Raw genomic sequence first — 53,772 nt, forward strand, 5'->3', positions numbered from 1 at the left:
GACGAGGAGCAACAACCAAGACATGCGTCTATCTCCGACCGAACGGCACATGACGCTGACGTTCGCGGCTCGTCGTCGCGCTCGTCGGTCTCCGTCGACGACGCTCTCTCTTCGCTCAGGCGTCGAGCGGCTCGGAGACGTGTACGGCCCGCGTGTCGACGATAGTCACCTCGCGGCCGTAAGCTCGAAAGGAGAGTAGTCGGTCGGTCGGTAAGTCGTCTCTCGTCGGTCGGAACACCGCGTCGAGCGCGTCCGGGTCGACCCAGTCGTACAGCGGTTCGTGGAGGTCGAGCGGCGAGCAACCCTCCGCTTCGGCGACGGCCGAGACGACGGCCTCACTCAGCGTCTGCCCGTCGTGTATCTCGTACTCGACGGCGGTCGTCGGCGGTTTGTCGACGCTCGCCGCTGCACCGTAGCCGGACTCGCCGAGGAAGGAGTTCGGCGGGCCGTCGTTCCCGCCGTGTCCTCCGGACGACTGGGTGATGTTCGGTTCGTCGTCGGGTGGCGTCATCGTCGCTCGAAGGTAAGCGTCGAACCCGGTTGGAGTTGGTCATTCACTCGTGAAGCCATTTATACGTGTGGCCGGGAAACTGGCTGGGTCCCCCGCCTACGCCCGGTTCGTCCGAGTGTCGTCGGCGAGCCCCGTCGCTTCGATGAGTTTCGCCTGTCCGCGTCGGAGCCGTCCCGCGACGGCGCGCGGCGAGATGCCGAACTTCGCCGCGAGTTCGTCGAGCGTGACTCGCCGAGGCTCGTCGAAGTAGCCGGCGCGGTAGGCGACGGCCATCGCCTCGCGCTGTTCGGCCGTCATCTCGCTGAGGGGGTCGCTCCGTCGGTCGGCGGCGGCCGAGACGCGCGTGAGCGAGATGGGAACCTCGTTCTCGCGGCAGAACTGCCTGAACGCGGCCGCGTCGTCGCCTCCGTCGAACCGAACCGAGAAGTGCCACTCGGCATGGTTGGCTCGCGCCTCGAGGAGCGTCCCGTCGGTCTGTACGATGCCGCGGAGCGTCCCTGCGGCTCCGTGGTTCCAGCGCGCGCTCAGCAGCGCTCCCTCGTCCACCCGGTCGACGACGCTGATCCGGTCGATAGCCGGTTCGTCTCGCGCCGACGACGTGAACGCGTCGCAGTCGCCGTCGAGCAGCCAGAAGAAGGGTATTACCGTGTCCCCCGTCGGAACGATTCTGTCGATTTCGATGCGCGTTCCCGGGTCGTCGCCGATCGAACGCCCCAACGCGCAAGCGGCCGTGGGAACGGTGAACGTGACGTTCACACTCATACCCGTCGGGTAGACCCGCGGGTAGATACCGTTGTCTGTTCTCCCTGATATCTGACAGTCTCCGGGCCGAACCGAACGGCGGTCAGGGCGACGATTGACGGCTCTCGGCGTCGTGTCCCGACACATGAAAGCGGTGACGAAGGACGGGCGCGAGGTAGAGTGCGCCGAGGTCAGAGAGCACGACCACGGGGTGATGTTGTACGACGGCGACGACCGGCAGGTGGGGTACGTCCCGTACGACGGTCTCAAGCACGTCGTGCGGACGCGCCTGCCGGTGAGTTCGAGCAGTCTGCGGAGCGTCGGCTACGACGAGGAGGCCGGCGCGCTCGAACTGGCGTTTCACAGCGGCGGCGTCTACCGGTACGAGAGCGTTGCCGAGGAGACGTACGAGGAACTGCTCCGCGCGTCCTCTCGCGGACGGTACTTCCACGACAACATCCGAGGTGAGTACGATTACCGTCGGATTCTGTAGGTGAGCGGCCTCACGGTCGACTCGTCGCGACCCGGGTCGACTACTTCATCCGCTTGCGGAGGCTGTCGAGCGTCAGCGCACCCTGTATCGCGTACGAGAGCTTTCGGCTCTTCCGCGCGATGGTCGCGGCACCCAAGAGCAGTCCCGCGCGCTTCTTGTTACCGCGCTTCCACGCCAGTCCCGCCTGCGCGAGCAGCGACAGGAGGTTGAGTCGGTCGAATCTGCTTCCGCCTCTCTTCCCGTCGGTTGGATTGTCGTCCGACATACGACAGGATAGGGCCTCCAGCCACGTAAGCGACGGGGCCGGACGGCGGTCGCCTCCGCGTCTCCGCGGCCCTCAGGCGTGCTCCTCTTCGGCGTGCGGACCGCGGTTCCGGGCCGCGATGCGGTCCGAGACCCAGTCGACGGCCGGCGTCGCCGTCACGCCGTGGACGACCACGGAGACGAGCACGATACAGCCGACGAGCGCCCACAGCCTCGACTCCTCGGGGAACGCGGCGCTCTCCATCGCGTACGCGAGGTAGTAGAACGACCCGATACCGCGGATGCCGAAGAACGCGATGGCGGCGCGCTCGCGCCAGTCGCGGCTGAACCCGAGGAGACCGACGACACCGGCCAGCGGGCGGACGAGCAGGACGACCACCAGTGCGACGGCGACGTCGACGAGCGTGAGCGGGTCGAGCAGTCCCGTGACGAGCGCGCCGCCGAACAGCACCATGATGACGGTCATCATCGCTTGTTCGCCCTTCTCGGCGACGCTGTGTAGCGTGTCGTTGTAGTCGTGGCGACGCTCGACGCCTCGGAGCACCAGCGCCGCGACGAAGACGGCGAGGAAGCCGTACCCGCCGACCAACTCGGTGACGCCGTAGGCGAGGAGCGTCCCGCCGAGCGCTTCGAGTCCCTCGACGCTCTGGGCGAGTCGCGTCTCGGCGGTGACGCGGAAGACGAGCGTCGCGAGGAGGTAGCCGACGACTACGCCGCCGAGCAGCCCCACGACGATTCGGTAGGCGACGTCGACGGCGAGCCAGTCGCCGAACCAGTTCTCGGGTGCGAGTCCCTTCGTCGCCAGCGCGATGGCGAGGTAGGTGAAGGGGAAGGCGAAGCTGTCGTTGAGCCCCGCCTCGGAGGTGAGCGCGAACCGGACTTCGTCGGCCTTTCCCGGTTGCCCCTCGGCCATCTCTGCCTCGTCGCTCTCGCCGGGCGGTTCGACCTGCACTTCCGAGGCGAGAACGGGGTCGGTCGGCGCGACGACTGCTCCGAGCAGCGCGGCCGTCGGAATCGCGAAGCCGGCGACGCCCCACCCGAGCAACGCGGCGGCGGCGATGGACAGCGGCATCGTGACGGCGAGCAGTCGCCACGTCGACGCCCATCCCCTGAGAGTCGGCGCGCGGTCGAGTTTCAGCCCGGCGCTCATCAGCGCGAGGACGACGCCGAGTTCGGTGAGTTTCTCCGCGACGGTGCCGTACGCCAGCGGGTCGGGTGCGGGTAACCCGACCGGAAGCGAGAACACGACCGCACCCAAGACGACGTAGAACATCGGCAGCGATACCGGCCGCTCGGAGACGACTCTGGGCATGACGGCGACGCCGAGCAACGCGAGTCCGAGAACGGTGACCGCGACGACGTACGGTTCGACGGCCATAGCCCTCCGTACATCGAGCAGGACGAAAACAGATGGGGTCGGTCGCTCGAAGGGTGGCGAGTGTCGAAAGGTGCGTCGAAAAGTTCGTCGAAAGGTGCGTCGAAGCCGCCCGCGCTCACTCGCCGCTGACGTCGGCGTCCGTCTCCGGACTCGACCCGAGAGCGTCCATCGTCGTCTCGGGGGACACCGACTCGCCGTGGAGCAGTTCGGCGAAGGCGATACGAATCAACTGCAGCGACAGTACCAACACGAGCGGGCCGAGGAACAGTCCGTACCACCCGAACAGCATCGTCCCCATGATGTACGAGAACATCACGAGGCCGGTGTGGATCTTCCGCCCGGAGATGTACGGCCGGAGGACGGTCTGCGGGAGGATGTCGAGAAGCAGAAACGAGACGACGAGGAGGCCGAGCGGGTAGACGACGAGGTTGCCTGACGCCTGAAACGCCCGGACGAGAAGCGCCAACACGAGCGGGATGTAGACGAGCTTGCCGACGACGATGGGAACGAGCGTCGCGAGCCCGGTCAGGAGCGCGAGAAGCGCCGCGAGCGGAATCGTGACCGGGTCCGGTGCGACGAGGTTGTACGCGTAGTAGACGCCCGTCGCCAGCACCGCGACGACGAAGATGAGCAGGATGTTGCCGAAGTACAGCGTCTCCAGATCCCTGTCAACGGCGGTCACGTAGCCGTACGCCGCCGTCCCGGGTTCGGCGACGTCCGAGCGGAACCAGTCGGCGACCTGGTCGCCGTCGCGGAGCAGAAAGTACCCGATGGCGAAGGAGAGCGAGAGGTGGAGCAACCCGTTCGCGGCCGCGCCCAGCACGCCGACGCTCGTGGTGAGCATCCCCTGGACCTGTCCGCCGCGGACGGCGTCGACGACCCGTCTCGGCTGGTCGAGCATCGACTGCAACTGCGCTTGGTTCTGATTCCCCGGGAGCGCTTGCAGCAGCGCCTCCATCTGCCCGCCGGTGACCGAACTGAGTTCGTTGAGTCCGACGACGGCGACGACGGCGACGACGAGAAACAGCGGTAACAGCGTGAGCAGCAGCGTCGAGATGGCCGCCAGTCCGTCGGACGGCGTCACCGTTCGAACGCGTCGGTACAGCGGGCGCGTCCCGTAGTACGCGAACAGACCGAGAACGAGCGTCCCGACGAACGAGTACGCGACGAACGCCAGCATCGCCGCGAGCGCGAGCGTCAGTAACCACCACCCGACGGTAGTCCGCGAGAGCGACGTGTCGATATCGGCGAACATACCCCGAATACGACGCCGAGGTTGAAACCGGTGGGGGTGAGATTTTATCCTTTCGCCCCCAACGACGTCCCGATGGCATCGTTGACGGGCGTCCGCGGCGCGATATACTTCCCGGCGCGCTCGCACAACCACTACCAGTCGTGGGCCGCCTACGACCCGCGGGTCGCCGCGAACGACCTCGACTACGCGAAACGACTGAACCTCAACGCCGTTCGCGTCGTCCTCAGTTACCACTGGTGGCGGGAGAACCGCCGCGCCTTCGCGGACGCGTTCGACGACTTCCTCCTCCGGGCGGAGAACCGCGGTATCCGGGTGCTTCCGGTTCTGTTCGAGAGCATCGGCGAGCAGCCGACGAACGCTCGCCGACGGCCGACTGGTGACGCCCCGGCGCTGAAATCGCCCTCGGGGGCGACGGTTCGGCGGCCGTGGCGGTGGGACGGACCCCGGGAGTTCACCCGCTGGGTCGCGAACCGCTGCACCGACCCCGACGTCGTGCTCGCGCTCGAAATCATGAACGAGCCCGGCGAGTACGAACCGCGGGTGAAGTTCGTCCGCGAGATGCTGCGGGTCGCGGACCGAGCGGCTCCCGCCGTTCCGCTCACCGTCGGCTGTAAGGACGTCCGACTCAACACGCAGTTTTCGGACCCGGAACTCGACGTCTACCAGTTCCACATGAACCTGCCGCCGACCGAGCAACGGGCGCGCAGAAAGATTCGAGACGCCGTGACGTTCGCTCGAACGCACGGCAAACCCGTGTGGCTCACCGAGTGGCAGCGACTCCGACGGAGTCCGCGCTCGAAGCTCCGCCCGGACTACGCCTCGCTCGCGCCGATAATCCGCGAGAGCGCGCTCGACGGCGACTTCTTCTGGCAACTGATGCTCAAACCGGCGTACATGCGGAAACAGCGTGAGAAGGGTCGCATCAACGGGCTGTTCCACGCCGACGGCGCGGTGTTCTCCGCCGCGGACGCGAACGCACTCGCAAAGCTTCCACAGTCGGAGTCACGCGGCGACACCGTCCCCGAGTCGGTCGAGTGGACCGAGCGGCAGAAACCACCGAAGGGGTTCGACGCGGGCGGCAACTGACCGAACCGCTCAGTCGTTCTCCTCGAAGTCGAGCGCGACGGAGTTGATACAGAACCGCTTCCCGGTCGGCTGCGGACCGTCCGAGAAGACGTGACCGAGGTGGCCGTCGCAGTTCGCACAGCGGACCTCGATGCGGCGCATCCCGTGGCTGGTGTCCTCCAGTTTCGTTATCTTCTCCTCGTCGGCGGCGTAGAAACTCGGCCACCCGCACGAGGAGTCGTACTTCGTCTCCGAGTCGAACAGCACCTCGCCGCAGCCGGCACATTTGTAGACGCCGTCGTCGTCGCGGTCGACGTGTTCGCCGCTGAACCTGGGTTCGGTGCCGCTCTCGCGGAGGATGTGGTACTGCTCGTCGGTGAGTCGCTCGCGCCACTCGTCGTCCGATTCGGGGAGGTCTGACTGTTGCTCGCTCATGATTTGGAGTAAGGGACGACGCCGGTTAGGGGTTCTGCTCGCGGGTCTCGCAGGCACCGGAGGGTTCGACCCGCTCCAGCACGACACCCGCCTCGAACCCACCGCACGCCTCGCGTTTCTCGCGCCGCAGGCGCTCCAACTCGTCCGCGTCGACGCCCAACTGCCTCCGAACCGCCGCCACGACTTCGAGCACGTCGGCCAGTTCCTCGGCATCGCGACTTTCGGCGAACTCCTCGGCCTCCTCGACCAACTTCTCGGCGAGTCGTTCCCGGTACTCCCCGCCCTCGGCGACGTGCGTCACCGGACGTTCGCCGCTCTCGCGGATTATCGCCGGGATGTCGTCGCGGACGAGTTTGTCGTACTGGCGACTGGCGTCTTCTCCGCCGGTTTCCTCGCGTTCGTCGCCCATCGACTCACTCCGGGAACAGCTCTTCCTCGCGTTCTATCGACTCTATCTTCCGTACGTCCTCGTCGTCCAGTTCGAGGTCGGCGGCCGCGAGGTTCGCCCGCATATGGTCCTCGCCGCTCGCTTTCGGAATCGTGACGACGTTCTCCTTGCCCGCCAGCCACGCGACGCTCACCGCCGCCTCGTCGGCGTCGTGCTTCTCCGCGATTTCGCTCAGTTCCGGAACGTCGAACACCTTTCCGGCGGAGAGCGGCGAGTACGCGACGAGATAGTAGTCGTGTTCCTGCGCGTGGGAGACGAGCTCCGGGTCGTAGAACAGCGGGTGCAACTCGGTCTGGTGGGCGAAAAGCGGCGCGTCGAGCAGGTCGAGCGCCTCGTCGAGTTCCGAGAGCGAGAAGTTGCTCACGCCGACGTGGCGAGTCCGACCCGAGTCGACGAGTTCGTCGAACGCCGCGAGCGTCCGCTTCGGGTCGTACGCGTCGATGGGTCGGTGGACGTACACGAGGTCCGCGCAGTCGATTTGCAGCCGTTCGAGGCTCTCGGTCGTGCTCGCCAGCGCGTCGTGGTAGCCGAGTTTGTCGGCCCACACCTTCGTGGCGACGACGACGTCCTCGCGGGGGACGTCGCTCTCGGCGAGCCCCCGGCCGACGACGGCCTCGTTGTCGTAGATTTGGGCCGTATCGAGGTGGCGATAGCCCATCTCGACTGCGGTTCGGACGCTCTTGACGCCCGACTCGCCGTCGAGGCCCATCGTCCCGAGACCGACCGACGGGAGCGTCGTGTTCGCCTCGCGGTCGCTCACGCGTCGGCACCTCCCTCGGGGGTCGAACCACCCGGAGCCGGGTCGCGGACCGAGACGCCGTCGATGTCGAGCAGACCCGCGAGCGTCTCGATCTCGTACGTCGGGTCGACGTCGAGGGGATACTCGGCGCGGTGTTCGCGGCGGATGAACGCCGAGTCGAGGCCGGCGTTGTGCGCGGCGAGCACGTCGGTGTCGCTGTCGCCGACGAACAGCGCGTGGTCGGCGTCGAGGTCGGCGAGGGCTCTGTCGACGTAGTAGGTGCTCGGCTTCTTGCGCGTCACGCTCTCGGGGATGGGTTCGCGGCCGTAGGCCGTCTCGAACAGGTCCGTCACTCCGAAGTGCGAGAGGACGAAGTCGACCGTCTCCTGCTGGTTCGAGGAGACGATACCGAGCGGGTGGTCGAGCGAGCGCACCGCGTCGAAGTCGTCGTACAGCGCCTTCCGACCGGCGCGAATCTCGGCCTGCTGGGCGCGGGAGGCGATGCGGTCGCGGGCGGCGAAGAACGTCTCGGCGTCGAAGCCGTACGCGTCGGCGACGCGCGTCAGGCTCTCCGGCGTCACGCCGAGGGTCATCGCGTCCACGTGGTCTTCGCGGGGGTCGTCGACGCCGCAGTCGACGAACGCCTCACGGGCCGCGCGTTCGAGCACGGCGAACTCGACGAGGTTCACCAGCACGCCGTCGTTGTCGAAGATGATTGCGTCGTACACTGTCGTGAACTGACGAGCGAGGTGTCAAAAAGCACTCGCCGTTCGGAGGCGAGACGGGTCGCCGTCGAACTCACCGTCAAACGAATCTTTTAGCGCCTCGCGGCCGACCGTTCTCGCAATGGCGGAGTCCACAACGGTCGACACCGACTGGGAGGGACGGTGACCCGAACCGTCGGTATCGTCGGCGCGGGCGCGGCGGGCGTCGGCGCGGCGTACGCGTTTCGAGATTCCGACGTAGACGTGACGATTTTCGAGAAGAGCCGCGGCGTCTGCGGCCGCGCGGCGACGCGCCGCCGGAACGACTGTCGGTACGACCACGGCGCGAACTACCTGAAAGACGCCGACGAGCGCACCGTCGAACTCGTCGAGGAACTCGGTGACGACGGCCTCGTCGCCTTCGACGACCCGGTGTGGACGTTCGACGCCGACGGGGAGGTGACCGAGTCCGACCGCGACCCGGAGACGAAGTACACGTGGGAGGACGGAATCACGCAGCTCGCCGAGCGACTGCTCGCGCGGACGGACGCGACGGTCCACCGGGAGACCAGAATCGAGCGCATCCAGCGGGGGAGCGGCCGCGAACACGTCGACGAGGACGCCAGCGGCGACCGATGGTATCTCGTCGCCGCCGACGGCGAGGCGCACGGTCCGTTCGACGCGGTGGTGCTGACACCGCCCGCGCCGCAGACCGCCGCGCTCCTCACGGAGACGAAGTGGCACAGCGAACATCTCCCGGCGCTGCGCGAAGTCGTCGGCGCAGTTCGCTACCGGACGGTCCGCTCGGTGATGTTACACTACCCCTTCGAGGTCGACGTGCCGTACTACGCGCTCGTCAACACCGATAGAGAACACGATGTCGGGTGGCTCTCGCGCGAGGAGTGCAAGCGGGGGCACGTCCCCGACGGCGAGAGCCTCCTCGTCGTCCAGATGGCTCCGCACTGGTCCGAGGAGCACTACGACGACCCGCTAGAGGAGACCGCCGAGACGGTGGCCGGGAAGGTCGCCGAACTGGTGGGCGACGACCGGCTCGCCGAGTTCGACTGGAGCGACGACCAGGGGTGGCGCTACGCGCAACCGAACTCCGGGGCGAACGAGGAGATTCTCCGCCGCGGCGAGGACGACGGCCTCTTCTTCGCTGGCGACTGGGTCGGCGGCGAGGGGCGCGTCCACCTGGCGCTGTGGAACGGCGTCGAGGTGGGCGAGCGGATTTCGGCGGCGTTCTGAGCGGACGCGGCCGGGTCAGTCTCCGCCCACCCCCTCGTGGATCCTCTCGCCGCGCTGTAGCCGCGAAGCGATAGTGAACGTCTGCTCGCGCTCGCGGCGCGTCGGGAAGTGCGCCGCCAGGTAGCGCGCGACGGCGACGACGAGCGTCCGAACTTCCTCGGGCGAGCTCTCGCGCTCGGCCATCTGCGCGAAGCCCGCTTCGAGCGCCTGGTACGTGTGAAACCCGGCGTCCTCGCGGAGCAGCGCCTCGCCCAACCGCTCCCGCAGCGTCGACAACTCGCCGCCGGCGTCGAGGTAGTGTGCGGCGGCGCGGCCGGCGTCGTTCACCTCGCCCTCCATCTCGAACGTCATCCGGAGGTCGCCGAGCAGTTCGTCGGGGTCGGCGTCTTCGGCTCCCGTCTCTGGAATCGGCGCGGCGGGCGTGTTGAGGAATCGGTCGAGGTAGACGTTCACCGCCGCATCGAACACTCCTCTGTAGAGTTCCGGCGCGTCGGTGCGCTGGCTCGCCTGGTGGACCGCGTTCGCGTAGGTGAACGTGTGGTGGACGGTGTTCCAATCGGAGAACTCGTTGGCCGTCGAGAACTGCGCGACGCGCGTCGCGGCGGCGTAAGCGACCGCCCGAGCCAGCTGTTCGACCGTCGCACCCCCCCGAATCGCGTCTTCGAGCGCCGAGACGACGCGCTCGGGGTCGTCGTCGCGGAGCGTCTCGGTGAACCCGTCGGGTTCGGTCCACACCTCGCCCTCGCCCTCCGCTCGGAGGTCGTCTAGACGGGCGAAGGAGTCGTCGAGCAGCCCGGCGAGGTCGATGGGCTGCCGCCACGAGGACTGCTCCTCACTCCGCGCGGCGGTGGCGAGTCCGTCGACGAGACTCGGGAGGACGTGCTCGGCGTGGTCCCACCCGACGTGGTCGAGCGACTCGCAGGCCTTGTTGACGAAATCCATCGCGTGGCCCGCGTCGAGGTAGCGGTGGTCCGTCGCCGCCGAGACGAGCACGTCGGTCAGTTCCGCCTGCGACGCGCCGGAAGCGATGGCCGTCCGGAGACAGCGCTCGGCGCCGTCGGCGTCGCGGACCTCGATGCAGTCGCGGAACCACGACTTCAGCCGCGAGTGGGGGAGGTCGCGGGCCTCGAACGACTCCTGGTCGAACTTCGGCGGTTGGTCCGCGCAGTCGCCGGCGACGTGGACGAGACCCTGGTACAGCGCGCGCTTCTCGTCCTCGTCGCGGAGGTTCGGAAGCACGTTCGCCATCGCCGTCAGAATCGTGAGTCCGGAACTCCACCCGCCCTCGCGGTAGCGCGTGCCGAACAGGACGCCCGTCTCCACCTGCTCGCTCGGGTCGACGCCCGCGTCGACGAGGCCGATCGCGGACTTGGCGAGCACGAGTCGGAGGTTCTGTTCGAGGCCGTCCTCCAGTCGGTTCGCCCAGCGCTCGGCGGGCGGTTCGTCGCGCGTCGGTCGCGGGTCGACGTACACCGTCCCGTCGCGCAGTTCGACGGGGTAGCTCTCTACGTCGTCGGCCCAGGGGTCGAACGTGTCGCCGCAGGAGAGTTCGAACCGAGCGTGATGCCAGTGGCACGTGAGGATACCGTCGTCGACGCTGCCCTCGGTCAGCGGAAAGCCCATGTGCGGACAGCGGTTGTCGACGGCGCGTACCTCGCCCTCGTGGTGGAACAGGGCGATGGCCCGTCCCCGCACGTTCACGAGTTTTCGCCCCGTCTCGGCCAGTTCGCGTTCGCTTCCGACTTCGACGAGTTCGGACCCGGCGTCCGGCGTGTCGGTGCTCATGGGAGACGGTGACGAGTGGCAGACACAAAACCGTTCGCTGGAGCGGATTTTTGCAACGAATCTGTCACGAATCTGCTGCGGTGAATCGGACCGAGAGACGGCTTAGCGTGCCGCAGACCGGTTCGGTGTCCGAGACTGTTCGGCGACGCGATGATTTATATGCCCGCGCGCGTAGTTCCTATAACCGTGTCGCTCACCCTCCACATCGACCCGCACGTCCACTCCGAGGCGTCGTACGACGCGACCGACCCGGTCGAGCTCATACTGGAGCAGGCGGCCGAGATCGGTCTCGACGCGGTGGTCATCACCGACCACGACGTCATCGAGGAGTCGCTCCGCGCGGCCGAACTCGCCCCGTTGTACGGCCTCGTCGGCATCCCCGGCGTCGAAGTCTCTACCGCCGAGGGACACCTTCTCGCCGTCGGCGTCGAGGAGATGCCGCCCAAACGTCGGCCCTACGGCGAGACCATCGAGTGGGTCCACGACCACGGCGGCGTCGCCATCGTCCCGCACCCGTTCCAGCGGAGTCGCCACGGCGTCAGAAAACGGGCTCTCGACGCCCTCCTCGCGGCCGACGACGACCCGGGAGCGTCGACCGAAGCGGGCGACCCCGCCGACGCCGAGGCGGTCACCGCCGACGGCGGCGCCGACGAGGAGGCGCTGGCGGTTCGGACGCCTGACGCCGTCGAGGTGTACAACTCGTGGCTGTTCACCGGCTACAAGAATCGCCGCGCGCGGCGGTTCGCGGACGCCCACGGCTACCCCGGCGTCGCCGCCAGCGACGCGCACTCGCTGTCGCTCGTCGGGCGGGCGTACACCGAACTCACTATCCCGGACGCGACGCGCGCGGACCTTGACGCCTCGTTGATTCTCGACGCGATCCGCGGCGGGTCGACGGAGGTGCAGGGGCGGCGAACGCCGATTCCCGTCTCCGCGCGCCACTACGCCATCGGTGCGGCCAGACAGAGCGGCTACTACGCCAAACTCGGTGCGCTCCGCAGCGGGAAGGCGGCGAAGGCGGGGGCGATGCTCAGCGGGAAGGTGGCGAAAACCGGCGCGCTGCTCGGCGGTCGGGCGGCGAAGACGAGCGCCGCGCTCGGCAGGCGCTACGCCGTTCTCGGCGCGATGCGAGGTGCGCGCCTGCTCTCGAATCTCTCACCGCTCTCGCGGTCGCTGTGACGCCCCCGGCGAGTCGCCGAGCGTCGGCGTCGTCGCAGGGACGGAATCGCCCTCCTCGACTGACCGGGCGCGCGTCGACGCTCACGACTCGATCTTTTCGACGATTCGCTTCGCCTCGTTGCGCGCGGTATCCTCGCCGGCTTGCTTCTTGATCAGGACGCTTTCGACCTCCCACTCGTCGCTGTTCTCCCGTTTTCCGGTTCGGACTTCGCTCCCTTCGGCGACCGACCGGGCGGCGTTCGCCGCCCAGTCGGGCGTTCTGATCTCGTCGAACTCGTCGGGGTCGCGGAAGCGGACGTGGTAGTAGTCGTCGCCCGATTCGACGGTCTGAATCTCGGGTGCGTCGGCCATCGACGTGGGTACCACGACGAGCTGTTAAAAAGGAACGCCTGAATCGACGTGCGAGGGGTTCGACGCCGTCCGTTCGAGCGCGAAAGAGAAGTCGCGAGGCTCGGTTTTAATCGGCGGCGAGCCGGTGTTTCCCGGCGGTCTCGCCGAGTTCGAGCACGTCGTCGAAGAAGCCCAGCGAGTCGTTCGGGCCGGGGTTCGCCTCGGGGTGGTACTGGCGGGTGACGACGTTCAGTTCCGCGTTGGCCAACCCCTCTGCGGTGTCGTCGTTGACGTTCACCTGCGTCACGTCGAGGTCACCGGGGTCGGCGACGGTGTAGCCGTGGTTCTGCGTCGTCATCACGACTTTCCCGCTCTGGAGGTCGCGGACCGGTTGGTTGACGCCGCGGTGGCCGAACGCCATCTTCTCGGTGTCGCCGCCGAGCGCGCGGGCGACGATCTGCTGGCCGAGACAGATACCGGCGACGGCGACGCCGTCGTTCTCGACGAACGCTTCGACGAGCGACTGCGCGTTCGAGAAGTTCGCCGGGTCGCCCGGGCCGTTCGAGATGAACAGCACGTCGGGGTCGATGGCCGCGACGTCGCCCTCGGAGACGTCGTACGGGAGCACGTGGACGTCCGCGCCGCGTTCGCGCAGCGAGGAGACGATGGAACCTTTCGCTCCGCAGTCGACGAGCGCGACGGTCGGACCGTCGCCCTCGTAGTGGCGCGCTTCGGGGACGGTGACCTGCGAGCCGATGTCGGTGTGCTCGCTCATTCCTTTGCACTTCTCCAGTTCCGCGCGGGCGTCCTCGGCCGTGGCGTCCGGGCCGACGGCGATGCCGCATTTCATCGCCCCCTCCTCGCGGACCGTCGTGACGAGGTCGCGCGTGTCGAGGTGGTCGATGGCGGGGACGCCCTCGGCGGTGAGCCAGTCGGCTACGTCGTCGGTGAACTCCCGAGCGAGCGCCGCGCGCGGGTGAACGCGAGAGGACTCGAATCGCTCTCGCCGGACGCCGTAGTTTCCGATGAGGGGGTACGAGAAGGTGAGAACCTGTTCCTCGTAGGAGGGGTCGGTGAGGCTCTCTTCGTATCCTGTGTAGGCGGTCGTGAACACCAGTTCTCCGCGGGCGCGTCCTGGCGCACGACCGCGTCCTTTCACGACGCGTCCGTCGGCCAGCGCGATGTAGGCGTCCGACATTACGAGAAACACATGGGACCATGGGTAATAAGTGCTTCTTTCGTAGCGAGACTACGAATTTCGTAATCGGTTTAAGGCCACCAGTACACGTCCGTGTATGGACGACCTGGACCGCCGCATCCTGAACGTGCTCCGACGGGATGCACGAACGCCCTACACCGAGATCGCCGAGCGAGTCGGCACCTCCGAGGGGACGATTCGGAACCGCGTCGAGCGGATGACCACGGAGGGAGTCATCGAACGGTTCACCGTCTCCACCCGGACGGGCAACATCAAGGCGATGGTCGAGATTTCGGTGGAGATGAACGTCAACACGAGCGAAGTTTCGGAGCAACTCGCGGACTGGGAGACGGTCGACTTCGTCTGGCAGGTCTCCGGCGAGGAGGACATCGTCCTCATCGTCGACGCCGCCGACACGCGCGCGGTGAACGACCTCATCACGCGAGCCCGCGAGATGGAGGAGATAAAGAGCACCAAGACGCGGCTCATCCTCGACGAACGTCTCGGGCAGGGGTGACGGCCCCTAACGTTTTCGCGCTCGCTGGCGTATCGTCCGTCGAACCCATGCCGCCCTCAGACAGTCCACGTTCGCCGCCGTCGACAGTCGAGACCGACGACCGGTGCGTCCGAACAGACGGCGGTGCGCGAAGTGACGGTGGTGAGTCGGACGGAGTGAGACGACCCTCGTCACGAACGAAGCGAAGTGACGGTGGTGAGTCGAACGGAGTGAGGCGAACCTCGTCGCAAGCAACGCGCAGCGACGGTGGCCACCCCACACACAGCGACCGGACGCTCGTCTTGCACCCCGAGAGCGGAAACGGCGAACACGCCCCCGAAGTCCGACGCTTGGCGACCGAACACGGGTTTTCGATCCGCGAGACCGACGCCGCTGGCGACGCGATTCGGTTCGCCCGCGACGCCGCCGAGAACGGAGCCGAGTTCGTCGCCGCCGCCGGAGGCGACGGGACCCTCAACGAGGTCGTCGAGGGCATCCGTCGCGCCGACGGCTTCGAGCGGGTCACCTTCGGCGTCGTCCCCTGCGGGACGGGTAACAACTTCGCCGAGAACGTCGGCATCGAGAGCATCGAACACGCCTTCGAGCTGTTCGAGTCGGGCGAGCGACGACGAATCGACCTCGGTATCGTCGAGTGGGGGGGCGACGAGCCGTCGTGGGCGCGAGAGTCGAAGGAACCCTCCGCGGCCCGCGGGGTGGTGGTCGAGAGCGGCGAAACGGGGGAGGACAGCGGCACCCGAGCGTTCCTCAACTCCTGCGTCGGCGGATTCACCGCCGAGGCCAGCGGCGAGACGTCTTCGGAGATGAAAGAGCGATTCGGCGTCGTCGCCTACGTCGTCAGTACGCTCCGAGTGATGACGGAGTTCGACGGCGTTCGGATGCACATCGCAACCCACGGCCGCCACGAACCGTGGTCCGGTGACGCCGTCTCGGTGCTCGTCGGTAACGGCCGTCGCTTCCCCGTCGAGGGACGAACGCAGGCGGACATGGAGGACGGGCAGTTGGACGTCACCGTGGTCGAGGAGCGACCGACCGTCGACCTGATGGGGCAGGCGGCCGCCTCCAGGCTGTTCGGCCGCGACACCGAACACATCGACCGCTTCGAGACGCCCGCGATGCACCTCGACGTGCTCTCTGAGGAGCCGCTCCGGTTCAGCCTCGACGGCGAGATGATAGAGACGGCGTCGCTGACGATCGAAACGTTGAGCGGAGTCGTCGAGATTCCCGTCGGAGACGCCTACGAACCCGACCCCGACGACTGAGTCTACGGCGAACGGTGCCGCATTCGCGGCTCAGTCGTCGGATTTCCCGCTGGTGGCAGTCGGCGTCCTGTCCGCGGGGTCGAGCCACTTCTTGCGCGCGTGGATGCGGCTGTACGCCTCGGCCAGCAGTTTGTCGAGCGGACTGAGCTTCACCACCGGTTCGACCCGCCCGTCGCGGATGGCGGCGGCGACCGACTCCGGCGAGAGGTCGGGGGCGTCGATCTCGGTGTACGCCCGGCCGACCTCGATGGGGTAGTGGGCGTCGCTGCCGCCGACCAGCGGTAGGTCGAGTTCCTCCGCGAGTCGACGCGTCCGCGCGATGTGCTCGGTGTTCTTCCCGTTGAGTTCGACCGCGTCGAACTCGGCACCGGAGTCGCGCGCGGAACTGTTGCGGAACGGGTGCGCGAGAATCGTCGCGCAGCCGCGGTCGTGAGCCAAATCGACCAACTCGCCCGGCGTGAGCGCGTTCGGTTCGGTCCGACTCGGCGGGTTCGGCCCGACGACGAGGACGTGGCCTTCCGTCGTCGTCACCTCGTTTCCCGGTATCGTCGGAAAGCTTCCCTCCGCGGAGTAGGTGTAGTCGTGGTTCGTCACGGCGAACCCGTCGAGTCCCCGGAGTCGGGCGAACACCGCGTGTAATCTCAGCCCGAGCGGGTCGTAGCGAGTCGCGCGTCCGCGCCACCCGTGGAAAAACCGGCTGTGTGAGTGCAGGTCGACGGAGAACACACTGTATAACGTCGCTACAGACCCTTTGTTCTTCCCCCGGGTCACGCCCTGCCGTCGACTCGCGGCGACGACCCGACCCCGTCACCCGCCCGTAGTCTGGAGGGTGCGGCGCGCGCCGTGTGCGGGGCCGAACGCATCGAAGAGTCCTTGACCCCTGTCGCAGATGGAACACGTATGAGTTCGAATTCGAGCGGCACGGGGTCGGAAGCGACCACCGCCGAAGACGAGGTTCACAAGAACGCCCGCCAGAACGTCGTCGCGGTCGACGAGAACGACGAGAGACGGGAGGTCGTCAATCGCCTCACCGCACACACCGGCGACGGTATCCGCCACCGGGCGTTCACCGCGCTCGTCTTCGACCACCAGGGCCGCATCCTCCTCGGTCAGCGCGCACCTACGAAACGCCTCTGGGACACTCACTGGGACGGCACCGTCGCCTCCCACCCCGAGGACGGTCAGAGCCAAGAGGAGGCGACCCGCCAGCGCCTCGAAGAGGAACTCGGCATCACGCCCGACCAGTACTCGGACCTCCGCGTGACGGACAAGTTCGAGTACAAGCGCTACTACCCCTCGGTCTCCGGTGCCGACGGCGTCGAGTGGGAGGTCTGCTCGGTACTGAAGGTGACGCTCGACGACGTCTCGCTCGACCCCGACGAGGACGAGATAGCCGGCCTGCTCTGGGTCGACTACGAACACCTCCACGACCACCCCGACTGGTACCGCCAACTCCGGCTCTGCCCGTGGTTCGAGATCGCCATGCGCCGGGACCTCGACTGAACGCCGATGCCGTCGTCGCGCCTCCTTCTGTCGACGACGGCCGCCGAATCGATTCTCTCGCACGCTCGCGACGGCGCGAGTCACGACGGCGGACCGCGAGAGGTGTGCGGCGTGCTGGTCGGCGACCGAGGCGACGGAACCGCGCCCGACGCCGCGACCGATATCCGCCGGGTGCCGAACGCCGCCTCGGAGCCACGAGCGCGGTACGAACTCGACCCGGAGGCGACGCTCGCGGCCATCGAGGCGGCCGAAGCGGCGGGAGACGACGTGATCGGCTTCTACCACTCCCATCCGGAGAGTCGGGCGCGGCCGAGCGAGACCGACAGGAGGGAGGCGACGTGGGAGGGGTACGTCTACCTCATCGTCTCGCCGGCGTACGACGAACTGCGCGCGTGGCGCTGGACCGGCGAGCGGTTCGACCCGCTCGACGTCGACATCGGCTGACCGGCGGAGAGAGATTCGCTCCGAGCGGACCGGGTCTCGACGGGGCTCGGAACCGTTCGCGGCGGGGCTCGGAACCGTTCGCGGCGGGGATTCGAAAACCCCTAACCGCGCGTGCGACCAAGCGCCGGTAGATGACCCCCGACCCCGAGCTGTACGACTCGCTCGACGGACAGGTAGCGCTCGTCACCGGCGCGAACCGCGGTATCGGCCGGGAGATCGCCGCTCGGCTCACCGACCTCGGCGCGACGGTGTACGCCGGCGTCCGGAGCGTGAGCCACGACGTTCCCGACGGCCAGCGCCGCGTGCTGCTGGACGTGACTCAGGAGGGCGACGTCCACGAGGCGATGGCGACCATCGACGACGACGAGGGGCGACTCGACGTCCTCGTGAACAACGCCGGAATCAGCGGCCCCGGCGAGTCGCTGGCGGCGTCGCGGACGCCCGAACTCGACCGGACGCTCGCGACGAACCTCCGCGGACCGATGCTCGTCACGAAGTACGCGCTGCCCGCGCTCACCGCCGAACCCGGCGGCCGCGTCGTCAACGTCTCCTCGGGGATGGGCGCGCTCGGTGAACCGCAGTCGGGCGGGTCACCCGCCTACCGCATCTCGAAGACGGGACTGAACGGCCTGACGGCGTACCTCCACGGCGAGTACGGCGACGACGGACTGCTGGCGAACTCGGTCTGTCCCGGGTGGGTTCGGACCGATATGGGCGGCGAGAACGCGAGTCGACCCGTAGAGGAGGGCGCGGAGACGCCGCTGTGGCTCTGTCGCTTCCGCCCGGGGAGTCCCGCCGGGAAGTTCTGGCGCGACAAGGAGGTTATCGACTGGTAGTCGGACGGTGCGACGCCGTCGCCGCCTACTCGGCGAGGAACTCTTTCAGCAACTCGCTGACGCGGACTGGTTCCTCGTGCTGGACCCAGTGGGTGGCGTCGTCGAGCATCACCAACCGACCGCGCTCGCACATGTCGACGCTCTCGCGGGCCATCGACTTCTTGAGGAACTGGTCCTTCGCTCCCCAGATGACGAGCGTCGGCGGTTTGACGTGGCCGTTTTCCGGTTCCGGTCTCGACCGGGCGGCGGCGCGATACCAGTTCACCATGCCGGTGAACGCGCCGGGTCGCCTCCACGTCTGGCGGTAGCGCTCGAAATCCGACGGCGAGAACGTCCCCGGTTCGCTCGACTGGCGCATCGTCCGAACGAGTAGTCGAAAGTCACCCGCCTTCGACAGTCGCTCGGGCACCAGCGGTATCTGGAAGAAACCCATGTACCAACTCCGGAGTTTCTGTCCGAAACTCCGCTTGAGCGTCCGACGGAACACCGTCGGATGCGGAACGTTGAGGACGCCGAGGTGGTCGACTCTGTCCGGATAGTGAAGGGCGACCCACCACGCGACGGCCGCGCCCCAGTCGTGGCCGACGACAGCGGCGCTCTCGCGGTCGAGCGCGTCGAGGATGCCGACGACGTCGGCGGCGAGTTCCTCGATTCTGTACGCCGACAGGTCGTCGGGTTTGTCGCTGAGGTTGTAACCGCGCTGGTCGGGGACGACGACCCGGTAGCCGGCGTTGGCGAGCGGTCGAATCTGGTCGCACCAGCCGTACCAGAACTCGGGGAACCCGTGGAGCAGGACGACCAGCGGTCCGTCCTCCGGTCCGGCCTGAACCGTGTGCAACCGGACGCCGTTGGTCTCGACGTAGACGGACTCGCCGGGTATCTCGGTCACAGGTGCGCTTTCGGTGTCTGCGTCGCTCGCCATCCTCACTCCATCGGGACGACGTCGTCGGTCAACCAACAGCCGTCGCGTTCGCCGCCGCGCTGACGCGAGAGGCGGAACTCGTAGCGGACCTCCTCGCCGTCGGGCGTGACGACGACGACTTCCTGTCTCGCGGTGTCGCCGCTGACCTCCGCCGGCGTCGTCGCCGCGCGTTCGTGGTCGACGAGCGGGCGGTAGACGTCGCTCCGCGCCGCGCGGGTGAATCGTTCGAGCGAGCCCGACGCGCGCCGACGCGTCGCTGAGGCGAACGCGTACGTCGTCTCGATGCCGCTGTCGAGATACGGTTCGTCGTTGCGTCGGAGGCTCTCTAACTGGTGTTCGACGACTTCCTCGGGCGAGAGTCGGGGCGTCGGCTGCGGCAGTCCGTGGCGTCGATACTGCTCGTTCATGCGCTACGTACGCCGCACGCCTCCAAATAGCTGTTTGCCGCGTCGCGTCACTTCTCGCCGCGCGTGGCGGCGGTCATCGACCACACCGCCGTCAGTCCGAGAATGAGCGCCGGAATCAACGGCAACGCGAGCATCGTGGCGAAAAACGACAGCCCGAGCTCTCCCGGCGCGCTGGGGACGAGATAGATGATACCCGGGACGACGAGAAACGAGAGGACGACGGCGGCGACGAGCGCCCACCCGCGGTCGCCGAACCCCGACGGCTCCGGCTCCGCGCCGGGTTCGCCGTTCGGTCGGTGGACGTAGCCGCGGTCGGGCGAACTCCCACCGACCTCCGACTCCGACGAGTCGAAGCCGCCATCGGAGTTCGCCCGACGCGCTCGCGCCTCGCCGGCGCCGCGACCCTCCTTCTCCCGCGCCGTCGTCTCCTCGTCGCTACTCGTACTCACTGTCGGGTATTACGACCACCTTGCCAAAGCCCTCACGGTTCTCTATCATCTCGTGGGCGCGGTCGGCTTCGCTCATCGGCAGCGTCTCGCGGATGCGCGGCTCGAAGGTGCCGTCCCAGACGAGTTCGAGCACGTCGTCGACCTGGCCGGGCGTCGCCATCGTCGACCCGATGACCGAGAGCTGGTTCCAGAAGATGCGGTTCAGTCCCGCACCGGGGTTCCCGCCGGTGGTCGCCCCGCAGGTGACGATGCGACCACCCTTCGCCAGGCTCTTCAGCGAGTCGCCGTACGTCTCCTCGCCGACGTGGTCGACGACCATGTCGACGCCGCGCTTGCCGGTCAACTCGCGAATCTCGGCGGCGAAGTCGTCCTCCTCGTAGTTGATGACGTACTCGGCGCCGCACTCCTTCGCGTACTCCAGTTTCTCTTCGCTGGAGGCGGTGGCGTACACTTCCGCCCCGGCGTAGTCGGCAATCTGGACCGCCGCGTGGCCGACGCCGCCGGACGCGCCGAGGACGAGAACCTTCTCGCCGGCCTCCAGTCCGCCGCGGTCGATCAGCATGCGCCACGCCGTCTGGAAGACGAGCGACGCGGACCCGGCGACTTCCCAGTCGACGTGGTCGGGCACGGGGACGAGGTTCTGTTCGGGGACGGCGGCTCTCTCGGCGTGAACGCCGCGCACGTGTTCGCCGATGATGTGGAAGCGGACGCAGCGCGCTCTGTCGCCGTCGCGGCAGAACTCGCACTGCCCGCAGGAGACGCCGGCGCTGACGGCGACGTGGTCACCCTCCTCGAACCGAGTGACTTTCTCGCCGACGGCTTCGACGACGCCGGCCGCGTCGCTGCCGGGGATGTGCGGCATCTCCAGGTCGATACCGGGCATCCCCTTTCGCGTCCAGACGTCGAGGTGGTTCAACGCGCCCGCCTTGACGTCGACGAGCACCTCGTCGGGGCCTGGGTCGGGGTCGGAAAACTCCCCGTACTCGATGACGTCGCGGTCGCCGTGCTCCGTGAACTGGACGGCCTTCATGCTGGAACCCAGCACCCGGCGCGTCAAAACTGTGTGTTTCCGTCCGACGACTTGCCGGTTGTTCATCTTCTATCAAACAGGTTCGCTCTCGAACGCAGCGGTGGTGCGCGGCGGTCCTCCGTCGCCCGAAGTTTTGGTGCCGCCGTGCGAACCGTGGTGCATGAACGAAAACGAGAGCGACCACGGCGACGGCCATGAGTCGGACACCGACGACAGTCACCACGATTCGGACACCGACGACGACCACGGCCACAGTTCACACACCGACGACGACCACGGCCACAGTTCAGACGCCGGAGACCACCACGGCCACGACCACGACCACCACCACCACCACGACGTCGAGACGCTCGGCTTCGCCGTCGTCACCGTCTCCTCCACGCGCTCGCTCGACGACGACTCGGCGGGCGACGCCATCTCCGCGGCGTTCGAGGCGGACGGCCACGAACTCGCCACGCGCGAACTCGTCAACGACGACTACGACGGCGTCCAGGGGACGGTCAACCGACTCGTCAGCCGCGACGACACCGACGTGGTCGTCACCGCCGGCGGCACCGGCGTCACGCCCGACGACGTGACCGTCGAAGCCGTCGAGCCGATTCTGGAGAAGGAACTGCCCGGTTTCGGCGAACTGTTCCGGACGCTGTCGTACGACGAAATCGGCACCCGCGTCGTCGGCACGCGCGCGACCGCGGGCGTCACCGACGGCGTGCCGGTGTTCTGTCTCCCCGGGAGCGAGAACGCCGCCCGCCTCGGCGCGGAGGAGATTATCGTCCCCGAGGTGAGCCACCTCGCCGGGTTGGCGAGACGCGACGAGGCCGACGAAAACGATGCGGCCGACAAAAGCGACGAGGTCGACGAAGACGACGAGGCCGACGAAGAACCCGAGGCGACCGGGGAGTAGCGGACGCTACTCGGAGCCGTCCTCGCGGCCGGGGTCGTGGCGCTCGAACCAGTCGGTGAGTTCGCGCAGGCGGTGGGTCGCTCGCTCGGGAGCGCCGATGTTGTGGTGTTCGTCGGGGTAGACGACGAGTTTGGCGTCGACGCCGCGACGGCGGACGCTGACGTACAACTGCTCGGCCTGCGACGGGGGGCAGCGCCAGTCCTCGCCGCCGGCGGTGACGAGAAGCGGCGTCTCTATCTCGCCCACGTCACGGATGCTCGAAATCGCGCGGTACTCCTCGGGTTTCTCCCACGGCAGGCCGATGTCGTGGACGTACCACTGGTGTAAATCGGCGGTACCGAACAGCGAGTAGAAGTCGTAGATGCCGTGCTCGGGTGCCGCCGCGGCGAACATGTCGGTCCGCGTGACGACGTAGGCGGTGTTGATGCCGCCCTGCGAGAACCCGGAGATGAACAGGCGGTCGGCGTCGGCCCACCCGCGGTCGACTAGCTCCTCGACGCCCGAGACGATGTCGTCGGCCTCGCGCGGCCCCCACTCGCCGCGGATGGACTCGCTGAACTCGCGGCCGTAGGAGGTCGACCCGCGGTAGTTGACGTTGAAGACGACGTAGCCGCGGCCGGTCCAGTAGCTGTAGTCGAAACTGAACTCGGGCGCGTCGTAGGCGGTGGGGCCACCGTGGATGTGCGCGATGACGGGATACGACTCCGAGTCGGGGTCGAAGCCGTCGGGCAGGTACGCCAGCCCCTCCACCTCGACGCCGTCGCCGTTCTCGTACTGGACCCGCTCGCAGGTCGGCAGCGCGGCGTCGGTCAGCAAACCGTCGTTCAGTCGCGTCAGCCGAGCCGGGTCGCTCCCGTCCGACTCGGTTGCGTCGAGCGCGTACAGGTCCGCGCCCTCGTTCGGGTGGCTCAGACAGACGACGGCGCAGTCGCCGCCGACGGAGAACTGCGTGATAGTCCGGTCGGTCCCCTGGTTCTCGAAGACGCGCTCGGGGTCGTCCGTCTCGGCGTCGAGACGGACGAGTCGGGTCAGCGCCTCGTCGCCGACGGGCGCGAGCAGTTCGTTGTCCCCGACCCACTCGGGCGCACCGGCCCGCGAGCGAGTTCGGTCCAGCGACGCGGAGACCGAGCGCGCCTCGGTTCCCTCCGAGCCTTCGGCGTCGTCGACGACGTACACCTCCGTCGGGTGGTAGGTGTTCGTCGGGTTCGCGCCGTCGAAGGCGAGCCGTTCGCCCGCCGCGTCCCACCGCGGGTTGGCGACGCCGATGCCGCCGTCGGTGAGTCGCCGGAGGTCCTCGCCGTCGGCCGAGACGGTGTAGAGGTCCTGTTCGAACGTGTGGTCGGGATTTTCGCCGCGGTACGACCGGAACGCGATTCGACCGTTCGTGCCCCACGCAGGGTGGAGACCGCCGGTGCTCATCGCGCCGCGCGCGTAGGCGTCGTCGAGTCGCTCGGATTCGCCGGTCGCCACGTCGACGACGAACAGGTAGCTCCGCACGTCGTCGAGAAAGCCCATCCCGTCGCGCTTGTGCTGGAGGCGGGTGATTTCGACCGGGCCGCCGTCGCGGCGACGTTCGAGGTACTCGCGCTGCTCGTCGGTGGGGTCGCGCGCGGCGACGACCATCCGCTCGCCGTCGGGCGAGAACTCGAACTCGCGGCCGCCCTCGTCGAACTCGGTCACCTGTCGGGCGTCGCCGCCGCGTGCGAGGTCGAACAGCCAGACCTGGGGTTTGGGTTCGTCGCCCTCGTCGCTCTCGCCTCGACTCCCGTCGTCGCCCTCGGCGTCTTCGTCCGCCGGTTCGTCACTCCGTCCGACTTCGAGCGCCACGTCGCGGTCACGACTCGCGAGAAACGCGAGTTTCTCTCCGTTCGGTCCCCACGCGGGCGACCCCGCGTCGGAGGCGCGGGTGAGTCGGTGCGGCTCCCGACTGCCGTCGGTGGGCGCGACGAAAAGCGAGTTGCGCGTCTCGTCGGCGTCGGGGTCGCTCTCTGCGACGACGAACACGACGCGCTCGCCGGTCGGCGAGACGGCCACGTCGCGGATTCGTCGGAGGTCGTAGAAGTCGTCCAGTTCCAGCGGGACTGTCATGGCCTCTCCTCTCAATCGCGACACATGTGGATTCTGGTCGCGGAACGCGTCGCCGGGTCACTTCCCCGATTCGACAGCAAGCATTGTTTCGTCGCGGCGATTTAAGCCCACTCGCGGTAAGTGCGGTACATGAGCCGACAGCAACCGCATCCGGACGAGGGTCAGGAAGGAGCCGACGCGGACCGTTTCGCGGGCGAGAAAGACCCCGACCTGCCGAGTTCGGGCGTCACCTCGGGCGCAGAGCGCGCCCCGCACCGAGCGATGTTCCGCGCGATGGGCTTCGACGACGACGACCTCTCCGCGCCGATGGTCGGCGTCGCCAACCCCGCCGCCGACATCACGCCGTGTAACGTCCACCTCGACGACGTCGCCGACGCGGCCATCTCGGGCGTCGAGAGCGCTCAGGGCATGCCCATCGAGTTCGGCACCATCACCATCTCCGACGCCATCTCGATGGGGACCGAGGGGATGAAGGCCTCGCTCATCTCTCGGGAAATCATCGCCGACTCGGTCGAACTCGTCGCCTTCGGCGAGCGGCTGGACGCGCTCGTCACCGTCGCCGGCTGCGACAAGAACCTCCCGGGGATGATGATGGCCGCCATCCGAACCGACCTCCCCACCGTGTTCCTCTACGGCGGCTCCATCCTCCCGGGCGAGCACGAGGGCCGCGACGTGACGGTGCAGAACGTCTTCGAGGGCGTCGGCACCTACGCGCAGGGCGAGATGAGCGCCGAGGAACTCGACGAACTCGAACGCCACGCCTGCCCCGGCGCGGGGTCGTGCGGCGGGATGTTCACCGCGAACACGATGGCCTCTATCTCCGAGGCGCTCGGCCTCGCCCCGCTCGGCAGCGCCAGCGCCCCCGCCGAGTCCGACGAGCGATACGACATCGCCGCCCGCGCGGGCGAACTCGCGCTCGACGCCGTCGAGAACGAGCGCCGCCCCTCCGATATCCTCTCGCGCGAATCGTTCGAGAACGCCATCGCGCTGCAGGTGGCGATGGGTGGGTCGACGAACGCCGTCCTCCACCTCCTCGCGCTCGCCGCCGAGGCGGGCATCGACCTCGACATCGACGACTTCGACGACATCTCCCGGCGCACGCCCAAGATAGCGAACCTCCAACCCGGCGGCACGCGCGTCATGAAGGACCTCCACGACATCGGCGGCGTGCCGGTCGTCCTCCGCCGTCTGCTCGACGCCGACCTGCTGCACGGCGACGCGATGACCGTCACCGGCCGAACCATCGCCGAGGAACTCGACCACCTCGACCTGCCGGACGACGACGGTATCGACGTGGACTTCCTCAACCCGGTGTCCGAGCCGTTCTACGACGAGGGGGCCATCAAGATTCTGAAAGGGAACCTCGCGCCCGACGGCGCGGTCATCAAAGCGACCGGCGACGACGCGTTCCACCACACCGGCCCCGCCCGCGTCTTCGAGAACGAGGAGGACGCGATGCGCTACGTCCAGACGGGGAAAATCGAGTCGGGCGACGTCATCGCTATCCGCAACGAAGGGCCCCGGGGAGGCCCCGGTATGCGCGAGATGCTCGGCGTCACCGCCGCCGTCGTCGGCCAGGGTCACGAGGACGACGTGGCGTTACTCACCGACGGTCGGTTCTCCGGCGCGACGCGCGGCCCGATGGTCGGCCACGTCGCCCCCGAGGCCGCGGCCGGCGGCGCGATTGCGCTGCTCGAAGACGGCGACGAGGTGACCGTCGACATCCCGAACCGGACGCTCGCCGTCGACCTGACTGACGAGGAACTCGACGAGCGCCGCGACGACTGGGAGCCGAAGCCGTCGAACTACACCGCCGGCGTGCTGGCGAAGTACGGCCAGTCGTTCGACTCGGCGGCAAACGGCGCGGTGACGAATCCGGCGGTGAAACGAGACGACTGAGCGGTGTTTTGGTCCAGATTTTCCCGAGGAGAGGGCGCGAAGCGCGCTCGACGACGGGAAAAGGTGGGTCTGCGAACCCGGCGGTGAAACGAGACGACTGAGCGGTGTGTTCGACTTTTCGCGCCGTTCAGGGCCGTTCCCACTCGTAGAACCAGAAGGCGAGGCCGAACAGCATCAGACCGATGCCGAGCGTCGACGTCGCGGGTTCGGGGATGAGAAACAGAATCAGTCCGGCGACGATGACGAGTCCGGGTCCGATATCGTCGGTGTACTGCGTGAGGTCCATACGCTTCGTACGTGAGGAATCCACGTAAACGTACGGCCCGGAGCGCTATCGCCCGTCGTCAGACGGCTCGCAAAGAAAACGGTGGGTCGTCTCGGAGCTCACTCGTGAAGCGCCGCCGCGAGCAGCAGAACGGCGACGACGACGAGGACGAGCGCCGACAGCGACAGTCCGCTGGACCCGATGGAAGTGATCTCGCCCCCGAGAAACACCGCGAGGACGCCGACGCCGACGCTCCCGGCGGCGTGCGTCGCTTCGAGGCTCTTCGTCTCGGCGGTTCGACCGAGCTGCTCGCCGACGTTGATAGCCTGCTCGCCGAGGTCGTAGACGAGCACCGTCGCCACCGTCCCGACGAGCAGCGGTTCGAGCGCTTCCGGGTCGAGGAGCCCACTGACGAGGACAGTGAGGAACAACAGCGCCGCTCCCGCCTTCAACAGGCCGCGCGAGCCGCTGTTGCGCACCGGGGCGAGCGCCAACCCGACGACGAGAACGCCGAGCAGCGCCGGTAGCGTGCGAACGAGCGCCCCGGGACCGGTGACCCCGCTGGCTCCGAGCGCGACGCCGACGAGCGAGACGACGACGCCCGCGGCGACGACGCTCCAGCGAAGCGCCGTCTCTCGCCGACTCCGGAGCGTCGCCCCCACGCCGACGACGAGAACGCCGCCGACGACGAGCGCCAGCGCGGCGACGGTCGCGTCCGTGACGTGCGCCGTCGCGGCGGCGGCGACGAGCAGCGCCAGCGTCGAACTCAACAGGGCGGGCTTGCGGACGAACGTCCCGCTCACGCCATCGCCCTCCGGTTTCTGGCCAGCGCGGACTCCAGCGGCGCGTCCGGCCCCCAGTCGACGGTCGGGATGCCGGTTCGACGGAGCGTCGACACCCGCGCGGTGCGTTCGGTCGCCGCGAGGCGTTCGCCGACCGTCGTCTCGTCGGTGACGTCCGGACTCACCGCCGTCACGGCGTGACCGTAAGCGTCGAGTCGGCGCGCGGCCGTGACGATGTCGTCGTCGCAGAGCGGCGAGAACAGGAACACCTGGGTGTTCGAGTCGAGCCGCTGCCGGAGCAGTTCGACCTGTTCGTCGAGCGACGGAGCGTCCCGCGGCGGCGTCGGGGCGAACGCCGGGTGCGTGTCGAACAGGCGGTGGAGTTCGACTCGCTGGTTCGTCCCGCCGCCGGGCGGGTGCCAACAGAACTCGCGGCCGAACGCCGCGACGCCGACCTGGTTGCGGCCGGCGAACAGCGGTTCGAGCAGTCGCTTCGCGGCGGCGACGCTCCGGACGACGGCGTTCGGTTCGTCGTCGAGCGCGCGGTACGCCGCCGGGCGAGCGTCCACGAGGAGCACGACCGACATCGACCGTTCCTCTCGATACTCGACGGTCGTCAGTTCGCCGGAGCGGGCGAAGCGCTTCCAGTCGACCCGGCTCATCGAGTCGCCGCGGCGGTACTCGCGGGTCCGCGTGAACTCCAGCCCCGAGCCCTCGTTCGAGGAGAGCACTCGACCGACGGTGTCGAGCGTCACGTCGCGGCCCGCGGGCGCGTCCGAGCGGCCCGTGACGGTGAGTTCCGTCTCCTCGCTCACGGTCGTCTCGACCTCGTGCTCGCCGGTGATGTCGCGGACTGCGACGGTCGCCGGGACGAAACTGTGCTGACCGGACTTGGCCTCGATACTGTACTCGAAGGTGACCGACGAGCCCGGACGGAGCGCCGCCCCGCGGCGGGGCGTGCCGTCGACGACCGACAGCGCCGCCGGCACGCCGTCGACGAGGCGGAGGTCCGCGAGCGTGTTCTCTCCGGCGTTCCGAAGCGTCACCGTCACGTCGACGACGTCGCCGGGGTTCGGCGACCGGTCGCTCACGCGCCGGTCGAGTTCCAGCACGGGCGTCGGCGAGGAGGTGAGCCGCGGATACGTCGCGAAGAGCACGCCGACGCCCGCGAGGACGATGAGGTTCGGACGGTCTGCCAACAGGCCGATCGCGCCCGCGACGAACGAGAGCGCGACGACGCCGCGCCAGCGGTGAGTCTGGTACTCGCTCACTGCCGGCCCTCGCTTGCGAGTCGCGCGATCTCCTCGGCCGTCCGGCGCGCGGCGTCGCGCGTACCGCGTGCGGCCGGTGCGGTATTCGGAGGATTCCCTCCGTCCGCGCGAAGCGACGATTCGGTTCGGAGGAACGCGGCGGCCGTCTCGTCGTCGGTCCACGTCCCCTCGTCGACGCGGCGTTCGGCCTCCGCGCGGTCGTACCCCTCGGCCGTTCGGAGCGTCTCGACGGCCGCGCGCCGGAGGCGGTCGTGAAGCGCGGCGCGCCGCCGCCGTCCGAGTATCGGAATCGAGAGCCGCCAGTCCGACAGCGCTTCGTCGAACCCTTCGCCCGGCGAGGGGGCCGACACCGGCTTCTCGGCGTCGGGCATCTCCGCCTGTTCGAGGCGGGCGCTCCGCCCGGACGCGAGCACGGAAACGGCGACGAGCAGCCCGACCGCCGCGAAGACGGCCATCAGCAGGTAATCGTTGCCGAGCAGCCCGACCAGGCCGTCGGTGGGGAGGAGGTCGCCGCTCACGAAGCCGAGGAGGAGGACGACCACCCCGGTACCCGCCAAGAGGAGACGGCGGACGCTCATCGGTTCCCTCCGGAGTTTCCGCGGAACCGACGGAGGTAATCACGGGCGCGCTCTCGGCGCTCGTCTGTCACCTCGTCACCGCCGTACCGGACGCTCTCGTACAGCGACGTGAGGCCCCAGACCGCCTCGCTGTCGCCGCCGCCTTCGTGCCGCTCGACCACTTTTTCGCCGCGTTCTCTGGGCGTGAGCTTCGTCTCGCGTTCGAGGCCGACGGCCGCGAGCATCTCACACCACGCCGCCGAGATATCGTCTTTCGGCTTCGGGTCGCCGACGGGCTCGGCGGCCGCCGACGCGCCGTCGTCGCCGCTCGGGAGCCACCGATGCAGGAGCGCGGCCAGACGATCACGGTAGGTCAGCGCCGCGAGGAGGACGGCTCCGAGGACGGCGAACGGAAGGACTGCTTCGAGGAGGCCGAGCAGTTTCTCCCAGAGCGACTCTTCGGGCGGGACCTCGTCGCCGGTCTCGGACTCCTGGCTGAAGTCGCTGTTGGTCGGCTCTTCTTCGCGCTGGTCGTGCGTCTGTTCTTGCTGCTGTTGTTGCGACTGGGTCTTCTTCTGCCGCTGCTGTTGGGTGTCTCCCTCACCGCCGCCGGAGGGCTCCGTCAACGTCTGTTTCAGTTCGTCGAGTTGGTCGGAGCCAACGGGGAGCATCGACGAGTCGACGTCGATAACGTCGTCGGGGTCGGTCTGCATCGACGAGTCGAGCGTTCCGGCGGCCGTCCCGAGCGAGAAGAGACAGCACGCCGCGACGGCGATAGCGAGCAGTCCGTCCCGATTCATGGTCGACAGCGGGTGTAGTGGGCAGTTGTAACGTATCGCATATTTGGATATTCTTCTCGTGCGGGATGGTTAGACGACGCGAGTTATCCGACTCGAAGGAATTTCCGATGTCCACTCTCATAGGTATTTTGTTCGGTACGTCGAAATAGATAGGATATAGTTACTGTTCTTCATATTATACAGTCTCTAAAACACACATTATTCGTTTGTTGTCTGCTCGGAGTGAACACTCTCGACCCCCGTGAGAGCGTCTCTCGATTTAGGTTGGCGATAATCGGACGCCGCGTCGTAACCGACCGCGACACCGCGTCAGCGCGTTCGGTTGTCGACTTCGAGTAGTCCGAGACCGGCGGCTCCGCCGACCACCGCCGACCGGAACGTTCATCTGACAGAACTGAACACAGTGTACACTGTCGTGATTTTCGACGAGTTCTTCGACGCGCTCGCCTCGTTGTTCGAGGAGCTTCTGGTCGGGGTTCTCGCCGCCGTCGTCGCTACCCTGAACGTCGGGTGGCGGTGGTTCCTCCGCGGACTCTACGTGTTCGTCGCGCTCGGCGGACTCTACGTTCTCGCCACCTACGAACAACCGTCGGGGGCCGGACTGCTCGGCGCCGGCCTGTTCTGTCTGGCCGTCGACCTGGGCGTGTTGGTGCGCGGTCTGATCTGACATCGTCCGAGTCGTCGTTGTACCGTCTGCACTCTCGGGGCATCGCTATCGCTCGGTGAGCAGAACAGTGAGACCGCCGAAGAGTCGCTCCGCTCGCCTTCGTGCTCCCAAATCAAAGAGTATGGGACTGCCGTCGTTACGCTCCGCTCACGACGAGGACCCAAATCGAAGAGTATGGGACCGCCGAGATTCGAACTCAGGTCCTACCGACCCCATCGGCAGAGGATACCACTACCCTACGGTCCCGCAGTTTGGCTAACGGCGGTCCTTCGTTTAACACCTTCGTTTCGACGGCAGCGAAAACCGCGTGACAGCGTCGCGGTAGCGTGTCGCACGCGCGTTGCTTCGACGCTCCGGGTTACCTCACTCGTCGCGCGGGACGACCAACTCGTCGTCGTCGCGGACGGCCATGCTCGCCACCGCGTCGCCTTCGTACGCCGCCAACCCCTCGTACCGTCCGATGACGTAGCCGTCGTGTTCGGACTCCACGGTGTCGACGCGCTCGCCGTGCGGCGTGACGATGTCGGCGACGACGTCGCCCGCGGAGACGACGTCTCCGGCGTCGACGCGGTGGCGTACTACCCCGGCGGTCTCCGTCCGCGGGTGGACCGCCCGCCGGACCGGGAACTCGACCGGAGCGGACGGGACGCCGGTCCCCGGTTCGTCGACGCCCGCGGGGAGTTCGTCTATCATGCCGAGTTCGCGGAGCACGCCGTACACGCCCGCGACGCCCGCCGCGCGGAGGTCCTCCTCGACGACGCTGTGGCCGCCCAGTTCGGGCGTGAACGACGGGATGCCGGCGGCGTTCAGCGCCGCTCCCGCAGTCGAACGGTGCAGTCCCTGGTCGAGATACTCCGCGGCGGGGTACTCGGTGAGCACCGGCAGGCCGAACGCGTCGACCAAGGCGGCGAGTTCGTCGGCTAACGACTCGGCCTCCTCCTCGGTTCGACGCTCGCCGTAGAGCACGCGGTCGCGGATGGAGAACGGCATCGACCCGACCTGTGCGGTGTGCAGGTCGACGAGCGCGTCCGCGGAGTCGACGAGCGTCTCGTACAGCCGCCGGTCGATTCGCTCCTGCGTCTTCGGCGGCCGCGTAGAGTCGCCCTCGGGATCCGGAAAGTAGCGGTTCGGGTCGTCGTCGGCGTAGTACGACGTCCGGGCGTTGCGACGCAGGCCGGCAGGGTTGACCAGCGGGACGCAGACGACGGTCCCCGAGAGCAGTTCGGGGAGCTCCTCGCGCATCGCGTCCTGGGCGACGGCGACGCCCGTCGCCTCGTCGCCGTGGACGCCGCCGGTGAGCCACAGCGTCGGCCCGTCGCGCTCGCCGCGCGCGACGACGACGGGGAGGCGTTCGTCGCCGCCGGTCGGTAGTCCGGTCGCGTTCAGCCAGCCACGAGTCAGCTCTCCGGGTCGCGCTTCCGCGGTTCCGACGTTCATATCCGCCCGTCTCCCGGCACCGTCAAAAGGCTGCGTCCGCCGGCAGACGAGACGAAGCCCCAAGCCCCTGCGGTCCGTCGTTCGCCGGGCCGTCGAGGGAAACCCGTCCGAACCCGCTCGCAAGCACCGGTTAACTATACTGTGGTACGTCGACGGTCATCCGATGACTCCGGACGAGTGGTCGGTTCTCCGCACCGTCTCCGTCGGCGACGACGACGCGCGCCTCGGCTACGACCGCCTCCGCCGACCCGACGACGAGGCCGAGGGCCGATTCTGGGTCGACGCCCGCGACTCGGTCTGCGTGGTCGCCGCACACGACGACGAAATCGTTCTCGTCGAGGAGTACCGCCCCCGACTCGGCGAGACGGTGCTCTCCTGTCCCGTCGGTGCGGTCGAGGGCGACGAGTCGCTCGTCGAAGCGGCCGCCCGAGAGCTCCGCGAGGAGACGGGCTACCGCGCCGACTCGCTCCGCCTGCTGGAGACGAGCTATCCGGTCGCGTGGCTCCGGAAGCGCCGCGGAATCGTCTTCGCTTCGGGGCTCACACCCGGCGATAAAGCGACCGACGACGACGAGTTCACGCGAGTCCGTCGCCTGCCCGTCGACGAGGCCCTCGACGCGGCGCGCCACCAACCGGTGACCGACTGGACGCTGCTGCCGCTGCTGCTCTCGCGGTACGAAGGGCTGGTGTAGTTCGAAGGGTCGCCGGGGGACTCAGACGAGCACGCGTTCGAGCGAGACGACGATTCCCCGTTCCGCGTCGGGGTCGCCGACGAGACGACCCAGACAGACCGCCGCGCCGTCGGGCGTGTAGCAGGCGAGCAGTCGGTCTCGCTCGATGCCGTCGTCGGCGTCTACGACGCCCGGCGCGTAGACGGGGGCGCCGGTGGCGACCTGTTCGGCGGCGCTGTCGGCGATAGTCAGAGAGGGGAGGTGCGTGAGCGCGCGCTCGGCGGGGGCGACGGCCTCTCGGACGAACGACTCGTCGCCCTCCTCGGCGAACGCCAGCGCGTCGGTGAGGTCGTACATGCTCACGAGGTCGGTGTCGTCGAAGGGGTCCGTCGCCGTCCGGCGGAGGTGGCCCATGTGTGCGCCCGTTCCGAGCGCGAGGCCGATGTCGTGACAGAGCTTTCTGACGTAGGTGCCGCTCTCGCAGCGAATCCGGAGCAGCACCTGTCTGTCCTTCGCTTCCAGCACCTCCAACTCGTAAATCTCGCGCGTGCGTAGGCGACGCGAGACGGCGCTCTTCCGGGGCGGTTTCTGGTACAGTTCGCCCTCGAACTCGGCGACGACCGATTCGAGGTCGCTCGGCGCGGGTTTGTGGAGTTCGAGCACCGAGACGTACTCCTTCGAGCCTTCGAGAAACACCTGCGCGAGGCGCGTCGCGTCGCCGGTGAGGACGGGCAGACAGCCGGTCACTTTGGGGTCGAGCGTCCCCGCGTGGGCGGCGCGGTCGACGCCCGCGAGGTCGCGGACCCACCCCGAGACCTGGTGGGCCGAGGGGCCGGGTGGCTTGTCGAGATTGACGACGCCGAACTCGAGCAGTTCGTCGACCGAACGCTCCTGGGGTGGGCCGCGCATCGTCATCTCAGAACTCGTACCGGACGCCGGTGACCGGATACTTTCCCTCGTCGGCGTCGGCGTCGTACGACTCGACGGCCGAAACGAGCGTGTCGAGGACGGGTTCCGGACCCCAGCGGGCGGTGTTGAGCACGAGGTCGTAGATAGAGAGGTCGTCGATGGGGATGTCGTAGTACGCCATGTACCGCTTGGCCTCGCTGGCTTCGCGGCGGTCGGTCTCCTCCCTCGCCGTCTCGACGGACTTCTCCTCGCGGTCGGCGATACGAGCGGCGCGCACCGACAGCGGCGCGTCCAGCCAGATTCGGAAGTCGGCGTGGTCGCCGGCGAGCCACCCGGCGAGGCGGGATTCGAGGACCACGTCGTCGCGCTCGGCGGCGATGTCGTAGAGGCGGCGGTCCAAATCTCTGTCAATCTGGTCGTCCTCCTCGGCGAGTTCGTTGAACTCGACGGGCGACAGGCCGCGCTCCTCGGCGAGCGCGCGAAAGATGTCGCCCCCGGAGATGTGTTCGTAGCCGAACGCCTCGGCGAGTCCGGCCGCCGTGGTGCTCTTTCCGCTGCCCGGCGGGCCGGAGACGGTTAGCAACATACTCCCTCTCGGCGGGAGAAATTGAAAGGTGTTATCGTTGCCGACGGCAGCGCGAGCGCGTCGCACGGTCGGTCGTCGCCTGCGAGTCGGTCGACGGCATTGCGGTCGGTCGTCGCCTGCGGCTCGGCTCCGAAGCGTCGCAGTCGCTTGGTGAGTCGCGCGGCGAGACGAGAAGAGGAGAGCGAGATTACGACGTTGTCGGCGTCGTACTGATGTTCAGCCCTTTGCGGATTATCTGGGAGAACGCCATCGAACAGAGGAAGTACCAGACGATCCACGTCTGGATGGGTCCGACGACGCCCTCTTTCCACGACACCTCGCCGGCCAGCGGGATGACGATGTTCTGGAGCTCCACGTGCTCGGTGCCGCCGCCGATGCCGATCGCCCAGTACATCCAGAGGAACACCGGGATGGTGAGGAACATGATCCACACCATCGGGCGGAACTGCTCTTTGAACATGCCCATCTGCTCGCCCATCGCCTCCATCTGCTCTTCCTGAATCTCCTGGAGCGCCGCGTCGTCGTCGTTCTCCTGGGCCTCCTTGCGGCGGTCCTGCAGGTCCTTCATCCGCGCCTGATACTGGCCCATCTTGTCCATGTCCATCAGGTTCGCCTGCAGGATCGTCGAGTACAGGCCCGTGCCCATCGCGAGAATCATCACGACGGCGTAGAAGGGCAGTAGTTCGGCCAACGGTCCGAGGAACACGTCGAACGCGCCGCCGACGACGTTACGCACCGCGGCGACCGAGTAGCCGAGGAACAGCCCGACGGTGACGACGGCCGCCCCCTTGTCCCACTTCGACCACTTCGTCGTCTCGATGTCGTCGCCGCTCGTGGACGAGGACGAACCCGTCGCGGACGACGCCGACGCGTCGGCGCTCCCATTGAGACCCGCACGGACGGCGTCGGGGTCCTGGATACGGAACCCCTCGTCGCCGTCGACGAGGATACCTTGCTCGATGAGGCGGCCCCATTGGCCGCTCGAAAGGTCGTCGCGCACGTCGACCCACCGAACTTCGCCGTTCTCGGCGCGGTCCAAGACGACCTCTATCGCTCGCTCCATCTCCGAGTTGTCGGAGACGAGCGAACGCACCCGCGATTCGACTCTTGCCATTGCCGGAGATTGGCTACCACCGGTTAAGAAGCTTTTACTATCGTCTCGGGTGGAGCGCTCCGAACCGCGGCCCGATTCAGGCGTCGGCGACGACGGATTTCACGTCCCCGAACACCTCGTCGGGCGTCTGTTCGCCGTCGACTTCGACGAGTTCGCCGCTGTCGCGGTAGTACTGGATGACCTCCGCGGTGTTCTCGTCGTAGACGCGGAGGCGCTCGCGCACGACGTCCTCGGTGTCGTCCTCTCGCTGGACGAGTCGCTCTGCGACCGCCTCGTCCTCCGGCATGTCGAACTCCGTGTGGTAGATGTCGCCCGTCTCGGGGTCGAGACGGCGGCCGGTGAGCCGTCGCACGAGTTCGTCCTCGCTCACGTCGAGGTAGACGACCGCGTCGAGGTCGGTGATGTCGTCGAGATACTCCGCCTGCGAGAGGTTCCGCGGGTAGCCGTCGAGGACGAAGCCGGAGGCGTTCGAGAGCGCCTCTTCGACGATCTCGTTGACCAGTCCGTCGGGGACGAGTTCGCCCGCGTCCATGTACTCGCGGGGCGTGCCGTACTCGGTCTCCATGTCCTTGTTCGCCCGGAGCGCGTCGCCGGTGGTCACGTGTTCGAGCGAGAACTCCTCGGCGAGTCGCTTGCTCTGGGTTCCTTTGCCTGCGCCGGGTGCACCGAGTAACAGCACCTTCTTGTCGCTCATACTCCCCCTATCGCCCTCCGGGGATAAAGAACTGAAGATAGCCGCCGATACCACCCCGACGAAAAGCGCGAATCGCCCGGGTTTTTGCCCGCCGCCGCCGTCGGCTCAGACATGACTCGATTCGACGCCGACGACCCGACGGAACGTCGAAAACTGTTCGCCGACGCCGTCTCCGCGCACCGCACCCGCGCCAGCGACTTCCTCACGATTCAGGTCGACGCCGCCGAGGAACCGGAACGCGACGACGTCGAGGACTCGACGCCGCCGTGGCTGCAGTTCTTCCAGCAGACCGTCAACGTCGACTGCACCGACGCCGAACTCGACCGACTGAAGGCGCTCGTCGGCGACTACCCCGAGTTCCGCATCGACGAACTCGAACAGCCCGAAGAAGCCGAGGGGACGAACGTCCGAATCACCGCCCGCGCGGACCCGAACCGACTGGCCGACTTCTTCGAGCGGACCGTCCGCGAGGTGTACGGCTACGGCGAGGGGTACCGGGCGTGGGTCGTCGCCGTCTGAGGGCCGCCGCCAGCGGTCCGCCGAACGCTTTCTTTCTGTACGCCCCTACTCGAATGCTGAAACATATACGACTTCCCTCCGTACTCCCGGCCATGAGTGAACCGAACTCGTCCAGTAACACGTCGCTGCTCGCCCACCCGGTCGTCCCCGTCGCCGGCGTCGACGACGCCGAGACGACGGCGCGGGCCGCGCTGCCTCGAATCGCGGCGGTCGGCGGGGAGATGCTCGCCCTCTACGTCGTCGAGAAGGCCGGCGGCGCGCCGGACAAGGCCTCCGTCGAACAGCGCGAAGAAGTCGCCGAAGAGGCGTTCTCGGTCGTCCGCGAACTGGCCGCCGAAGCGGGCGTCGACGTGACGACCCGCGTCGCGTACGGGACGGACGTCGCGGGGACGATTCTCGACGTCGCCGCCGACGAAGACGCGTCCGCCGTCGTGTTCACGCCGCGCGGCGGAAGCAAGTGGACGAAACTGCTCACCGGCGACGTCGCCTCCTCGCTCGTCGAGGACGCCGACCGACCCGTCGTCGTCCTTCCCGCCTCGAAGTAACGGACTCGGCCTGTCCGAGCGCCGACTACCGCGCCGATTCGCGGAATGCGCGTTCCAAATTACTTAAACGGATGCAGTCGTATCTCCCTGCTATGTCATACTCCGGAACAGCGCAGCATGCAGTCTCACCGTTCTGGTACGTCAATGGCTGACGAGGAACTCGCAAAAGACCTCGGACCGCTGGCCGCACTGACCATCGGCGTCGGTACGATGATCGGCGCGGGAATCTTCGTCCTCCCGGGGACGGCCATCCAGCAGGCCGGTTCGTTCGCCATCGTCTCGTTCGTCGTCGGCGGCGTGATAGCGCTGCTGACGGCGCTGTCCGCCTCGGAACTCGGAACCGCGATGCCGCGCTCCGGCGGCGCGTACTTCTACGTCAACCGGGCGCTGGGGCCGCTTTTCGGCTCCGTCGCCGGGTGGGCAAACTGGATGGGGCTGGCGTTCGCCTCGGCGTTCTACATGGTCGGATTCGGCGAGTACATCGTCGCCATCGTCCCGACTATCGACCTCGTCGTCTTCACGGTCGAACCGTCGGTGAAGGTCGTCGCCCTCGCGGGGGCGGCGCTGTTCGTCCTCGTCAACTACGTCGGCGCGAAGGAGACCGGGAAACTGCAGAACGTCATCGTCGTCTTGCTCGTCGCGATTCTCGCCGTGTTCACCGTCGTCGGGTCGTTCCGCGCCGACCCGGCGAACATCCCCGAGAGCCGGGGCTTCGGACCGATGATAACGACCACCGGCCTCATCTTCGTCTCCTATCTGGGGTTCGTCCAGATAACGTCGGTCGCCGAAGAGATCAAAGACCCCGACAAGAACCTCCCGCGGGCGGTCATCGGCAGCGTCGTCATCGTGACGCTCATCTACGCGCTCGTGCTCGTCGTGATGAGCGCCGCCGTCGAACAGGGCTTCATCGCCCAGCAGGAGCTCGCGGGCGAGATCGCCGTCGTCGAAGTCGCCCGGCTCATCCTCGGTCCGGCCGGTGCGATCGCCATGTTGTTCGGCGGCCTGCTCGCGACGGCTTCCAGCGCGAACGCGAGCATTCTCGCCTCGTCGCGCATCAACTTCGCGATGGGCCGCGACGCCATCGTGACGCCCCAACTCAACGAGATTCACGAGCGGTTCGGCACGCCGTACCGCTCTATCGCGGTCACCGGCGCGTTCATCCTGCTCTTCATCCTCGTCGCTCCTATCAAGACGCTGGCGACGATGGGGAGCGTGCTCCACCTCGTCATCTACGGTCTGTTGAACATCGCGCTCATCGTGATGCGCGAGGCGGACGCGTCGGGGTACGAACCCTCCTACACCGTACCGTTCTACCCGGTCACGCCCATCGTCGGCTCGATTCTCTCGTTCGCGCTCATCGTGTTCATCGAACCGCGCGCCTCCATCGCGTTCAGCGCGGCGTTCGTCGCGTTCGCTGCGCTCTGGTACCTCTTCTACGCCCGCTCTCGGACGACGAAACAGGGCGTCCTCAGCGACTACATCCTCAGCAGGTCCGACGAGATGCCCGAACCCGCCGTCTCCGCGGCGACGTCGGTCAAACCCGACGGCGGCCAGTACCGCGTCATGGTGCCGCTCGCCAACCCCGAACACCAGACCGACCTCATCACGCTCGCCAGCGCCATCGCCAAGCAACAGGACGGCACCGTCGTCGCCGTCAACATCCAGCAGGTGCCCGACCAGACCTCGCTCGAAGCCGCCCGACGGCAGGGCGACTACGACGCCGCGCATCGCATCCTCGAACGCGCCCGCGACGACGCCGAGACGCTCGGCGTCCCCGTCGAGACGCACACGATTCTCTCGCACCGGACGTTCGAGGAGGTGTTCGACGCCGCGCGGACCTACGACGCCGACGTGACCGTCATGGGCTGGGGGCCGGACGCCCACGGGTCGCCGGGACGCGCCGAGAGCGCCATCGACGAACTCGCCAGTTCGCTCCCCTGCGACTTCCTCGTGCTCCGCGACCGCGGCTTCGACGCCTCGCGCGTCCTCGTGCCGACGGCGGGCGGCCCGGACTCGGACCTCTCGGCGGCCGTCGCCAAGATGCTCCGCGCGGAGTACGGTTCGACGGTGAAGCTCCTGCACGTCGCCGACGACGAGTCGGAGGGACGGGCGTTCCTCGAATCGTGGGCGGCCGACCGCGGACTCGAAGACGCCGAACTGGTCGTCGAGTCGGGCGACGTCGAGGCGGCTATCGGCCGCCACGCGGCGAAATCGACGATGCTCGTCGTCGGCGCGACCGAGCGCGGCTTGCTCTCGCGGCTGTTCACCGACAGCCTCGTGCTGAACGTCGTCGACGAGGTTGACTGCTCGGTGCTGCTCGCCGAGAAGAAGCGGACGCGGACGCTACGCGAGCGGCTGTTCGGCAGTAACTGAGCCAAAAGCCCGAGTTCGATTTTTCCGCCTCAGCTATCGACGACCGCCGGGTCGGTCAGGTCCGCCGCCATCACGAAGTCGGGTTCGTCGGAGACGTCGACGCGGGCGTAGGCGGTGTCGCTCACCCACCGAACGCCCTCGGGGACGAGGACGCGGACTCGCTCGGCGTCGACGCTCGCGGCGTCGCGGGCAACCACCCGATACAGTGCCCGCGCCGCCTCGTGGTCGCTCCACGCGCCGACGGCGTACTCGGCCCACGTCTCCGGGTCGCCCTCGTCGTTCGGTCGGTCGTACGTCCGGTTGCGGAACGTGAACCCGCGGGTACCGCCTTCGCTCACGACGAACAGGCGGTCCTCGTCGGCCGCCGTCCGGAGCCGTCGGCGGGTGAGTTCCGACACCGCCCACGACTCCTCGGCGTCGAGCGCGAGTCCTCTCAGGTCCGCGCGGGCGTCGCTTCCGGTCCAAAACGACCACGCGGCGTTCGGGTCGGCCGTCGTCGAAAGCTCGGACTCGGCGTCGGCGTCCGGCGTCGGCATCCCCCACCGGAACTCCGTGCAGGGCTCGAACCCGGTCGCGCGCGACTGGCCGAGACCCGCGACGTTCCACGAGAACACCATGTTGCGGGCGACGGTCGCACCGCGCTCTCTCGCCCAGCGAAACAGCGCCTTCGAGAGGTGCATCGACGCGCCCCGCCCCCGGTAGTCGGGGTTGACGCGCATCCCCTGCGCCCACGCCTCGTACTCCGAGAGCAGCACGCCCTGACAGATGCCGGCGAGTTCCTCGGAGGGGCTCTCCTCGTCGCCGTCGACGTCGAGGACGAACGTCCGCTGGTTCTCTCCGTCGCCGGCGATCCAGTCGTGGTAGACGCGCGGGATGTAGTCGGAGCCGCCGCGGTCGGCCCACGTCTCGCTCGTGAACGCCGCGACCGCGTCGTAATCTTCGGGTCGGGCCTGCCGAACGGTCAGGTCCACGGCTTCGACTCCTCTTGCAGTTCGCCGACGAGGTTCCGCCCCATCGCGTCGGCCGGGTCGCCGAGGTTCGCGAGCGCCCACATCAGTTTCACCTTCGCCGTGCCGGGGAGGGTGTCGCCCGCCTCGACGACGCCGGCGTCGAGCAGGTCGCGGCCGGTGTCGTAGACGCGGTCGCAGACGCGGCCCGCGATGCACTGGCTAGTCATCGTGACGACCGTCCCGTCGTCGACAAACTCCTCGATGCGAGGGATGAGGTCGGTGTGGACGTGTCCGAGACCGGTCCCCTCGATTACGACGCCGGATTTCCCGTCGAGGTAGGAGAGCGCCGCCGGGTCCATCCCGGGCGTGAACTTCACGAGTTCGACCTCGCCGTCGATGGCGGGCGCCACGTCGAGGTCCGCCGCGCCGCGCTCGGCGTACTCGCGGCGGAAGCTAACCTCCTCGGTGTCGTAGTCGACTTCGCCGAGCGGTTTCGCGCCGACCGTCTCGAAGGCGTCTCGGCGGGAGGTGTGGTTCTTGCGCACGCGAGTGCCGCGGTGGAGCGCGCAGACGTCGTCACTCTCGGTACCGTGCATGCAGACGAGCACCTCCGCGCAGTCGGACTTGGCCGCTTCGACGGCGCAGACCGCGTTCATCACGTTGTCCGAGGAAGGGCGGTCCGCCGAGCGCTGGCTGCCGGTGAAGACGACGGGAACCGGCGTGTCGAGCATGAACGACAGCGCCGAGGCGGAGAACTGCATCGTGTCGGTGCCGTGCATGACGACCACGCCGTCCGCACCCGCTTCGATCTCCTCGTGAACCGCCCGCGCGAGTTCCTGCCAGACGTCGGGCGTCATGTTCTCCGAGAGGATGTTGGCGACGACGCGGCCGCGGTAGTTCGCCCGCCCCGCGAGGTCCGGTACGGCGCGAAGCACGTCCTCGGCGTCGAACTGCGCGGTCACCGCCCCCGTGCGATAATCGACCGTAGAGGCGATGGTGCCGCCGGTGGAGATGAGCGAAACCGTCGGAAGGTCGTCGTCGAACTCGATTTCGGAGCTGTCACCCTCGTCGGACTGGGCGTCCTCCACGTCGTAGACGCCGGTTTCGAGCACTTCGACCTCGGCGTCGTCGCGTTCGATGCCGACGTTGTAGCCGCCGTCGAGTTTGACGACGAGGTGCTCGGCCGTCGTCGACGGCATCAACACGCCCTCGTTCGTGACGCCTCCGCGCTCGACGCGGATGCGGTCGCCTGCGTTCATACCCGCGGCTACCCTCGCGGCGGACTTGAATCCACTCGTTCGCGGGCGACTCCGGGGAGGCCGACGCGCGGAGGGGAACCGACGGAGGCGAGCGACGGGAGGACGCTCGACGGGACGTCTCGCGCTCGCGAGTCGGCACAAGAATGATACCGAATGCACGCCAACCGGTCGATATGTCCTCGCACACGAACCCCTCCTCCAGAGACGGCGACGACGGTTCCGCTCGGCTCGGCCGGCTGTTCGCGCCGAAGGCGTTCCTCCTCGCGCTGGTGCTCTCGCTCCTCGGCGTGTTTCTCGGCGGCCTCGTCCCGCTCGTCGGCGCGATTCCCGGCGTCTCGCTGCTGCTTCGCGCGCTCGGCCTGTTCGCCGCCGCGTTCGTCGTCGGCCTCGTCGCCGACCGCCCCCGGTACGTCGAGGCCGCGCTCGCCGGCGCGCTCGTCGGCGTGTTCAGCGTCGTCCTCTCGACGCTCGGGGCGTTTCTCCCCGTCGCTGTGAACGTCATCTCGCAGTACGGCGTCGAACTCGGCGGCGTCGGAGCCGCTGTGGGTGCGTTCGTCGCGCTCGTCGGGCACTACTTCGGCCGCGACCTCCGCGACGGCGTCACGCGAGAGCTCTGACGGGGCCGGTCGACTCCGACACGCTCACCGGACGGTCCACTGGTCGTTCTTCCGAGCGAGCAGTCCGCGCTCGTACAGCGCGTCCAGCACCTGCTCGACGACTTCCGGCGGGGCGCTGACCTCCTTGGCGACGGCGAGCGTGCTCGTCGCGCCGCCGGCGACCGCCGCGAGCACTTTCGCGTAGAACCGGCTGTCGGCGTCGGTACCGATGCGCTCGTTCAGGCGGTCGAGCACGTCGGTCATGCGGCCGTGGACCCACCGCTGGGCGAGCGAGAGCTCGTTCTCGATCGTTTCGAGGCGGCCGAACTCCCGCGCCAGCGATTCGAGGTCGTCGCCGTTCTGCCGCGGCTCGGCGTCGATGCTCAGGTGCGAACAGCGTCCGGTCAGTTCGAGCGTCGGACTCGCCGGATACGCGCTCTTCGTGCCGAACCCGTACGGCGAGACGTTCACCTCCAGACGGACGTTCTGGGCGATGTGGAAGTACTTCCGGCGCTGGTCGTCGGTTCGGCTCTCGACGAGGCCCGCCTCCTCCAGTTTCCGGAGGTGGTCGATGACGGCCTTCGGACTGACGTTGAGGTACTCGGAGATCTCGGTGACGTAGCACGGCTTGTGCGAGAGCAAGCGGAGGATACGTCGCCTGTTCTCGTTGCCGAGGAGATCCAAAAGTACCGCAGAGTCCATGCCCACCGGTAGGCCGGCAGAACTGAAAAGGCTGACTACCCCCGAATCCGCTCGCTCGCCCTCGAATCTCGCTCGCAGTCGCGCCGCGCGTGCTCGTTTTCGTCGGCGTCCTCCTCGCCGGGCGAAGCGTTACGAGTGGCGTCCGCGAACGTCCTCCTTTCCGGGCGCTTCACCGTTCGGCTGGGTCACGTCCGTGGTGAACTTGCGTTCGACCGGAACTCCGTCGTCTTCACCGTTCGTCTGGCCGGGGTTCGGGCTCTCCGGGCGGTCCTCGCCGTCGCCGACGCCGTCGACCTCGTCGGCGCCCTCGCCGACGGGCTGGACGCTACTGTGGACGAACTGTCGGGAGTCGGCTGCTCCGTCGCCCTCGCCGGTGCCGTTGGGGCGGTTCGCCGGCGGTCCGAGCGGCGTCGTCGCCGTCGGGCCGGCGACGTTGGCGTGGGTCTCTCTCGTCTCGGTGCGGAGCGTCGACAGACGACTGGTGTTCGCGTCGACCTGCTCTGCGGCTCGCTCCGTCGCGTCGATAGAGACCGCCAGCGCGCTCAGTTCACCGTCGAGTTCGCCGAGTCGGCCGTGGTACCGCGGTCCCGAGAGGGTGTCGTTCTCGACCGCCGCCGACAGCGCGTCGCGGCGCTGACGGAGTTCGGCGAGGTCGCTCTCGAGGCGGTCGATTCGCCGATTGACGGCCGCTCTGTCGCCGTTTCGCTCGAACTGTGCTTCCCACTTCTCGTTCGTGACGACGCCGCGGGTCTCCGCAGCGGTCGATTGGACGAACGTCGTCACGTTGTCGCCGAGTTGGCTCTCGTCGGTGTCGACCTGCGACGCGGCGTCGGTCGTCGACGTCGCCGAGACCGAGGCGGCGGCCGGAACCGACGAGACGACGACGAACACCGCGACGAGGAGGGCGTAGACGGCTTTCATCGAATTTCGCTACCTCGCGTACGCCCATAAACACGAACCTCCGTTCGTTTCGTTCACCTTCGGGTTCGTTCTGTTCAGTGTGTTTCGAAGCCGGCAGGTGGAATCTACGCGGACCTGCAACGGTGAAATCAGACGGTAATCACCTCTTACTTCCGGACCGTCGGCTCCCGGAACCGGTCGAGTAGAACGGCCGCGACACCGACCGAGACGACCGAAATCGCCACGCTAGCTACTGTGAGGGTCACTCCCGGCTCGTACCGAAGCGGCGGATGGTAGCCGAACGCGTAGTCGAACACGTCGTTCGCAAACGCTAACACGAGCGCGAACGCGAGCGCCCCGCGAGTCGTCGCCCCGATGCGGGCGACGAGCGACGCTTCGACGACGAATCCGAGATGCGTGAGAAGGATACCCCAGTAACTCCACAGCGACGGGAGACCGAATCCGAAGTAGAGCTCCGGGCGGAGGTTCAGCGCCACAGCCGTCCAGAGGCCGAACTTCACCAGCCAGACGACCGAGAGCGTGTGGAGGTAGACCAGCGGGCGGTTCAGCGGTGCGTCGTCGATACTTCGGCCGAGGTTCGGCAAGAGCGTCGCCAACGAGAGCGTCCCCAGCGCTAACGCGGTCGGCGAGTCGCCGTACAGCGGCCACAGAAACGTCGATATCGCCGGCATCGTCTCGACGTAGTAGCGGACGCCGACGAGAAACGCTGCGGCGTTGACGACGAGCAACCAGACGAGACTCGGAGCGTTGCCGAGGTAGTACTCGACGTAGCGGTCCGGGATGAGGCGTGCGCTCGCCATTCGTCGGAGAGACGGACGGTGTGCGGTAAAAGTTGTCGAGACGGCGAGTCCTCCGCAGTTCGGATAGACGTGATCCCCGATTTGGTCCGCCTTTCCGACTGCTCGTCGTGACTTTGTTGATCACGCGGGAGACGACGGCGAACTGTTCGATGCAAAGGCTAGTTACCGTCGAAAGCCAACCAGGGAGTATGCAGGCCGCACTCGTTGTTCTCGACGGCTGGGGGCTCGGAGACCACGACCGGAGAGACGCCGTGAAAGCCGCGAAAACACCGAACTTCGACCGATTCCGCGAGAGCGGAGCGTACGGAACACTCGACGTGAGCGGCCGGCGCGTCGGGCTGCCCGACGGGCAGATGGGAAACAGCGAGGTCGGCCACCTCAACATCGGCAGCGGCCGCGTGGTCAAACAGGCGTACACCCGAATCAACGACAGCATCACGGACGGCTCGCTCTACGAGAACCGCGTCCTCACGGACGCGTTCGACTACGCCGCCGAACACGACGGCCGCGTCCACTTCATGGGACTCGTCAGCGACGGTGGCGTCCACTCCGACCAGGAGCATCTGTACGCGCTCATCGAGGCGGCGGCCGACCACGGCGTCGAGGCGGTGACTCACGCGTTCACCGACGGACGCGACACCTCCCCGACGGGTGGAGCCGACTACCTCGCGTCGCTCGAACGCGTCGTCGCCGACCACGGCACCGGCGAGGTCGCCACCGTCTCCGGACGGTACTACGCGATGGACCGCGACCAGAACTGGGAGCGGACGAAACGCGCCTACGACGCCATCGTGAACCGCGAGGCCGACCACGAAGCGCTCTCGGCGGTCGAGGCGGTCGAGAGCTCCTACGAACGCGGTGATACCGACGAGTTCGTCGAGCCGACGCTCGTCGCCGACGGCCCGGCGCTCGAAGACGGCGACGCGGTGTTCTTCTTCAACTTCCGGTCGGATCGAGCGCGACAGCTCGTCAGAATGCTCGGCGACGTCCGCCCCGAGTGGGCGTCCGAGACGACGCCGCCGGAGATTCACCTGGCGACGATGACTCAGTACGACAAGACGTTCGACTTCCCGGTCGCGTTCCCGCCGGAGCAACCCCGGAACACGCTCGGCGAAGTGCTCGCCGAGAACGGCCGCACGCAGCTACGGCTCGCGGAGTCCGAGAAGTACGCCCACGTCACCTACTTCCTCAACGGCGGCCGCGAGGTGGAGTTCGACGGCGAGATTCGACGCATCGTCCAGAGTCCGGACGTGCCGACCTACGACGCGACGCCCGAGATGAGCGCCGAGGAGGTGACCGACACCGCGCTGTCGATAATCGAGTCCGACGACCCCGACGTGCTCGTGCTCAACTACGCGAACCCCGACATGGTCGGCCACACCGGCGACTTCGACGCCGCCGTCGCGGCCGTCGAAGCCGTCGACGCGCAGCTCGGCCGACTGCTCGACGGCGTGTTCGCCGCCGGCGGCCACGCGCTCGTCACGGCCGACCACGGCAACGCCGACGACATGGGCACGCCGGAGACACCGCACACCGCTCACACCTACAACCCGGTTCCGCTCCTTTACCTCTCTCCGGCCGGCGACGCCGGCGGGAGGACGGTTCGGGCGGGCGGGTCGCTCTGCGATCTCGCGCCGACGCTGCTGTCGCTCATCGGCGTCGACCAACCGCCGGAGATGACCGGCGAGTCGCTTCTAGAGTAACTGGCGAACAGGCGACGGACAGCTCCTCGGATCGCTCCGTGACCGGGTCGTCGCGCTCCCGCCTCGTCCGGGTCACGGCCGCTCTCAGCGCACGAGGGGCTCTGGCCGCGTCCTCCGGTATAAACTTCGGGTGGCGGGCTATCGGAGTTTGACGTTCCGCTTCGACGCGTAGCGGTACAGCGGCCCCGCGAGGAGCAACACGCCGACGGCTGCTGCCCCCGCGACGAGGCGAACGTCGAACAGGCCGGTCAACGAGTCGGCGGTCAGCGCACCGAGCGACCCGCCGACGAGGACACCGCCGACCACCCACGGCGTCTCGCCGACTGCGGTTCCGAGGACGTACGACCGGAGCCGAACGTCGGCGACTCCCGCCCCGACGGAGACGATGTCGGAGGGCGCCGGAAACAGCCGGCTCGCGGCGACGCTGCGAACGTCGCCGGTCGTGTCGACGAACCGCTCACCCGCGGCCGCGAACCGGCCGCTGTCGCCGCGGATGTGACGGCCGAAGAAGTACGGCGGGACGCTGCTCACGACGACGAGCGCGAGCGCGACGGGCGCCCACGTGAGCGGCTGCGTATAGCCCACGACGACGGCCAGAAGCGTCGTCGGCCACGCCAACAGCGGGCGGACGAGCGCGACGAGCGTCAGCACGGCGACGAATCGAACCGGGTCGGCGGCGACCCATCGAAGCCGCTCGAACAGCGTTTCGGGAGAGACGAGCCACGCGGCGAGCGCGGCGACGAGGACGACGGCGGCCGTCGAGGCGAGGAGGGTGCGACGCGACACTCAGTAACACCGCTCCGTGACGACTGCGACGGCAGAGACGCCGATGTCGGACTCCATACCACCGATTCGCCGTCCGCCGTCAAACCCCTTGTGCCCGACGCGGCGCGGCCGGTCGCCCCACCACGGAACCGTTAACTCCGATGCTGCGAAATTCGCGGAACGTGCCCGACGGACCGACCGACGAGGGGGCCGGCATCGCCGCGACCCGCAGCGAGCGCATCGAGCTCGCCCTCGAACTGCTCGCACACCTCGAACACGACGAGCTGGAGCTGCCGGCGGTCATCGACCGCATCGAGACGGTGACGACGGACCCGTCGACGACCCGCGACATCCTCGACGAAGCCGAGAAGCGAGGCATCGTCGAACGCGACGGCGCGCGTATCCGAACGCGCCGCGGCGGCACGTTCGTCCGCTTCGAGAGCCAGGTCGTCACGCGCGAGGGCGAGTTCGACTGCCGGCGCTGCGGGGCGTCGATTTCGACGGGTCACTTCATCCGCTTCGAGGCCGGCGAGCTGGGTCCGTTCGGCTCCTCGTGTATCCGAAAAGTCACCGGTCGCGAGTGAGCACGCGGTCGCAGAACCGGCCGCGGAGACGCCGAGACGGGGGCGTCACCGACCGCGACTGAGTTCGTCGATGAGTCGCTCGAGGAGTTCGGCCTGGCGCCGTAGCTCCTCGTTCTGTCGTTCGACGGTCTCCGTCAGCGTCGCCAACTGCGCTCGGAGTTCGTCGGTGTCGTCGCCGGCGACGGGAGGCGCCGAGGCGTCCGACGGTTCCGGGACCGCCGTCTCCGGCGATGCCGACGCCGGTGCCGCCGCCTCGGCGGCGGCCGTCTCGTCGCTGGCGGACTCGAAGCCCGACCCCTCGAACGTCGTCGACTCCGCGGACTCCACCTGCGCGGCCGACGCCGCCGACTGCGATTCGACCGCCGTTTCGACGGCTGTCTCGCTCGTCGCGTCGCCGCTGCCGTCGTCGAGATCCACCGGGTCGTCCGGCCGCGTCGCGTTTTTCGGCTTCTCGCGCAACTCCGTGGGGTTGGCTTTCAGCGGCGCGGGGCCGTCGCCGAAGGAGACGTTCTTGCGGTCCTGCGCCGGGTCCGACTCGGACTCTCTGGCTTTCGCCTTCCGGAACGCGTCGAGCGAGGACGTCTCGTGATAAGTGCAGAGCGCGTCGGTCAGCGTCTCGCGGACCGCGCGCGCGTCGTCGTTCGGCGCTTTGAACCGCTCCTGGCGGCCGCCGAGCGTGAGGACGATGGAGGTGGCGACGCTGCCGTCCTCGAACGTGAGGTCGGTCACGTCGGCGTAGTGGTACTCCTCGTACTCCTCGTCCCAGACGGGCGCGCCGATGTGTTTGACGACTCGGTGGCTCGTGACGACGAGCGTGAGCTCGCTGAACCGGAACGTCTGCTTCACCGTCTCGCCCGGGTCGGTTATTCCGGCGGCGCTGAGAATGCCGGCCAGCACGGGGTGCAGCGCCTCTTGGAGGCGTTTCGACGGAATCGAGAACGACCGCTCGCCGTCGAGGCCGTAGTCCAGCGTCACCTTCGCTTTCCGCGAGGTGCGGCCGCCTTCGGAGACGGAGATGCGTTCGGCGTCGTGCGGATACTGTTCGACGGATTCGTCCGAGAGCAGCCCCTCGGAGCGGTAGATGAGCGTTCGCGTGGGCGTGACGAACAGTCCGTCTTCGCCACCGAGGCTCACCTGGGCGGCGACTGGTTCGTCGTCCAGTTCGGTCTGGACGAGTTCCGGCAGGCTCATGGCAGGGGTGTCCCGGTCACGCGTGATAAATTCAGGGGGTGCGGCGGCGAACGCGAATCTCGGTGAGAAACCGCCGCACGGTAAACCGATATGGGAAGCTTCAAGAGTCTCATCGGACAAGATGAGAGTGAGCCCGGGTGGCTTAGCTGGACATAGCGCCGCACTCATAGGGTTCTGAGATTCGGTGCGGTATCGCCTTGGAAGCCTCCGCCCCAACGGGGCCTGCCGAGCCTCTGACCTGGGATATGCGGAGATCGTGGGTTCGGAGCCCACCCCGGGCATTTTCCACTTCCACTTCGACTTCGCCCCGGAGCGCCCCGCACACCCCCGGAGCGCCCCGCACACCCCCGGAGCGCCCCGCTCGTCCTCGGAGGCGAGTCCGCGACTCGCGGCGGGTGGCTCCCTCGAAAACGATGTCGACGGCGTCGAGCCGTCTCCCCACTAGCACAAAACGGCCGGGCGCTGACGCGACCCCCGGACACTGACACACCACGGCGACCGGTTCGGGGCCGCCGTCGAGCGCCGCCCGGTAACGCGACGGTACGCGTCCGGACGACGACTCTGATAGTTCGTACCGGCGACACCTCCATAGTATTGAACTCCATACCGAACGAGCGAAAGCGCCGAACCACCGGTTAAGCCGAATTTGGCGGTCACTAACCCGGTGTCCGGTGCAGAAGTCGGGGCGAATTCGGCGCTCGACCTCCGCGTACACCGCGAACTCGTCGTCGGGAGAGGACGAGCTCGACTTCGTCGAGCGAGTCGGTGACGGGCCCTCCTGCGGTCTAATTCGGCTCGCACTCGCCCTCGGCGTTCGGAGTTGCGGGCGAAGTTACAAGCCCCGGTACGGGTAATCTGTACCCGATGGGTCCGAACACCGCGACGGACGCCGAACGAACGCCCGTGGGTCGGCCGGCGGCCGGGCAGACGTGGTTCGACGTCATAGAGGACGTTATCGACACCGAGATCGACCGTCAGGAGACTATCGAGTGTCGGTTCGAGCAACTGGAGGTGGACGTCCCCCTTCGGATGGAACCGGGCGCCGAAATCGCCCGCTGGCGACTCGACGGAACGGTCCGCGTCCACGTCGAAGGGACGCGCGGACCGCTGTCGGAGTGGCTCCGGTTCTGGTACAGCAGACTCTCCTGACGGCGTCCGCGGGCTCGCTGCCGACGGGTTCGGCCACTGCGCCGGTGGAGACGCGAACAACAGACCGCTCGGCGCTCCGACGCCCGACCCGACGACGTGGAACTGATATACCGCTACCTCGTTGTCCGGCCCGTGGACGTGCTTCGCCGACCAACGGTCGTTCTCGTCGTCAGTGTGTCGCTCCTCACCGCAGGCTGCGTCGGCGTGCCGCTCCCGTCGCCCGACGACGGCGCACCGTCCGCCGGCGACGCTCCGCTACCCGGCGAAGGACCGGGTCGAACCGCGACGGTCGTCGACGTCGTCGACGGCGACACGGTGAAGATAGCGTATCCGAACGGGACCCGCGACACGGCCCGTCTGCTCGGCGTCGACACGCCGGAGACGTACGGCGAGAGCGACCCCGCCGACTTCGAGAGCGTCCCCGACACCGCGGCGGGGCAGGCGTGTCTCAACGAGCACGGCGAACGCGCCACCGACTACGCGACCGAGACGCTGCTCGACCGCGAGGTCACGCTCCGGTTCGACGCGAACGAACCGCGACGCGGTTACTACGACCGCTTGCTCGTCTACGTGGTGGTGGACGACACCGACTTCAACTACGGCCTCGTCGCCGAGGGCTACGCCCGCGTCTACGACAGCCAGTTCACCGCCCGCGAGCGCTACTACGACGCCGAAGCAGCGGCACAGCGGGCGGAGCGCGGGCTGTGGGAGTGTGCGACCGACGACGGCGGCTCGTCCGCCGGAACCGGTCGGGGTTCGGAGACGGCGAGGGCCGACGGCGGCGACTCGTCGCTCGTCGTCGACGAGATACACGAGGACGCCGCGGGCGACGACCGGCAGAATCTCGTCGACGAGTACCTCGTCTTCCGGAACAGCGGCGAGGAGACGCTCGACCTGTCGGGGTGGACCGTGACGGACGAAGCGGGCAAGCAGTACCAGTTCCCGGACGGGTTCTCCCTCGAACCCGGTGCGACGGTCACGCTACGGACCGGTGACGGCGAGGACACCGACGAGACGCTGTACTGGGGCGCGAACAGCCCGGTGTGGAACAACGACGGCGACGAGGTGGTCGTCCGAGACGAATCGGGCGCGGTCGTCGCTCGGCGGTCGTACTGACCGCTCTCACAGTGGCAATCGACGAGAATCGAATCGGTGTCTCGGGTCTCAGACGGCGCGGCCGGTCACGTCGGTGCCGACGAGATAGGTGCCGGCCGTGAGCAGCGCCGCGGCGACGACGAGGATGAGACCGCCGACGACGCCGGCGAACGTCGAGGACGGCAGCGCCGTCGGTACGAAGCCGAGCGTGCCGACGACCATCATTCCCAGGCCGAGAGTTCCGTTGCGTGTTACGTCCATACCTCGGCTATATCGCCGGACGCATAATGAATTTCGCTTTCGTTCCGCGAGGGCGGTTCGAGACGCCGTGCCGACAGGACGGCGGTTCGACGTCTCGGTCGGACGAACCCCGCCCGCTCGTCACTCTCCGAACCGCTCGCCCGCCGGAATCACCACGTCGAGCCAATTCTCCTCGGGCGGGAGCGGGCAGGCGAACGTCTCGCTGTAGGCGCAAAACGGGCTGTACGCGAGATTGAAATCGAGCACCACCTCGTCGCCGTCTTCGAGTTCTCGGTTCGGTTCGAACTCCATGTACCGTCCGCCGCGGTACGTCTGCTGGCCGGTCGTCTTGTCGCGGAACGGGACGAAGAGCGACCGCGAGTCGTCGGACTCCTGTCGGTACCCGGCGAGCGTCTGCGTCTCGCCGCTGGCTTCGAAGTCGAACGTCACCACGCGGAGGTAGCGGACGTTCGGGCCGTTCGTCGTCTCCATCTCGACGGGGTCGGGTTCGTCGTGCGTCGTCACCGTCGCCTCGACGCGGTAGTCGGGGTCCGGGTCGAAGTAGTCGAGGCCGTCGAACGCCTCGCGCTCTTCTGGCGGAATCGGCGACTGCGGGTGGTCGGCGAAGAACTCGTCTTTCTGTTCGCGCTGGTGCTGGACCTCCGCGCGCCACTCGTCCACGTCGACTCCGGTCTCGGCTTCGCTGTCGCTCATGCGATTGCGTTGCCGGTGCCGACACAAATCGGTTGGGACCGCGGTCCGGTTCGGCGGTTCGCGCGCTTAGTTCGACTTCGCGCCCGCGAGGCGTTGGAACTGCGCGTCGGTGAGCGAGATGTCGCTCGCGACGAGGTTCTCCTCCAACTGCTTCGTCGTCCGCGCGCCGACGATGGGGGCGGTCACCTGCTCGTGGTGCAGCAACCACGCGAGACTCACCTGCGCGGGCGTCGCGCCGACCTCCTCGGCGACGGCTTCGACGGCTTCGAGCGCGTCGAAGTTCTCCGGCGTCAGGTAGGAGTCGGCGAACTGCTGGTCGTTGGCCGCCCGAGACTTCTTCGGCGGTTTCTCGTTTCGGCTGTACTTACCCGTCAGGAAGCCGCCGGCCAGCGGCGACCACGGGACGACGCCGATATCGTAGTGTTCGCACATGTCGAGGTAGTTACCCTCTATCTCCCGGTTCGCCACGTTGTACCGCGGCTGTGCGAGCGAGAACGGTTCGTAACCGCGCCTGTCCGCCAGTTCGTTCGCCATCGCGACCTTCCAGGCGTTCGGTTCGAGCGTCGACGCGCCGAGGTAGTTCACTTTCCCGTCGCGGACGAACTCGTCGAGCGTCCGCATGAACTCGCGGGCGGGCGTGTCGTCGTCCCACCGGTGGACGTAGAGCACGTCGACGTAGTCGGTGCCGAGGCGGTCGAGAATCTCGTCGACGTTGTTCCGGAGGTGTTTGCGGTTGAGCCCGCGGCCGTTCGCGTGGTCGCTGGTCGGCCAGTAAATCTTCGAGGCGACGACGAACTCCTCGCGGTCGCGGTCGGCCAACCAGTCGCCGATGTACTCCTCGCTGCGCCCTTCGCCGTACATGTCGGCGGTGTCGATGAACGTGCCGCCGGCGTCGGCGTACGCGTCGAGCAACTCGTGGGCCCGCTCGCGGCCGACTTCCAGGTCCCCGTCGTCGTTTCTCCGTCCGAATCGCCACGTGCCGAACGCGATTTCGCTCACCTTCGTTCCGGTGCGGCCGAGCGGAACCGTGTCGAGAGACATGCGAGAACGTGCGACGAGCGGGCGCTAAAGTACCCCGATTCGCGTCGTCGGCGAACACTCGAACGCGGCTCGACCCCGGCGACGACGAGTCGGTCGCGGGCACGGGGACGAGCTCGGAGGGCGGAATCGAAGGGGGAAGGTACGGTAAAGAGAGGCGTACGATGTATGGAGGGCTGCCGGTCCCGAGGGAGGCAGTGCGATGGTGTGGGGAAGTGCGGGAAGATGCAGCGGCGGAGAGATGCGGGGAACCGTACCGGAGTGGGAGGCTGCGGGGAACCGTACCGGAGCGGGAAGCTACTGCTTGTGACCGTGCCCGACGACGAGCGCCAGGATGTTCGCGACGAAGAGCAGCGGAAGCAGTTCCATCCCCACGCCGAAGATCGTCTCGCCGGCGACGACGGGGATGTAGAAGAACGGCAGCGCGATCGCGGCCCAGAAGGCCGTGAACTGCACCGGACGCGCGAGGATGCGGCCGCCGAGACTGTTCGAGAACTCGTCGACGAGGCTGTTCGATTGGCGGGGGCGTTCGTTCTTGAGTGGGGAGGAGTTGGACATGGGACCTCTCACCATCTCGTACAACTCGGGGGGTCATATAGGGGGTAGAGTGTTGAGCCGAATTCGGGAAGTTTTAGCATTGACCAGTTCCCTAATTGATCTTTCAAGACGGACTGAGAGGGGAGCTAAAAGTTTATAGAGGCTTCTCATACTTCGTCTCCACGTTGGAGTGAGTGTCTCTCACAACGGAGTTTTCCCTCCGATTGAACGAACTGGAGCGCGTAACCTACTCGATCTGACCAATAGCTATTTTGACCATTGTCGAACGCGGCGGTGGCCGGACGGGG

61 protein-coding genes and 2 tRNA genes (1 of these 63 running past the window's edge) are annotated in these 53,772 nt (G+C 67.8%); 22 read left to right on the top strand and 41 right to left on the bottom strand.

Annotated elements, in window-relative coordinates; all coding sequences use genetic code 11:
- The 3 genes from DV709_RS13010 to DV709_RS13020 all read right to left on the bottom strand — a co-directional run.
- Positions 1 to 24: the beginning of a DMT family transporter gene (locus tag DV709_RS13010; protein ID WP_117594849.1), read on the bottom strand. It extends 300 nt beyond the left edge of the window; the window shows 24 of its 324 coding nt (coding positions 1-24); the start codon lies at positions 22 to 24; the stop codon falls past the left edge of the window.
- 91 nt (positions 25 to 115) lie between these two features.
- The gene (locus tag DV709_RS13015) at positions 116 to 511 is read right to left on the bottom strand and encodes a HalOD1 output domain-containing protein (protein WP_117594850.1); all 396 of its coding nucleotides are present in this window, start codon (positions 509 to 511) and stop codon (positions 116 to 118) included.
- 96 nt (positions 512 to 607) lie between these two features.
- Positions 608 to 1,273: a helix-turn-helix domain-containing protein gene (locus DV709_RS13020; protein WP_117594851.1), complete on the bottom strand. Its 666-nt coding sequence runs from the start codon at positions 1,271 to 1,273 to the stop codon at positions 608 to 610.
- A gap of 124 nt (positions 1,274 to 1,397) precedes the next feature.
- Between DV709_RS13020 and DV709_RS13025 the strand changes: the two genes are divergently transcribed.
- Positions 1,398 to 1,745, top strand: coding sequence for a KTSC domain-containing protein (locus DV709_RS13025; protein ID WP_117594852.1), 348 nt, complete (start codon positions 1,398 to 1,400; stop codon positions 1,743 to 1,745).
- A 40-nt stretch (positions 1,746 to 1,785) separates the two neighbouring features.
- Here DV709_RS13025 and DV709_RS13030 read toward each other — a convergent pair whose 3' ends face one another.
- The 3 genes from DV709_RS13030 to DV709_RS13040 form a co-directional block, all read right to left on the bottom strand.
- Positions 1,786 to 2,010: a hypothetical protein gene (locus DV709_RS13030; RefSeq protein WP_117594853.1), complete on the bottom strand. Its 225-nt coding sequence runs from the start codon at positions 2,008 to 2,010 to the stop codon at positions 1,786 to 1,788.
- Positions 2,011 to 2,082: 72 nt separating this feature from the next.
- Positions 2,083 to 3,387: a cation:proton antiporter gene (locus DV709_RS13035; RefSeq protein WP_117594854.1), complete on the bottom strand. Its 1,305-nt coding sequence runs from the start codon at positions 3,385 to 3,387 to the stop codon at positions 2,083 to 2,085.
- 115 nt (positions 3,388 to 3,502) lie between these two features.
- Complete coding sequence (locus DV709_RS13040) at positions 3,503 to 4,642, bottom strand: AI-2E family transporter (protein ID WP_117594855.1); 1,140 nt, start codon at positions 4,640 to 4,642, stop codon at positions 3,503 to 3,505.
- Between the two features lie 72 nt (positions 4,643 to 4,714).
- Between DV709_RS13040 and DV709_RS13045 the strand changes: the two genes are divergently transcribed.
- Entirely contained in the window at positions 4,715 to 5,728 is a 1,014-nt protein-coding gene (locus DV709_RS13045; protein WP_117594856.1) for a glycoside hydrolase, read from the top strand.
- A gap of 9 nt (positions 5,729 to 5,737) precedes the next feature.
- Here DV709_RS13045 and msrB read toward each other — a convergent pair whose 3' ends face one another.
- Genes msrB through DV709_RS13065 form a run of 4 tightly spaced genes read right to left on the bottom strand, consistent with a single transcriptional unit; the run spans position 5,738 to position 8,057 of the window.
- The gene (gene msrB, locus DV709_RS13050) at positions 5,738 to 6,142 is read right to left on the bottom strand and encodes a peptide-methionine (R)-S-oxide reductase MsrB (RefSeq protein ID WP_117594857.1); all 405 of its coding nucleotides are present in this window, start codon (positions 6,140 to 6,142) and stop codon (positions 5,738 to 5,740) included.
- A gap of 25 nt (positions 6,143 to 6,167) precedes the next feature.
- Positions 6,168 to 6,551 carry a nucleoside triphosphate pyrophosphohydrolase gene (locus tag DV709_RS13055; protein ID WP_117594858.1) on the bottom strand — a complete coding sequence of 128 codons (384 nt, stop codon included), beginning with the start codon at positions 6,549 to 6,551 and terminating at the stop codon, positions 6,168 to 6,170.
- Between the two features lie 4 nt (positions 6,552 to 6,555).
- On the bottom strand, positions 6,556 to 7,350 hold the full coding sequence (locus DV709_RS13060; RefSeq protein ID WP_269801701.1) for an aldo/keto reductase: 795 nt from the start codon (positions 7,348 to 7,350) through the stop codon (positions 6,556 to 6,558).
- Positions 7,347 to 8,057 (bottom strand): HAD family hydrolase, encoded by a 711-nt coding sequence (locus DV709_RS13065; RefSeq protein ID WP_117594859.1) that lies wholly within the window; start codon positions 8,055 to 8,057, stop codon positions 7,347 to 7,349. The genes DV709_RS13060 and DV709_RS13065 overlap by 4 nt, the downstream gene beginning before the upstream one ends.
- A gap of 159 nt (positions 8,058 to 8,216) precedes the next feature.
- On the opposite strand from DV709_RS13065, the gene DV709_RS13070 reads away from it, so the two are divergent.
- A complete protein-coding gene (locus tag DV709_RS13070) occupies positions 8,217 to 9,281 on the top strand; it encodes an NAD(P)/FAD-dependent oxidoreductase (RefSeq protein ID WP_117594860.1) in 1,065 nt (354 codons plus the stop codon).
- A gap of 15 nt (positions 9,282 to 9,296) precedes the next feature.
- Here DV709_RS13070 and DV709_RS13075 read toward each other — a convergent pair whose 3' ends face one another.
- Positions 9,297 to 11,066 (bottom strand): Rieske (2Fe-2S) protein, encoded by a 1,770-nt coding sequence (locus tag DV709_RS13075; protein WP_117594861.1) that lies wholly within the window; start codon positions 11,064 to 11,066, stop codon positions 9,297 to 9,299.
- Positions 11,067 to 11,225: 159 nt separating this feature from the next.
- Here DV709_RS13075 and DV709_RS13080 point away from each other — a divergent pair, with 159 nt between their 5' ends.
- Positions 11,226 to 12,245, top strand: a complete 1,020-nt coding sequence (locus DV709_RS13080; protein WP_117594862.1) for a PHP-associated domain-containing protein — start codon at positions 11,226 to 11,228, stop codon at positions 12,243 to 12,245.
- A gap of 81 nt (positions 12,246 to 12,326) precedes the next feature.
- Here the strand turns inward: DV709_RS13080 and DV709_RS13085 are convergent, their stop codons facing one another.
- Both DV709_RS13085 and carA read right to left on the bottom strand, forming a co-directional pair.
- Positions 12,327 to 12,596, bottom strand: a complete 270-nt coding sequence (locus DV709_RS13085; protein ID WP_117594863.1) for a hypothetical protein — start codon at positions 12,594 to 12,596, stop codon at positions 12,327 to 12,329.
- A gap of 106 nt (positions 12,597 to 12,702) precedes the next feature.
- Entirely contained in the window at positions 12,703 to 13,773 is a 1,071-nt protein-coding gene (gene carA, locus DV709_RS13090; RefSeq protein WP_117594864.1) for a glutamine-hydrolyzing carbamoyl-phosphate synthase small subunit, read from the bottom strand.
- A gap of 97 nt (positions 13,774 to 13,870) precedes the next feature.
- Here carA and DV709_RS13095 point away from each other — a divergent pair, with 97 nt between their 5' ends.
- Entirely contained in the window at positions 13,871 to 14,290 is a 420-nt protein-coding gene (locus tag DV709_RS13095; protein ID WP_117594865.1) for an Lrp/AsnC family transcriptional regulator, read from the top strand.
- 209 nt (positions 14,291 to 14,499) lie between these two features.
- Complete coding sequence (locus tag DV709_RS13100) at positions 14,500 to 15,549, top strand: diacylglycerol/lipid kinase family protein (RefSeq protein ID WP_232819740.1); 1,050 nt, start codon at positions 14,500 to 14,502, stop codon at positions 15,547 to 15,549.
- Positions 15,550 to 15,579: 30 nt separating this feature from the next.
- Here DV709_RS13100 and DV709_RS13105 read toward each other — a convergent pair whose 3' ends face one another.
- Positions 15,580 to 16,275 carry a PHP-associated domain-containing protein gene (locus DV709_RS13105; protein ID WP_117594867.1) on the bottom strand — a complete coding sequence of 232 codons (696 nt, stop codon included), beginning with the start codon at positions 16,273 to 16,275 and terminating at the stop codon, positions 15,580 to 15,582.
- A gap of 174 nt (positions 16,276 to 16,449) precedes the next feature.
- On the opposite strand from DV709_RS13105, the gene DV709_RS13110 reads away from it, so the two are divergent.
- The 3 genes from DV709_RS13110 to DV709_RS13120 all read left to right on the top strand — a co-directional run bounded on the left by DV709_RS13110 (position 16,450) and on the right by DV709_RS13120 (position 18,332).
- Positions 16,450 to 17,052, top strand: coding sequence for an NUDIX hydrolase (locus tag DV709_RS13110; RefSeq protein WP_117594868.1), 603 nt, complete (start codon positions 16,450 to 16,452; stop codon positions 17,050 to 17,052).
- A 6-nt stretch (positions 17,053 to 17,058) separates the two neighbouring features.
- A complete protein-coding gene (locus tag DV709_RS13115; RefSeq protein ID WP_117594869.1) occupies positions 17,059 to 17,496 on the top strand; it encodes a desampylase in 438 nt (145 codons plus the stop codon).
- Positions 17,497 to 17,627: 131 nt separating this feature from the next.
- Positions 17,628 to 18,332 carry an SDR family NAD(P)-dependent oxidoreductase gene (locus DV709_RS13120; RefSeq protein WP_117594870.1) on the top strand — a complete coding sequence of 235 codons (705 nt, stop codon included), beginning with the start codon at positions 17,628 to 17,630 and terminating at the stop codon, positions 18,330 to 18,332.
- Positions 18,333 to 18,357: 25 nt separating this feature from the next.
- On the opposite strand, the gene DV709_RS13125 is transcribed toward DV709_RS13120, so the two are convergent.
- From DV709_RS13125 to DV709_RS13140, 4 genes are read right to left on the bottom strand one after another with little or no spacing between them, the layout of a single operon-like run.
- Complete coding sequence (locus DV709_RS13125) at positions 18,358 to 19,254, bottom strand: alpha/beta fold hydrolase (protein WP_117594871.1); 897 nt, start codon at positions 19,252 to 19,254, stop codon at positions 18,358 to 18,360.
- 2 nt (positions 19,255 to 19,256) lie between these two features.
- On the bottom strand, positions 19,257 to 19,661 hold the full coding sequence (locus DV709_RS13130; RefSeq protein ID WP_117594872.1) for a DUF4864 domain-containing protein: 405 nt from the start codon (positions 19,659 to 19,661) through the stop codon (positions 19,257 to 19,259).
- A gap of 47 nt (positions 19,662 to 19,708) precedes the next feature.
- A complete protein-coding gene (locus tag DV709_RS18420) occupies positions 19,709 to 20,110 on the bottom strand; it encodes a hypothetical protein (protein WP_394338690.1) in 402 nt (133 codons plus the stop codon).
- The gene (locus DV709_RS13140) at positions 20,097 to 21,140 is read right to left on the bottom strand and encodes a zinc-binding dehydrogenase (protein ID WP_117594873.1); all 1,044 of its coding nucleotides are present in this window, start codon (positions 21,138 to 21,140) and stop codon (positions 20,097 to 20,099) included. Before DV709_RS13140 ends, DV709_RS18420 begins: the two co-directional genes overlap by 14 nt.
- 160 nt (positions 21,141 to 21,300) lie before the next feature.
- Between DV709_RS13140 and DV709_RS13145 the strand changes: the two genes are divergently transcribed.
- Complete coding sequence (locus DV709_RS13145; protein ID WP_117594874.1) at positions 21,301 to 22,044, top strand: MogA/MoaB family molybdenum cofactor biosynthesis protein; 744 nt, start codon at positions 21,301 to 21,303, stop codon at positions 22,042 to 22,044.
- Between the two features lie 6 nt (positions 22,045 to 22,050).
- Here DV709_RS13145 and DV709_RS13150 read toward each other — a convergent pair whose 3' ends face one another.
- Positions 22,051 to 24,132 (bottom strand): S9 family peptidase, encoded by a 2,082-nt coding sequence (locus DV709_RS13150; protein WP_117594875.1) that lies wholly within the window; start codon positions 24,130 to 24,132, stop codon positions 22,051 to 22,053.
- Between the two features lie 129 nt (positions 24,133 to 24,261).
- On the opposite strand from DV709_RS13150, the gene ilvD reads away from it, so the two are divergent.
- Positions 24,262 to 26,031, top strand: coding sequence for a dihydroxy-acid dehydratase (gene ilvD, locus DV709_RS13155; RefSeq protein ID WP_117594876.1), 1,770 nt, complete (start codon positions 24,262 to 24,264; stop codon positions 26,029 to 26,031).
- A 127-nt stretch (positions 26,032 to 26,158) separates the two neighbouring features.
- On the opposite strand, the gene DV709_RS18070 is transcribed toward ilvD, so the two are convergent.
- From DV709_RS18070 to DV709_RS13175, 5 genes are all read right to left on the bottom strand, one after another.
- Positions 26,159 to 26,317 (bottom strand): hypothetical protein, encoded by a 159-nt coding sequence (locus DV709_RS18070; protein ID WP_168191202.1) that lies wholly within the window; start codon positions 26,315 to 26,317, stop codon positions 26,159 to 26,161.
- Between the two features lie 98 nt (positions 26,318 to 26,415).
- Positions 26,416 to 27,099, bottom strand: a complete 684-nt coding sequence (locus DV709_RS13160; protein WP_117594877.1) for a DUF7519 family protein — start codon at positions 27,097 to 27,099, stop codon at positions 26,416 to 26,418.
- Positions 27,096 to 28,349 (bottom strand): DUF58 domain-containing protein, encoded by a 1,254-nt coding sequence (locus DV709_RS13165; RefSeq protein ID WP_117594878.1) that lies wholly within the window; start codon positions 28,347 to 28,349, stop codon positions 27,096 to 27,098. Before DV709_RS13165 ends, DV709_RS13160 begins: the two co-directional genes overlap by 4 nt.
- Complete coding sequence (locus tag DV709_RS13170) at positions 28,346 to 28,927, bottom strand: DUF7269 family protein (RefSeq protein WP_117594879.1); 582 nt, start codon at positions 28,925 to 28,927, stop codon at positions 28,346 to 28,348. The genes DV709_RS13165 and DV709_RS13170 overlap by 4 nt, the downstream gene beginning before the upstream one ends.
- The gene (locus tag DV709_RS13175; RefSeq protein WP_117594880.1) at positions 28,924 to 29,706 is read right to left on the bottom strand and encodes a DUF4129 domain-containing protein; all 783 of its coding nucleotides are present in this window, start codon (positions 29,704 to 29,706) and stop codon (positions 28,924 to 28,926) included. Before DV709_RS13175 ends, DV709_RS13170 begins: the two co-directional genes overlap by 4 nt.
- Before the next feature lie 415 nt (positions 29,707 to 30,121).
- On the opposite strand from DV709_RS13175, the gene DV709_RS13180 reads away from it, so the two are divergent.
- Positions 30,122 to 30,373, top strand: coding sequence for a hypothetical protein (locus DV709_RS13180; protein ID WP_117594881.1), 252 nt, complete (start codon positions 30,122 to 30,124; stop codon positions 30,371 to 30,373).
- 175 nt (positions 30,374 to 30,548) lie between these two features.
- Here DV709_RS13180 and DV709_RS13185 read toward each other — a convergent pair.
- Both DV709_RS13185 and DV709_RS13190 read right to left on the bottom strand, forming a co-directional pair.
- Positions 30,549 to 30,619 (bottom strand) — tRNA-Pro (locus tag DV709_RS13185).
- A 117-nt stretch (positions 30,620 to 30,736) separates the two neighbouring features.
- Entirely contained in the window at positions 30,737 to 31,810 is a 1,074-nt protein-coding gene (locus DV709_RS13190; RefSeq protein ID WP_117594882.1) for a succinylglutamate desuccinylase/aspartoacylase family protein, read from the bottom strand.
- Positions 31,811 to 31,973: 163 nt separating this feature from the next.
- On the opposite strand from DV709_RS13190, the gene DV709_RS13195 reads away from it, so the two are divergent.
- Positions 31,974 to 32,501, top strand: coding sequence for an NUDIX hydrolase (locus DV709_RS13195; protein ID WP_117594883.1), 528 nt, complete (start codon positions 31,974 to 31,976; stop codon positions 32,499 to 32,501).
- 21 nt (positions 32,502 to 32,522) lie between these two features.
- Here DV709_RS13195 and DV709_RS13200 read toward each other — a convergent pair whose 3' ends face one another.
- From DV709_RS13200 to DV709_RS13215, 4 genes are all read right to left on the bottom strand, one after another.
- Complete coding sequence (locus DV709_RS13200; protein ID WP_117594884.1) at positions 32,523 to 33,395, bottom strand: RNA-guided pseudouridylation complex pseudouridine synthase subunit Cbf5; 873 nt, start codon at positions 33,393 to 33,395, stop codon at positions 32,523 to 32,525.
- A 1-nt stretch (position 33,396) separates the two neighbouring features.
- A complete protein-coding gene (gene cmk / locus DV709_RS13205) occupies positions 33,397 to 33,975 on the bottom strand; it encodes a (d)CMP kinase (protein WP_117594885.1) in 579 nt (192 codons plus the stop codon).
- Between the two features lie 187 nt (positions 33,976 to 34,162).
- A complete protein-coding gene (locus DV709_RS13210) occupies positions 34,163 to 35,089 on the bottom strand; it encodes a DUF106 domain-containing protein (RefSeq protein ID WP_117594886.1) in 927 nt (308 codons plus the stop codon).
- 76 nt (positions 35,090 to 35,165) lie between these two features.
- Complete coding sequence (locus tag DV709_RS13215; RefSeq protein WP_117594887.1) at positions 35,166 to 35,783, bottom strand: adenylate kinase; 618 nt, start codon at positions 35,781 to 35,783, stop codon at positions 35,166 to 35,168.
- 111 nt (positions 35,784 to 35,894) lie between these two features.
- Between DV709_RS13215 and DV709_RS13220 the strand changes: the two genes are divergently transcribed.
- The 3 genes from DV709_RS13220 to DV709_RS13230 all read left to right on the top strand — a co-directional run bounded on the left by DV709_RS13220 (position 35,895) and on the right by DV709_RS13230 (position 39,220).
- Positions 35,895 to 36,302 (top strand): hypothetical protein, encoded by a 408-nt coding sequence (locus tag DV709_RS13220; RefSeq protein WP_117594888.1) that lies wholly within the window; start codon positions 35,895 to 35,897, stop codon positions 36,300 to 36,302.
- 92 nt (positions 36,303 to 36,394) lie between these two features.
- Entirely contained in the window at positions 36,395 to 36,847 is a 453-nt protein-coding gene (locus DV709_RS13225) for a universal stress protein (protein ID WP_117595319.1), read from the top strand.
- Between the two features lie 144 nt (positions 36,848 to 36,991).
- Positions 36,992 to 39,220 (top strand): amino acid permease, encoded by a 2,229-nt coding sequence (locus DV709_RS13230; RefSeq protein WP_117594889.1) that lies wholly within the window; start codon positions 36,992 to 36,994, stop codon positions 39,218 to 39,220.
- A gap of 29 nt (positions 39,221 to 39,249) precedes the next feature.
- On the opposite strand, the gene DV709_RS13235 is transcribed toward DV709_RS13230, so the two are convergent.
- Positions 39,250 to 40,185, bottom strand: a complete 936-nt coding sequence (locus DV709_RS13235) for a GNAT family N-acetyltransferase (RefSeq protein WP_117595320.1) — start codon at positions 40,183 to 40,185, stop codon at positions 39,250 to 39,252.
- Positions 40,182 to 41,429: a Glu-tRNA(Gln) amidotransferase subunit GatD gene (gene gatD / locus DV709_RS13240; RefSeq protein ID WP_117594890.1), complete on the bottom strand. Its 1,248-nt coding sequence runs from the start codon at positions 41,427 to 41,429 to the stop codon at positions 40,182 to 40,184. Before gatD ends, DV709_RS13235 begins: the two co-directional genes overlap by 4 nt.
- Before the next feature lie 173 nt (positions 41,430 to 41,602).
- On the opposite strand from gatD, the gene DV709_RS13245 reads away from it, so the two are divergent.
- Positions 41,603 to 42,046 carry a hypothetical protein gene (locus DV709_RS13245; protein ID WP_117594891.1) on the top strand — a complete coding sequence of 148 codons (444 nt, stop codon included), beginning with the start codon at positions 41,603 to 41,605 and terminating at the stop codon, positions 42,044 to 42,046.
- A 24-nt stretch (positions 42,047 to 42,070) separates the two neighbouring features.
- On the opposite strand, the gene DV709_RS13250 is transcribed toward DV709_RS13245, so the two are convergent.
- The 3 genes from DV709_RS13250 to DV709_RS13260 form a co-directional block, all read right to left on the bottom strand.
- Positions 42,071 to 42,727: an ArsR/SmtB family transcription factor gene (locus DV709_RS13250; RefSeq protein WP_117594892.1), complete on the bottom strand. Its 657-nt coding sequence runs from the start codon at positions 42,725 to 42,727 to the stop codon at positions 42,071 to 42,073.
- A 129-nt stretch (positions 42,728 to 42,856) separates the two neighbouring features.
- A complete protein-coding gene (locus DV709_RS13255; protein ID WP_117594893.1) occupies positions 42,857 to 43,648 on the bottom strand; it encodes a hypothetical protein in 792 nt (263 codons plus the stop codon).
- Positions 43,649 to 43,794: 146 nt separating this feature from the next.
- Entirely contained in the window at positions 43,795 to 44,448 is a 654-nt protein-coding gene (locus DV709_RS13260; RefSeq protein WP_117594894.1) for a DUF1405 domain-containing protein, read from the bottom strand.
- Between the two features lie 188 nt (positions 44,449 to 44,636).
- On the opposite strand from DV709_RS13260, the gene gpmI reads away from it, so the two are divergent.
- Positions 44,637 to 46,151, top strand: coding sequence for a 2,3-bisphosphoglycerate-independent phosphoglycerate mutase (gene gpmI / locus DV709_RS13265; protein WP_117594895.1), 1,515 nt, complete (start codon positions 44,637 to 44,639; stop codon positions 46,149 to 46,151).
- Positions 46,152 to 46,289: 138 nt separating this feature from the next.
- Here gpmI and DV709_RS13270 read toward each other — a convergent pair whose 3' ends face one another.
- Complete coding sequence (locus DV709_RS13270; RefSeq protein ID WP_117594896.1) at positions 46,290 to 46,937, bottom strand: TVP38/TMEM64 family protein; 648 nt, start codon at positions 46,935 to 46,937, stop codon at positions 46,290 to 46,292.
- 161 nt (positions 46,938 to 47,098) lie between these two features.
- Here DV709_RS13270 and DV709_RS13275 point away from each other — a divergent pair, with 161 nt between their 5' ends.
- On the top strand, positions 47,099 to 47,500 hold the full coding sequence (locus DV709_RS13275) for a DUF5830 family protein (RefSeq protein ID WP_232819741.1): 402 nt from the start codon (positions 47,099 to 47,101) through the stop codon (positions 47,498 to 47,500).
- Between the two features lie 45 nt (positions 47,501 to 47,545).
- Here the strand turns inward: DV709_RS13275 and DV709_RS13280 are convergent, their stop codons facing one another.
- On the bottom strand, positions 47,546 to 48,691 hold the full coding sequence (locus DV709_RS13280) for a DUF7115 domain-containing protein (protein ID WP_117594897.1): 1,146 nt from the start codon (positions 48,689 to 48,691) through the stop codon (positions 47,546 to 47,548).
- Between the two features lie 131 nt (positions 48,692 to 48,822).
- Here DV709_RS13280 and DV709_RS13285 point away from each other — a divergent pair.
- From DV709_RS13285 to DV709_RS13300, 3 genes are all read left to right on the top strand, one after another.
- Positions 48,823 to 48,972 (top strand) — tRNA-Met (locus DV709_RS13285).
- A 583-nt stretch (positions 48,973 to 49,555) separates the two neighbouring features.
- Complete coding sequence (locus DV709_RS13295) at positions 49,556 to 49,840, top strand: hypothetical protein (RefSeq protein ID WP_232819742.1); 285 nt, start codon at positions 49,556 to 49,558, stop codon at positions 49,838 to 49,840.
- A 138-nt stretch (positions 49,841 to 49,978) separates the two neighbouring features.
- On the top strand, positions 49,979 to 50,956 hold the full coding sequence (locus DV709_RS13300) for a lamin tail domain-containing protein (RefSeq protein WP_117595323.1): 978 nt from the start codon (positions 49,979 to 49,981) through the stop codon (positions 50,954 to 50,956).
- Between the two features lie 48 nt (positions 50,957 to 51,004).
- Here the strand turns inward: DV709_RS13300 and DV709_RS13305 are convergent, their stop codons facing one another.
- The 4 genes from DV709_RS13305 to DV709_RS13320 all read right to left on the bottom strand — a co-directional run bounded on the left by DV709_RS13305 (position 51,005) and on the right by DV709_RS13320 (position 53,485).
- Entirely contained in the window at positions 51,005 to 51,196 is a 192-nt protein-coding gene (locus DV709_RS13305) for a hypothetical protein (protein ID WP_117594899.1), read from the bottom strand.
- Between the two features lie 120 nt (positions 51,197 to 51,316).
- The gene (locus DV709_RS13310; protein WP_117594900.1) at positions 51,317 to 51,889 is read right to left on the bottom strand and encodes a DUF1684 domain-containing protein; all 573 of its coding nucleotides are present in this window, start codon (positions 51,887 to 51,889) and stop codon (positions 51,317 to 51,319) included.
- A gap of 66 nt (positions 51,890 to 51,955) precedes the next feature.
- Positions 51,956 to 52,930 (bottom strand): aldo/keto reductase, encoded by a 975-nt coding sequence (locus DV709_RS13315; RefSeq protein WP_117594901.1) that lies wholly within the window; start codon positions 52,928 to 52,930, stop codon positions 51,956 to 51,958.
- A gap of 294 nt (positions 52,931 to 53,224) precedes the next feature.
- A complete protein-coding gene (locus tag DV709_RS13320; RefSeq protein ID WP_117594902.1) occupies positions 53,225 to 53,485 on the bottom strand; it encodes a hypothetical protein in 261 nt (86 codons plus the stop codon).
- Between the last annotated feature and the right edge of the window lie 287 nt (positions 53,486 to 53,772).

The organism is Haloprofundus halophilus (assembly GCF_003439925.1).
Lineage (GTDB): Archaea > Halobacteriota > Halobacteria > Halobacteriales > Haloferacaceae > Haloprofundus > Haloprofundus halophilus.

Bases quoted from the DNA above. Each gene is read 5' to 3' on its own strand.
- DV709_RS13110 (WP_117594868.1), top strand. From the start codon at position 16,450: ATGAGTTCGAATTCGAGCGGCACGGGGTCGGAAGCGACCACCGCCGAA.
- DV709_RS13200 (WP_117594884.1), bottom strand. From the start codon at position 33,395: ATGACGATGCGCGGCCCACCCCAGGAGCGTTCGGTCGACGAACTGCTC.
- cmk (WP_117594885.1), bottom strand. From the start codon at position 33,975: ATGTTGCTAACCGTCTCCGGCCCGCCGGGCAGCGGAAAGAGCACCACG.
- DV709_RS13220 (WP_117594888.1), top strand. From the start codon at position 35,895: ATGACTCGATTCGACGCCGACGACCCGACGGAACGTCGAAAACTGTTC.
- DV709_RS13230 (WP_117594889.1), top strand. From the start codon at position 36,992: ATGGCTGACGAGGAACTCGCAAAAGACCTCGGACCGCTGGCCGCACTG.
- DV709_RS13150 (WP_117594875.1), bottom strand. From the start codon at position 24,132: ATGACAGTCCCGCTGGAACTGGACGACTTCTACGACCTCCGACGAATC.
- DV709_RS13310 (WP_117594900.1), bottom strand. From the start codon at position 51,889: ATGAGCGACAGCGAAGCCGAGACCGGAGTCGACGTGGACGAGTGGCGC.
- DV709_RS13190 (WP_117594882.1), bottom strand. From the start codon at position 31,810: ATGAACGTCGGAACCGCGGAAGCGCGACCCGGAGAGCTGACTCGTGGC.
- DV709_RS13040 (WP_117594855.1), bottom strand. From the start codon at position 4,642: ATGTTCGCCGATATCGACACGTCGCTCTCGCGGACTACCGTCGGGTGG.
- DV709_RS13215 (WP_117594887.1), bottom strand. From the start codon at position 35,783: ATGAGCGACAAGAAGGTGCTGTTACTCGGTGCACCCGGCGCAGGCAAA.
- DV709_RS13210 (WP_117594886.1), bottom strand. From the start codon at position 35,089: ATGGCAAGAGTCGAATCGCGGGTGCGTTCGCTCGTCTCCGACAACTCG.
- DV709_RS13320 (WP_117594902.1), bottom strand. From the start codon at position 53,485: ATGTCCAACTCCTCCCCACTCAAGAACGAACGCCCCCGCCAATCGAAC.
- DV709_RS13120 (WP_117594870.1), top strand. From the start codon at position 17,628: ATGACCCCCGACCCCGAGCTGTACGACTCGCTCGACGGACAGGTAGCG.
- DV709_RS13145 (WP_117594874.1), top strand. From the start codon at position 21,301: ATGAACGAAAACGAGAGCGACCACGGCGACGGCCATGAGTCGGACACC.
- DV709_RS13075 (WP_117594861.1), bottom strand. From the start codon at position 11,066: ATGAGCACCGACACGCCGGACGCCGGGTCCGAACTCGTCGAAGTCGGA.
- DV709_RS13295 (WP_232819742.1), top strand. From the start codon at position 49,556: ATGGGTCCGAACACCGCGACGGACGCCGAACGAACGCCCGTGGGTCGG.
- DV709_RS13015 (WP_117594850.1), bottom strand. From the start codon at position 511: ATGACGCCACCCGACGACGAACCGAACATCACCCAGTCGTCCGGAGGA.
- DV709_RS13125 (WP_117594871.1), bottom strand. From the start codon at position 19,254: ATGGCGAGCGACGCAGACACCGAAAGCGCACCTGTGACCGAGATACCC.
- DV709_RS13055 (WP_117594858.1), bottom strand. From the start codon at position 6,551: ATGGGCGACGAACGCGAGGAAACCGGCGGAGAAGACGCCAGTCGCCAG.
- DV709_RS13025 (WP_117594852.1), top strand. From the start codon at position 1,398: ATGAAAGCGGTGACGAAGGACGGGCGCGAGGTAGAGTGCGCCGAGGTC.
- carA (WP_117594864.1), bottom strand. From the start codon at position 13,773: ATGTCGGACGCCTACATCGCGCTGGCCGACGGACGCGTCGTGAAAGGA.
- DV709_RS13280 (WP_117594897.1), bottom strand. From the start codon at position 48,691: ATGAGCCTGCCGGAACTCGTCCAGACCGAACTGGACGACGAACCAGTC.
- DV709_RS13175 (WP_117594880.1), bottom strand. From the start codon at position 29,706: ATGAATCGGGACGGACTGCTCGCTATCGCCGTCGCGGCGTGCTGTCTC.
- DV709_RS13080 (WP_117594862.1), top strand. From the start codon at position 11,226: ATGCCCGCGCGCGTAGTTCCTATAACCGTGTCGCTCACCCTCCACATC.
- DV709_RS13305 (WP_117594899.1), bottom strand. From the start codon at position 51,196: ATGGACGTAACACGCAACGGAACTCTCGGCCTGGGAATGATGGTCGTC.
- DV709_RS13130 (WP_117594872.1), bottom strand. From the start codon at position 19,661: ATGAACGAGCAGTATCGACGCCACGGACTGCCGCAGCCGACGCCCCGA.
- DV709_RS13195 (WP_117594883.1), top strand. From the start codon at position 31,974: ATGACTCCGGACGAGTGGTCGGTTCTCCGCACCGTCTCCGTCGGCGAC.
- DV709_RS18070 (WP_168191202.1), bottom strand. From the start codon at position 26,317: ATGGACCTCACGCAGTACACCGACGATATCGGACCCGGACTCGTCATC.
- DV709_RS13035 (WP_117594854.1), bottom strand. From the start codon at position 3,387: ATGGCCGTCGAACCGTACGTCGTCGCGGTCACCGTTCTCGGACTCGCG.
- DV709_RS13255 (WP_117594893.1), bottom strand. From the start codon at position 43,648: ATGAAAGCCGTCTACGCCCTCCTCGTCGCGGTGTTCGTCGTCGTCTCG.
- gpmI (WP_117594895.1), top strand. From the start codon at position 44,637: ATGCAGGCCGCACTCGTTGTTCTCGACGGCTGGGGGCTCGGAGACCAC.
- DV709_RS13315 (WP_117594901.1), bottom strand. From the start codon at position 52,930: ATGTCTCTCGACACGGTTCCGCTCGGCCGCACCGGAACGAAGGTGAGC.
- msrB (WP_117594857.1), bottom strand. From the start codon at position 6,142: ATGAGCGAGCAACAGTCAGACCTCCCCGAATCGGACGACGAGTGGCGC.
- DV709_RS13140 (WP_117594873.1), bottom strand. From the start codon at position 21,140: ATGAAGGCCGTCCAGTTCACGGAGCACGGCGACCGCGACGTCATCGAG.
- DV709_RS13020 (WP_117594851.1), bottom strand. From the start codon at position 1,273: ATGAGTGTGAACGTCACGTTCACCGTTCCCACGGCCGCTTGCGCGTTG.
- ilvD (WP_117594876.1), top strand. From the start codon at position 24,262: ATGAGCCGACAGCAACCGCATCCGGACGAGGGTCAGGAAGGAGCCGAC.
- DV709_RS13045 (WP_117594856.1), top strand. From the start codon at position 4,715: ATGGCATCGTTGACGGGCGTCCGCGGCGCGATATACTTCCCGGCGCGC.
- gatD (WP_117594890.1), bottom strand. From the start codon at position 41,429: ATGAACGCAGGCGACCGCATCCGCGTCGAGCGCGGAGGCGTCACGAAC.
- DV709_RS13085 (WP_117594863.1), bottom strand. From the start codon at position 12,596: ATGGCCGACGCACCCGAGATTCAGACCGTCGAATCGGGCGACGACTAC.
- DV709_RS13170 (WP_117594879.1), bottom strand. From the start codon at position 28,927: ATGAGCGTCCGCCGTCTCCTCTTGGCGGGTACCGGGGTGGTCGTCCTC.
- DV709_RS13095 (WP_117594865.1), top strand. From the start codon at position 13,871: ATGGACGACCTGGACCGCCGCATCCTGAACGTGCTCCGACGGGATGCA.
- DV709_RS13250 (WP_117594892.1), bottom strand. From the start codon at position 42,727: ATGGACTCTGCGGTACTTTTGGATCTCCTCGGCAACGAGAACAGGCGA.
- DV709_RS13225 (WP_117595319.1), top strand. From the start codon at position 36,395: ATGAGTGAACCGAACTCGTCCAGTAACACGTCGCTGCTCGCCCACCCG.
- DV709_RS13245 (WP_117594891.1), top strand. From the start codon at position 41,603: ATGTCCTCGCACACGAACCCCTCCTCCAGAGACGGCGACGACGGTTCC.
- DV709_RS13260 (WP_117594894.1), bottom strand. From the start codon at position 44,448: ATGGCGAGCGCACGCCTCATCCCGGACCGCTACGTCGAGTACTACCTC.
- DV709_RS13115 (WP_117594869.1), top strand. From the start codon at position 17,059: ATGCCGTCGTCGCGCCTCCTTCTGTCGACGACGGCCGCCGAATCGATT.
- DV709_RS13030 (WP_117594853.1), bottom strand. From the start codon at position 2,010: ATGTCGGACGACAATCCAACCGACGGGAAGAGAGGCGGAAGCAGATTC.